38 protein-coding genes and 4 pseudogenes are annotated in these 40,904 nt (G+C 64.9%); 17 read left to right on the top strand and 25 right to left on the bottom strand.

Annotated features, from left to right (window positions below):
- Positions 1-315: 315 nt before the first annotated feature.
- Positions 316-1,524, bottom strand: a complete 1,209-nt coding sequence (gene hppD, locus AB0L58_RS41195) for a 4-hydroxyphenylpyruvate dioxygenase (protein ID WP_364396526.1) — start codon at positions 1,522-1,524, stop codon at positions 316-318.
- Positions 1,525-1,684: 160 nt separating this feature from the next.
- Between hppD and AB0L58_RS41190 the strand changes: the two genes are divergently transcribed.
- Entirely contained in the window at positions 1,685-2,209 is a 525-nt protein-coding gene (locus AB0L58_RS41190) for an Lrp/AsnC ligand binding domain-containing protein (protein ID WP_364396523.1), read from the top strand.
- Positions 2,210-2,257: 48 nt separating this feature from the next.
- The gene (locus tag AB0L58_RS41185) at positions 2,258-3,424 is read left to right on the top strand and encodes a low temperature requirement protein A (protein ID WP_364396521.1); all 1,167 of its coding nucleotides are present in this window, start codon (positions 2,258-2,260) and stop codon (positions 3,422-3,424) included.
- A gap of 31 nt (positions 3,425-3,455) precedes the next feature.
- On the opposite strand, the gene AB0L58_RS41180 is transcribed toward AB0L58_RS41185, so the two are convergent.
- On the bottom strand, positions 3,456-4,565 hold the full coding sequence (locus tag AB0L58_RS41180; RefSeq protein WP_364396519.1) for a winged helix DNA-binding domain-containing protein: 1,110 nt from the start codon (positions 4,563-4,565) through the stop codon (positions 3,456-3,458).
- 137 nt (positions 4,566-4,702) lie between these two features.
- Positions 4,703-5,677 (bottom strand): NADPH:quinone oxidoreductase family protein, encoded by a 975-nt coding sequence (locus AB0L58_RS41175; protein WP_364396516.1) that lies wholly within the window; start codon positions 5,675-5,677, stop codon positions 4,703-4,705.
- Positions 5,678-5,824: 147 nt separating this feature from the next.
- Here AB0L58_RS41175 and AB0L58_RS41170 point away from each other — a divergent pair, with 147 nt between their 5' ends.
- Together AB0L58_RS41170 and AB0L58_RS41165 are read left to right on the top strand one after the other, a co-directional pair.
- The gene (locus tag AB0L58_RS41170; RefSeq protein WP_364396513.1) at positions 5,825-6,148 is read left to right on the top strand and encodes a type VII secretion target; all 324 of its coding nucleotides are present in this window, start codon (positions 5,825-5,827) and stop codon (positions 6,146-6,148) included.
- On the top strand, positions 6,145-7,287 hold the full coding sequence (locus tag AB0L58_RS41165; protein WP_364396510.1) for a transglycosylase SLT domain-containing protein: 1,143 nt from the start codon (positions 6,145-6,147) through the stop codon (positions 7,285-7,287). Before AB0L58_RS41170 ends, AB0L58_RS41165 begins: the two co-directional genes overlap by 4 nt.
- On the opposite strand, the gene AB0L58_RS41160 is transcribed toward AB0L58_RS41165, so the two are convergent.
- On the bottom strand, positions 7,281-7,481 hold the full coding sequence (locus tag AB0L58_RS41160; protein WP_364396507.1) for a DNA-binding protein: 201 nt from the start codon (positions 7,479-7,481) through the stop codon (positions 7,281-7,283). The genes AB0L58_RS41165 and AB0L58_RS41160 overlap by 7 nt on opposite strands.
- A 137-nt stretch (positions 7,482-7,618) precedes the next feature.
- On the opposite strand from AB0L58_RS41160, the gene AB0L58_RS41155 reads away from it, so the two are divergent.
- Positions 7,619-8,386, top strand: a complete 768-nt coding sequence (locus AB0L58_RS41155; protein ID WP_364396504.1) for an acyl-ACP thioesterase domain-containing protein — start codon at positions 7,619-7,621, stop codon at positions 8,384-8,386.
- A gap of 42 nt (positions 8,387-8,428) precedes the next feature.
- Here AB0L58_RS41155 and AB0L58_RS41150 read toward each other — a convergent pair whose 3' ends face one another.
- On the bottom strand, positions 8,429-10,099 hold the full coding sequence (locus AB0L58_RS41150) for an FAD-dependent oxidoreductase (RefSeq protein ID WP_364396501.1): 1,671 nt from the start codon (positions 10,097-10,099) through the stop codon (positions 8,429-8,431).
- A gap of 183 nt (positions 10,100-10,282) precedes the next feature.
- On the opposite strand from AB0L58_RS41150, the gene AB0L58_RS41145 reads away from it, so the two are divergent.
- Positions 10,283-10,774 (top strand): histidine phosphatase family protein, encoded by a 492-nt coding sequence (locus AB0L58_RS41145; RefSeq protein WP_364396498.1) that lies wholly within the window; start codon positions 10,283-10,285, stop codon positions 10,772-10,774.
- Between the two features lie 12 nt (positions 10,775-10,786).
- Here AB0L58_RS41145 and AB0L58_RS41140 read toward each other — a convergent pair whose 3' ends face one another.
- Positions 10,787-10,990 carry a hypothetical protein gene (locus tag AB0L58_RS41140; protein ID WP_364396495.1) on the bottom strand — a complete coding sequence of 68 codons (204 nt, stop codon included), beginning with the start codon at positions 10,988-10,990 and terminating at the stop codon, positions 10,787-10,789.
- 96 nt (positions 10,991-11,086) lie between these two features.
- Here AB0L58_RS41140 and AB0L58_RS41135 point away from each other — a divergent pair, with 96 nt between their 5' ends.
- On the top strand, positions 11,087-11,455 hold the full coding sequence (locus tag AB0L58_RS41135) for a VOC family protein (protein ID WP_364396492.1): 369 nt from the start codon (positions 11,087-11,089) through the stop codon (positions 11,453-11,455).
- Positions 11,456-11,534: 79 nt separating this feature from the next.
- On the opposite strand, the gene AB0L58_RS41130 is transcribed toward AB0L58_RS41135, so the two are convergent.
- Positions 11,535-12,137, bottom strand: coding sequence for a Uma2 family endonuclease (locus tag AB0L58_RS41130; RefSeq protein WP_364396489.1), 603 nt, complete (start codon positions 12,135-12,137; stop codon positions 11,535-11,537).
- Positions 12,138-12,296: 159 nt separating this feature from the next.
- Between AB0L58_RS41130 and AB0L58_RS41125 the strand changes: the two genes are divergently transcribed.
- The 5 genes and pseudogenes from AB0L58_RS41125 (at position 12,297) to AB0L58_RS41105 (ending at position 15,397) form a co-directional block, all read left to right on the top strand.
- Entirely contained in the window at positions 12,297-12,767 is a 471-nt protein-coding gene (locus AB0L58_RS41125; protein WP_364396487.1) for a MerR family transcriptional regulator, read from the top strand.
- Positions 12,764-13,615 (top strand): aldo/keto reductase, encoded by an 852-nt coding sequence (locus AB0L58_RS41120; protein WP_364396484.1) that lies wholly within the window; start codon positions 12,764-12,766, stop codon positions 13,613-13,615. The genes AB0L58_RS41125 and AB0L58_RS41120 overlap by 4 nt, the downstream gene beginning before the upstream one ends.
- Positions 13,552-14,016, top strand: a pseudogene (locus AB0L58_RS41115) (carboxymuconolactone decarboxylase family protein); the annotation flags it as partial. The gene AB0L58_RS41120 and the pseudogene AB0L58_RS41115, both read left to right, overlap by 64 nt.
- Positions 14,017-14,028: 12 nt before the next feature.
- Positions 14,029-14,340, top strand: a complete 312-nt coding sequence (locus AB0L58_RS41110) for a GNAT family N-acetyltransferase (protein WP_364396562.1) — start codon at positions 14,029-14,031, stop codon at positions 14,338-14,340.
- A 67-nt stretch (positions 14,341-14,407) separates the two neighbouring features.
- Positions 14,408-15,397: a pirin family protein gene (locus tag AB0L58_RS41105; RefSeq protein ID WP_364396482.1), complete on the top strand. Its 990-nt coding sequence runs from the start codon at positions 14,408-14,410 to the stop codon at positions 15,395-15,397.
- A gap of 7 nt (positions 15,398-15,404) precedes the next feature.
- Here AB0L58_RS41105 and AB0L58_RS41100 read toward each other — a convergent pair.
- Positions 15,405-15,897: pseudogene (locus tag AB0L58_RS41100) on the bottom strand (helix-turn-helix domain-containing protein); the annotation flags it as partial.
- Positions 15,898-15,976: 79 nt separating this feature from the next.
- Here AB0L58_RS41100 and AB0L58_RS41095 point away from each other — a divergent pair.
- The 3 genes and pseudogenes from AB0L58_RS41095 to AB0L58_RS41085 form a co-directional block, all read left to right on the top strand.
- Positions 15,977-16,117: pseudogene (locus AB0L58_RS41095) on the top strand (NADP-dependent oxidoreductase); the annotation flags it as partial.
- Positions 16,118-16,142: 25 nt separating this feature from the next.
- Positions 16,143-16,412, top strand: a complete 270-nt coding sequence (locus tag AB0L58_RS41090; RefSeq protein ID WP_364396479.1) for a zinc-binding dehydrogenase — start codon at positions 16,143-16,145, stop codon at positions 16,410-16,412.
- 133 nt (positions 16,413-16,545) lie between these two features.
- Positions 16,546-17,190: a hypothetical protein gene (locus AB0L58_RS41085; RefSeq protein WP_364396476.1), complete on the top strand. Its 645-nt coding sequence runs from the start codon at positions 16,546-16,548 to the stop codon at positions 17,188-17,190.
- Here AB0L58_RS41085 and AB0L58_RS41080 read toward each other — a convergent pair.
- Complete coding sequence (locus AB0L58_RS41080; RefSeq protein ID WP_364396473.1) at positions 17,180-18,037, bottom strand: helix-turn-helix transcriptional regulator; 858 nt, start codon at positions 18,035-18,037, stop codon at positions 17,180-17,182. The two genes, AB0L58_RS41085 and AB0L58_RS41080, sit on opposite strands and share 11 nt — an antisense overlap.
- A gap of 100 nt (positions 18,038-18,137) precedes the next feature.
- Here AB0L58_RS41080 and AB0L58_RS41075 point away from each other — a divergent pair, with 100 nt between their 5' ends.
- On the top strand, positions 18,138-19,145 hold the full coding sequence (locus AB0L58_RS41075) for an aldo/keto reductase (RefSeq protein ID WP_364396470.1): 1,008 nt from the start codon (positions 18,138-18,140) through the stop codon (positions 19,143-19,145).
- Positions 19,146-19,185: 40 nt separating this feature from the next.
- On the opposite strand, the gene AB0L58_RS41070 is transcribed toward AB0L58_RS41075, so the two are convergent.
- Both AB0L58_RS41070 and AB0L58_RS41065 read right to left on the bottom strand, forming a co-directional pair.
- A complete protein-coding gene (locus AB0L58_RS41070; RefSeq protein WP_364396467.1) occupies positions 19,186-19,656 on the bottom strand; it encodes a DUF4442 domain-containing protein in 471 nt (156 codons plus the stop codon).
- Positions 19,657-19,728: 72 nt separating this feature from the next.
- A complete protein-coding gene (locus AB0L58_RS41065) occupies positions 19,729-20,046 on the bottom strand; it encodes a CD225/dispanin family protein (protein ID WP_364396464.1) in 318 nt (105 codons plus the stop codon).
- Positions 20,047-20,278: 232 nt separating this feature from the next.
- On the opposite strand from AB0L58_RS41065, the gene AB0L58_RS41060 reads away from it, so the two are divergent.
- A complete protein-coding gene (locus AB0L58_RS41060; protein WP_364396461.1) occupies positions 20,279-20,965 on the top strand; it encodes a hypothetical protein in 687 nt (228 codons plus the stop codon).
- On the opposite strand, the gene AB0L58_RS41055 is transcribed toward AB0L58_RS41060, so the two are convergent.
- The 14 genes and pseudogenes from AB0L58_RS41055 to AB0L58_RS40990 all read right to left on the bottom strand — a co-directional run.
- The gene (locus AB0L58_RS41055; RefSeq protein WP_364396458.1) at positions 20,956-22,005 is read right to left on the bottom strand and encodes a glycerophosphodiester phosphodiesterase family protein; all 1,050 of its coding nucleotides are present in this window, start codon (positions 22,003-22,005) and stop codon (positions 20,956-20,958) included. The genes AB0L58_RS41060 and AB0L58_RS41055 overlap by 10 nt on opposite strands.
- A 242-nt stretch (positions 22,006-22,247) precedes the next feature.
- Positions 22,248-26,201 (bottom strand): DNA-directed RNA polymerase subunit beta', encoded by a 3,954-nt coding sequence (locus tag AB0L58_RS41050; RefSeq protein WP_364396455.1) that lies wholly within the window; start codon positions 26,199-26,201, stop codon positions 22,248-22,250.
- 106 nt (positions 26,202-26,307) lie between these two features.
- Positions 26,308-29,814, bottom strand: a complete 3,507-nt coding sequence (locus tag AB0L58_RS41045) for a DNA-directed RNA polymerase subunit beta (RefSeq protein WP_364396452.1) — start codon at positions 29,812-29,814, stop codon at positions 26,308-26,310.
- A gap of 421 nt (positions 29,815-30,235) precedes the next feature.
- A complete protein-coding gene (locus AB0L58_RS41040) occupies positions 30,236-30,832 on the bottom strand; it encodes a hypothetical protein (RefSeq protein WP_364396449.1) in 597 nt (198 codons plus the stop codon).
- 134 nt (positions 30,833-30,966) lie between these two features.
- Positions 30,967-31,674 (bottom strand): hypothetical protein, encoded by a 708-nt coding sequence (locus AB0L58_RS41035; protein ID WP_364396446.1) that lies wholly within the window; start codon positions 31,672-31,674, stop codon positions 30,967-30,969.
- Between the two features lie 50 nt (positions 31,675-31,724).
- Positions 31,725-32,966, bottom strand: a complete 1,242-nt coding sequence (locus AB0L58_RS41030; protein WP_364396443.1) for an MlaD family protein — start codon at positions 32,964-32,966, stop codon at positions 31,725-31,727.
- Positions 32,963-34,207, bottom strand: coding sequence for an MCE family protein (locus AB0L58_RS41025; protein ID WP_364396440.1), 1,245 nt, complete (start codon positions 34,205-34,207; stop codon positions 32,963-32,965). The genes AB0L58_RS41030 and AB0L58_RS41025 overlap by 4 nt, the downstream gene beginning before the upstream one ends.
- Positions 34,204-35,478 (bottom strand): MCE family protein, encoded by a 1,275-nt coding sequence (locus AB0L58_RS41020; protein ID WP_364396437.1) that lies wholly within the window; start codon positions 35,476-35,478, stop codon positions 34,204-34,206. Before AB0L58_RS41020 ends, AB0L58_RS41025 begins: the two co-directional genes overlap by 4 nt.
- Position 35,479: 1 nt before the next feature.
- A complete protein-coding gene (locus tag AB0L58_RS41015) occupies positions 35,480-36,490 on the bottom strand; it encodes an MCE family protein (protein WP_364396435.1) in 1,011 nt (336 codons plus the stop codon).
- Complete coding sequence (locus tag AB0L58_RS41010; protein ID WP_364396559.1) at positions 36,490-37,557, bottom strand: MCE family protein; 1,068 nt, start codon at positions 37,555-37,557, stop codon at positions 36,490-36,492. Before AB0L58_RS41010 ends, AB0L58_RS41015 begins: the two co-directional genes overlap by 1 nt.
- 8 nt (positions 37,558-37,565) lie before the next feature.
- Positions 37,566-38,918, bottom strand: coding sequence for an MCE family protein (locus AB0L58_RS41005; RefSeq protein ID WP_364396432.1), 1,353 nt, complete (start codon positions 38,916-38,918; stop codon positions 37,566-37,568).
- A 37-nt stretch (positions 38,919-38,955) separates the two neighbouring features.
- Positions 38,956-39,720, bottom strand: a complete 765-nt coding sequence (locus tag AB0L58_RS41000; protein WP_364396556.1) for an ABC transporter permease — start codon at positions 39,718-39,720, stop codon at positions 38,956-38,958.
- Positions 39,721-39,825: 105 nt separating this feature from the next.
- A complete protein-coding gene (locus AB0L58_RS40995) occupies positions 39,826-40,533 on the bottom strand; it encodes an ABC transporter permease (RefSeq protein WP_364396553.1) in 708 nt (235 codons plus the stop codon).
- Between the two features lie 98 nt (positions 40,534-40,631).
- Positions 40,632-40,904 (bottom strand): annotated as a pseudogene (locus AB0L58_RS40990) (ABC transporter ATP-binding protein); the annotation flags it as partial.

Raw genomic sequence — 40,904 nt, 5'->3', positions numbered from 1 at the left:
AACCTCGCTCGCAAGACTCGCTCCGTGGTGGTTACTTATGGCGGGGTGTTCGGCACCTGATGTACACACGCCGGACGGGTGAGTCTCGTGCCTGCGTCGCATGCGCTTCGACGACTCGGACGCGAGACGGGCCGCGAACCTCGCTCGCAAGACTCGCTCCGTGGTGGTTACTTATGGCGGGGTGTTCGGCACCTGATGTACACACGCCGGACGGGTGAGTCTCGTGCCTGCGGCGCATGCGCTTCGACGGCTCGAACACGAGACGGGCCGCGAACCTCGCTCGTAAGACTCGCTCCGTCGTAGCTGGTAGTGCGGTCAAAGGTTTCCGCGCGCGGCTTGTTCGCGCTCGATTGCTTGGAACAGGGCCTTGAAGTTGCCCTTGCCGAAGCCGAGCGAGCCGTGGCGTTCGATGAGTTCGAAAAAGACGGTCGGGCGGTCGGTCAGCGGTTTGGTGAAGATCTGCAGCAGGTAGCCGTCTTCGTCGCGGTCCACCAGGATGCCGCGGCGCTGTAGCTCCCGCACCGGGACGCGGACGTGGCCGATGCGGGCGCGCAGTTCGGGGTCGGAGTAGTAGGTGTCCGGCGTTTCGAGGAATTCGACGCCCTCGCGGCGCAATACGTCGACGCATTCGAGGATGTCACTGGTGGCGAGCGCGATGTGCTGTACGCCAGGGCCGCGGTAGAACTCGAGGTATTCGTCGATCTGGGAGCGCTTCTTACCGACCGCGGGTTCGTTGAGCGGGAACTTCACCCGGTGATTGCCATTGGCCACCACCTTGCTCATCAGCGCCGAGTATTCGGTGGCGATATCGTCGCCGACGAATTCGGCCATATTCGTGAATCCCATGACGCGGCGGTAGAACTCGACCCACTCGTCCATCATGCCGAGTTCGACATTGCCGACGACATGGTCGATGGCCTGGAACAGCCTGGTCGGGGTGCCGACACGGGGCTGATACCCGGAACGGCGGGTGACGTAACCGGGCAGATACGGCCCGTAGTACTCGGAGCGGTCGATCAACGTATGCCTGGTCTCGCCGTAGGTGGCCAGGGCCGCCGAGCGGACCGTTCCGAATTCGTCTGTGTCGTCGTGTGGTTCGACAAGGACCGATGCGCCGTGCGTGCGCGCCCATGCGATGCAGCGGTCCACATCCGGAACTTCGAGCGCGATGTCGACAACGCCGTCGCCGTGCCGATCGTGGTGTGCGACAAGCGGGCTGTCCGGGGCGACCGCACCGGTGATGACGAATCTGGCCGCGCCGCTGCGCAACACATAGGCCTTGTGATCGCGGTTGCCGGTCTCCGGACCCGAGTAGGCCTCCAGACGCATACCGAAGGCGGATTCCAGGAAGTGCGCGGTCTGGGTCGCGTTACCGACCACCCAGACCAGTGCGTCCCAGCCGATGACCGGGAAGGGGTCGAAGCTGTCGTCATGATCGACCAGCCCGACCAGGCGGCGCAACTCACCGTCGGTGGGCAGCGGGGCGCGCTGTCGCTGGGTATTCGGCAGGTGCTCGATGGTCATGGTCCAAGGAAATCGCCGCCCTCTCGGATAGGCAACATCATCGGTTTCGGTTAGCCACTATGGCGAAATCGGCTAGCAAGTCACCCCTGATGCTGGACAATTTGAATAGCATCACAAGTGACCCGCACCACGCCGGTCGCGCCCCGAAACGGAGGCCGTCATGTCGCGCATGCCCGCGAAACTGGATGAACTCGATCTCGCCATCCTCACCGCGATGCACGAGTACCAGAAGGCGGGCATTCTCGAACTGTCCCGGCGCACCCGGGTCGCCAGGGCCACCGTCCAGTCCCGGATCGGTCGGATGGAGGAGTCCGGCGTCATCGCCTCCTATGATCCGCAGATCGATGTCACCGCGGCGGGTTTCGATGTGCAGGCCTTCGTCACCCTGGAGATCGCACAGGGTGCGCTGGATGCGGTAGCGGCCGAACTCGACGCGATTCCCGGTGTGCTGGAGGCATACGCGACCACCGGCTCCGGCGATGTGCTGTGCCGGATCGGCGCGGATTCACATGCCGGACTGCAGGCGGTGTTGCTGAGCATCGACCGGACGAGTTCGGTGGTGCGCTCACACAGCGTGATCGTGCTGTCGACGGTGGTTGCGCACCGGACGCTGCCGCTGTTGCGCACGCTGACACCGACCGGAACCACCAAAGCGCCCGCGTACCGGGATAACTCGGAGCGCTGAACCCATCTAGGCTCGGACTTCCTGCGTCACCGGGAGTACGAGATTTCGATGAGCGAGCCTGCCGAATCCAGCACCGCAACACCCCATGCCCGCGCTACCTGGGCGGAACTATTCTTCGACCTGGTCCTCGTCTTCGCGGTCACCCAGACCGCGCACGTGCTCGGCCACCACACCTCGATCGCCACGCTCGGCCATGCGCTGGTGCTGTTGGCGCCGCTGTGGTGGGGCTGGGTCGGGGTCACCATCCTGGTGAATACCATCGAGGAGACCAATGCCCAACGCCTCGTGCTGTTCTGCTGCGGGCTGTTCATCTTCTTGATGGCCGTGGCAGCGCCCGCCGCGCTGGACCAACCACGCGGGGCCGCAATGGTTTTCGCGGGTGCGCAGCTGCTGTTGCGAATCGTGCTGTTCATCGCCGTCACCCGCACCAACGGCTTCGCGACCACGATCAACCCGTTCAGCATCGGATTGATCACCGGTATAGCGATTTTCGCGAGCGCGCCGCTGCCGGAACATTCGCGCATCTGGGTCTGGACCGGGGCACTGGTCGTACAGTTGGGCGCACCGCTGCTGTACGGCAGGGCCGTGCGCAACCGGACGATCGGGGTCTCGCATCTGGTGGAGCGGTTCGGCCTGTTCATCATTATCGCGCTGGGCGAATCGGTAGTCGACGCGGGCGCGCAGGCCGCCTCGACCGACCTCGATCCGGCGGTGGTGGCCACGCTGGTGCTGGCGTTCCTGGTCGGCGCGGGGCTGTGGTGGATCTATTTCCATCGCTCGGCGCGGCTGCTCGAGCATGCGCTGACAACCATGCCCGAGCCCGGCCTCATCGTGCGAGATGTGCTGAGCTATGGGCATTTGGGGCTGGTGGCCGGGCTGGTCGCGGTGGCCGTCGGGCTGGGTCATGCGGTCGCTGATCCCGGTCACACCGCGCATGGCGTCGCCGCCGCGCTCGCGCCGGGCGGCGCGGCACTGTTCCTCGTCGCCCTAGTGGTGAATCGGTGGCGCATGCTCGGCAATGTGGCCACGACTCGCGTCGCCGCGGCATTGGGCTTGATCGCGGTCGCGGCGGTGTCATCGGCGCTGCCCGCCATGGCCGTGGTCGGGCTGACCGCGGCCGTCCTGATCGCGACCGATATCGCCGAGCAGGTGGTGGCCGGACCCGGTCAACCATTGCCCGCGGTGCGGGTCGGACGTCGATCACGCGCGAGCTAGCGTCGGTCCCGCGAACCGGCCGCTGGACGCGTTATGGCCGCAGATCGGCTCCCACGTCCAGTATTTCGACGCTCTGCTGCCTGTCCACCTCCAGGAATGCGGCGAGTCCGTTGGCTTCGGCGTCCACCGCCGCGCGCTCCGCGGACGTCCATTTCCGGGTCGGGGTGATGCGCAGGCGGGCGACACCCTTCTCCTGGAAGATCTTGTAGAAGCCCGCGAGGAAACCGTCGACCAGGACCGGTGACACCGCGGTGGCGAAGGCGCGCAGGGGTGGGGCCGTGCCATCTGGGACGATTCTGGTTCGGTCCTGGTGCGACAGGATCGCATTGTCGTACCAGCCGAGCAGGCGGACCGGGGCGGGCAGGTCGGGATCGGCGAGTTCGCCGTCGGCGATGTCGTAGAGGGTGCGGCCGCGTTCGTCGGTGTAGGTGCGCACCCGGTCGCCGAGTTGTTCGACGGCGGCCTTCATACCGGTCAGCTTCGACCAGGTCTGCATATCCATGGTGCTGGCCGGACCGAAGGCGCGCAGATAGCGAAAGACCAACTCCGCCAACGGATAGCCGGGCTCGAGCGGTGCCCCGAGCCACGGTTCGACACGGGACCAGATCGGCCTGCTGTTGTCCTTCCACTTGCCGCGCGGCGGAGTCTGCAGCACGGGCAGTTGGTACAGCCAGGTCTGCAGCACCGCACCGGCATCGCGATCCGGGTAGATCGCCGCGGCCCTGGCGCGCAGGTCCGCCGCCGACATCGGTTGGTCACCGAGCGCGGCTTCGCCGTGCGCGCGCACCTCGTCCGGATCCAATCCGACCATCGCGCCGTAGTTGAAACCCTTTCGGAAGGGCACCTTTTCGAGCTCGGGTTGGATATGCGGTGCGATACGCAACGCATCCGGCGGCGTGACCATATGAATCGTCCCGCGCATCAAGGTGATTCGAACCAGCGTGCGGTCCTCCAGCCCCGCCGAAACCGTCTCGGGATCGAAATCCGCTATGCGGCTCCACAATCCGACGAACGGCGGTGGCGAATCCTGGGCCTGCAGCCCCACCAGATGGTCGCACATCTCGAAAACGCTCGATGTCGAACGCGCCAGCAGATGCTGGCGTGCCAGCAATGTTCGATTCAGTACCCGATTAGACAGCATCTACGCAGCGATTCCATGAGGGGTGGTGGTCGGACGACGGGTGAGCCGGTTCCATGATCAGATCACGCTACCGGCGCGCCGGATTCGTCGCGCCGCGCACCGAACGGCCGCCGAAATTCGTGTGCGGCGGCTCGCGGTCAGCGCAGGGTGACGACGACCTTGCCGGTGGCGGTGCGGTTGTCCAGGGAAGCCACGGCCTCGGCCGCACGCTCCAGTGGGTAGCGCACCGGCTCGGGCGGCGCGATCTTACCGGCGGCGAGCAGGGGCTCGACCTCTTCCCACTGCTCGGTCAGGTAGCCAGGGTGAGTCATCACCCATTCGCCCCAGGCCGCACCGATCACCTCGACATTCTTGAGCAGCAGACGGTTCACCTTGACCGTGGGGATTTCACCGGCGGTGAAGCCGACCACCAGCAGGCGGCCGGCCGGGGCGAGGCTGCGGATACTGTCGGTGAACCGGTCACCGCCGACCGGATCGAGCACGATATCCACACCGCGGCCACCGGTCAGCTCCTTGACGGCCGCGAGCCAGCCGTCCGTCAGCACCACATCGGTCGCGCCGTTGGCGCGCGCGACCGCCGCTTTCGCCTCGGTGCTCACCACCGCGATCACCCGGCCCGCACCGAGCGCCGCCGCCATCCGCAGCGTCGAGGTGCCGATGCCGCCCGCGGCGCCGTGCACCAGCACGGTCTCCCCCTCGGCCAGCCTGCCGCGGTTGCGCAGGCAGAAGTGCACGGTCAGATCGTTGAACAGGATCCCGGCCCCGGCCTCCAGGGATACGTTGTCCGGCAACCGGAACACCATCTGCGTCGGGGTGACCGCCACCTCGGCGATGGCATTGCCGAGCATCGTCAGCGCGACCACCCGATCCCCCGCCGCGACGTGCGCGCCGTCGGGCGCCTCCCGCACGATCCCGGCCACCTCACCGCCGACGACGAACGGCAGCTCCGGCTTCATCTGGTACAGACCACGCGTCATCAGCACATCTGGAAACGCCACCCCGGCCGCGTGCACGTCGATGACCACACCCCCGGGATATGCCGCGGGCTCCGGAATCTCGACGACCTCGATCGCTTCCGGCCCCTCCAGCTTGCTGACCTGGGCTGCACGCATATGCCGACCTCTCTGTCCACTCGGCGACACCCACAACATCACCGATGTCCTGACCAACCTAACCACCCTCACTCGGCCCCCTGTCCACACCACCCGTTTTTGCTATGCTGACCGCGACCTGAGGTGGGGACGAAGGGGGAGTCTTTCGTGGTAGACCAGATGGACCAGGGCATGTTGCGGGTCGACGCGGGCGCACTGCAGACCTTCGCCAAGAATCTCGGCGACGAGGCGGGCGGCATCAAGAAGCTCAATGCGGGCGACGGTTTCAACGTCGCGGCAAACGCACTGCCCGGCACCCCATTCGGAACCGCGGTGCAGCCGGCCACCGATGCCGTCAACCGCAGCCTGACCCGAATCGGCGAGCGCCTCGAGAAGATCGCCTCGATCACCCATAACGCCGCGGGTGCCTTCGAAGTCGCCGAGACCGACTTCACGAACAACCTGAAGACGATCGGCCTGCAACTGCCATGACCCTCAGTCTCGACGATGTCGCGAAGTGGGAGCCGGAGCATCTCACCACCGCCGGAAACAACGCGCTCGGGATCTCGACAGATCTGGATACCGCAATCCGCAAAGGAACAGCGGACACCGCGAAGCTCGGAACCGACAAGGTCTGGTCGGGTGCCGCGGCCGCTGCGGCCGACACGCGGATGGGAACCGAGCAGACCCGTGCCTCCGAAGTCAGTACCCGGTTGCACGAACTCCAGACTGCGTTCCAGGCCGAGGTGGGTCGGCTGCAGTACCTCAAGGACGAGATCGTCAAGCTGCGCAATACGATCCAGACCGCCGCGCCGATTCCGGCGGACGGCCAGGGTCTCATCACCGGCTTCCCGGTGAACCCCGACGGAACCATCGACCCGACCGCCCGGATCACCGAGCTGCTCGGCCCGTTGTCCGGCCAGGACAACCAGAACGCCGACACCCAGAACCTCACGGTACGTGCCCAGGCCGACGCCGCGAACTGGTCGAACCAGATCACGCTCAAATTGCAGGAAGCGGAGCAGGCCGCCAACGACGCAAAAGTCAAGGTGGACACCGCCGTGCAGAACCTGGAGAAGGCCTTCGCCGGCCTCGGCGACCCGAATCTCACTGCGTCACAGACGCAGAACACCGGCACGACACCGGCTACCACCAACTCGAGCAAGCCCAGCTATGTGTCGAGCAATCACAACGGTAGCGGCTCCGGAACCTCCACCGGCAGCTCGCATTCGGGCAGCACGACGTCGTACCACGTCCCCACCACCATGCCCACCGGCGACCAGAAGAAATGGATCGAGGAAGCCATCAGGGCCCTACGCGAAAAGGGCTACAACATCAGCGACAGCGACGCCGCGATCATCGCCACCATCATCGAGAAGGAATCCGGCGGCAACCCCAACGCCATCAACCTCTGGGACAGCAATGCCGCGGCGGGCATTCCATCGAAGGGCCTGATGCAAACCATCGACCCGACCTTCAATGCCTACAAGCTGGCCGGCCACGACGATATCTGGAATCCGGTGGACAACATCATCGCCGGAACCCGATATGCGATCGAGCGCTACGGCTCGCTCTCGAATGTCCCGGGTATCGCTGCGATGAGCCAGGGCAACGGTTACGTCGGCTACTGACGGGATGCGAAGCTCTGGCCGTGTTCGGCGAGGGCGGTGCGGAGTTTGGCGACGGCGGTGGGACCGACGCCGTGCAGTGCGGCAAGATCACGTTCGGTCCATGCGGTCAGGTCGGCCAAGCGGTGGATTCCGGCGGCGGCCAGGGCGCGTTCGGCCGGTTTGCCGAGTTTGGCGGGTAGGTCCGTGTCGGTCATGGCCCCATACTGCCCCGTAGGTCCGACATCTGTGGGTAGAGGCGGCTCGACGCGAGTGTGTGACGTACGCCCCGTAAAGTCGTCTCAGAACAGCAGCGTAAAAGAACGCGGCACACCGTGCAGCGCGAGGAGCACCAGTGTCACTCGATCAGCCACTCGCCCCGCTTCCCCAGGAGGGCATGGGGTTTGCGTCGGCGTGGCCCATCCGGGCTGGCGATGTCGATCCGTACAACCGCTTGCGGTTCGACGCCGCCGCACGTTATCTGCAGGACATTGCCTGGGAACAACTGCAACAGACGAATCTGCATACGACCGATCCGAGCTGGATCGTGCGTCGTACGGTCATCGACGTCATCCGGCCGATCCTGTGGCCTGACGAGGTGCGGCTGCTGCGGTGGTGTTCGAGCATGTCCACCCGGTGGACGAATATGCGGGTGCGCATTACCAGCGCGAACGGCGGATTGATCGAGACCGAGGGCTTCTGGATCAATATCAGCGAGTCCAACAATATGCCCGCCAGGATCAGCGACGAAGGCCTCGCCTACCTGGCACAGACCACCAATGAGCACCGCCTGCGCTGGCGGCCGTATCTCACCGACGCCACCCCACCGGAATCGGATACCGATATGCCGTTCCCGGTACGAGCCACCGATATCGACCAGTACAACCATGTCAACAATGCCTGTTACTGGCAGGCGGTGGAACAGTTCCTGGTCGAGTACCCCAAGCTGGTCGCGGGGCCGCATCGCGCGGTGATCGAGTACGTCGCGCCGGTGCTCGCACGTCAACACGTCACCGTGCGCAGCCGCTACGAACCGGGTGACCGCTCCGGGCGGCCGGTGCTGCGGCTGTGGTTCGTGGTCGGCGGTACCACCACGACCGTCGTGCGCATCATGCCGCTGTAAAAAAACCGGCTCCGTTCACCGAGAACGGAGCCGGTCACCCGCTCAGCCGCGCGCGGCCTTGAGCAGATCCTCACGGGTGGTGAACTTGACCCGCGGACGCCCCGACGATTTACCCGCGGACTTCTCCGCCGTATCGATCGCCTTCCAGCCCTCACGGTCGACCAGATCGGCCTGCCGCTGTGCGAGCAGCGCCTTCAGCGCGGCCCGATCCGCCTGCGGCACACCGAGTTTGCCCGTGGTGAAGTCGGCGATGAGCTGCTCGACGGTCTCCTCGGAGTCGATGCGATTGGAGCCGATGACACCGCGCGGACCGCGCTTGATCCAGCCGCTCACATACACACCGGGCAGTGGAATACCGTCCTCGCCGATTACCCGGCCGTGCTCATTGGGCACGACAGCGCGGCGCTCGTCGAAGGGTAGATCCTTGATCGGTTCGCCCTTGTAGCCGATGGAACGCAAAACCAGTCCGGCGTCCAGGGTTTCGCTGCGATCGGTCGTGCGCGCCACCAATTGGCCGTTCTCGCTGACCAATTCGTTGTGTGCGAACTCCACCGATTCGATGTGATCGGCACCGTGCAGAGCCGTCGGCGAGACCAGATAGCGGAAGACGATCCGCTTATTGGCCGGATCGCGACGCCCCACCGCGTATTCCTTGGCGAGGGTGTACTTCAGCTCCAGCGACGGCTCGACCTCGGGATCGTCCAGCAGCGCCTGGCTGCCCGGGTCGAGTGCCAGGTCGGCCTCCTCGACGATGACATCGACGCCCTTCAGATGCGTCAGTGCCAGGAACTCCGGCGAGGTGTAGGCCGCCTGCAGCGGACCGCGCCGACCGAGCACGACGACCTCGCGGATATTGCTGCCGCGCAGCGCATCCAGGGCGTGGTCGGCGATATCGGTCTTGGCGAGTTCGTCCGGGTCCACCGTCAGCACGCGGGCGACATCGAGCGCGACATTGCCATTGCCGACAATCACCGCGCGCTCGCCGGACAGGTCGAATGTGCGATCCGCGTAGTCCGGATGGCCGTTGTACCAGGCGACGAATTCGGTCGCGGAATGACTGCCCGGCAGATCCTCGCCCGGCACACCCAGCCGCCGGTCGGAGGACGCGCCCACGGCGTAGATGACCGCGTGGTGATGGGCGAGCAGTTCCTCGTGGGTGATGTGCGAGCCGACTTCCACATTGAGGTAGTACTGCAGCGTCTCGCGCCGGAAGGCCGACTCGAACAGTCCGGAGACCGTCTTCGTTCCCGGGTGGTCGGGGGCGACGCCCGCACGCACCAGACCCCACGGCGTCGGCAGCCGATCGAACATCTCGACCTCGACATCGCAGCGGCGCAGCAGCTCGTCGGCCGCGTAACAGGCCGCCGGCCCGGCGCCGACGATCGCGACCCGCAGCGTGCCGAGTTCCTTGGGCGGACGCGCGGGCGTGACGATCGGATCGAAGTTCGATTCGAGTGGATGCCGTTGGAAGTAGGCGGCGTTGATGTCACGGAACCTGGCCAGCGACGCGGTCAGATCATCCTCGGAGAAGATGGCCTCCACCGGGCACGCGTCGACGCAGGCACCGCAGTCGATACAGGTGTCAGGGTCGATGTAGAGCATCTCGGTCGTCGCGAATTCCGGCTGGTCCGGGGTGGGACGAATGCAATCGACCGGGCACTCGGTGACGCAGCTGGCGTCGTTGCAACAACGCTGCGTGATTACGTAGGCCATATTGTGCAGATCCTCGAAAATGTACCTGGGCTGTAGAGCCACCCAAGGGGTCGGGAGTGGTCGGGAGCGTCATCGTCGCGGTGCCGGCGGAGGGTCCCCCCGGCGGCGCCGTGATGTGATGCCGCTTTCAGTTTGCCTCGAGTGTGTTAGAGGCCTCTCCTCCGGAGGGCTTACGGTATCTCCATGGTGCGGACTCTGATCCTCATGCGGCACGGTAAGTCGGCATATCCCGACGGTATCTCCGATCACGAGCGCCCGCTGGCTCCGCGTGGTCAGCGCGAGGCCGGACTTGCCGGCCAGTGGATACGCGAGACCCAGCCGCCGATCGATGCGGTACGGTGCTCGACCGCCACCCGCACCCGGGAAACACTTGCCGCCACCGGAGTCACTGCCCCGGTGGTCTATGAGGCGGGCATATACGAGGCCTCGCCGCGCACGCTCATCGAATTGGTTCAGCTCAGCGATGACGATGTCGCGACTCTGCTGGTCATCGGGCATGCGCCCGGAATGCCGTGGACGGCATGGGAGTTGGCGAGCAATCGCGATTCCGAACCGGCGATCGAGCTCAGCCGGAAGTTCCCCACATCGGCGCTCGCGGTACTCGAATTCGACCGGCCGTGGGCGCAGGTGGACGAGGGCACCGGTGCTCTGATGCGCTTCCACATTCCGCGCTGATCGCGGCTGCGATCAGCGCAGTAGTTTACCGCCCACTACCACCACGACGCCGAGGACGACGAGCAGCACGAACGCGGCGAATCCGCCGAGCAGCCACCACACGACGCCGAGCGCCAACACGAACGGCGCCACCGCGATGGCGGTGATCACCGGGCTTTCCTTGACCGTGGCCCAGGCCGAGCGGGCCCTGATCCGGTCGATGTCCTTACCTGGCATGTCACCAGGGTAGGTGCGAAAACCAGTTCTCGCCGTCGAGCCGGTGAGATGCCTTCCGCTGGTGACTGCTTGCGGGTGAGTCGAAATAATCAGCAGATGGATTGGAAAATCGAACTGGTCGCCATTCCGGTGACCGATGTGGACCGCGCCAAGGACTTCTACACCAAGATCGGCTTCAATGCCGACCACGACCATCGGGTCAGCGACAGCCTGCGCTTCGTCCAGCTGACCCCGCCCGGCTCCGGCTGCTCCATCTGCATCGGCGAAGGCATCACCGAAGCGGCACCGGGCAGTGTCGAGGGCATGCAGATGGTCGTCGCCAGCGCCGAGGACGCCTACCAGCAGTTGGTCGCGGCGGGTGTGGAGGCCACGCCGGTCAAGGATATGGGCTGGGGACTGTTCACCTTCTTTGCCGATCCGGACAGCAACAAGTGGGCCGTACAGGAGCTGCCCAAGCGCGACTGAGCTCGCAGTGCAGCCGCCCGATCGATGATTCGGCCCCGCACCGCGACGCCGCGTGCGGGGATGGCTACAGCTTGCTCGGTCAACCCAACTTGTCGAGCTCGATCGTGAGCGGGCAGGGCGACGTAGTCGTGAAGGTTCCCGTAACCTCGCCATTGTCGACATAGCCGAGTTCCTCGGTGAGCGACAAAGCCAGCAGACTCATAGGTGCCGTCGAATCGATGATCCAGTAGTGCGGGATTCCCGCATCGGCATACTCGTCGCGCTTAGTGTGATAGTCCATCCGTCGTGAACCCGGCGAGACGATTTCGACGACCACGACGACATTTGACGCACGTAGCACTCCGCCTTCGGACTTTCGGCGGTCGAGCTCGATTTGCCGCACTACCACGAGATCCGGTCGACGCACAGTGGCAGGACCATCCGCTGGCTCCAACTGCAGGTCGATGTCCACATCAGGGACAGCAATCAACTCCGGAGGGAGCTGTGCTCGTACCTGGACAGCAAGCTCGAGGCCGATCAGGTTGTGCTCCGGCTCCGGCGACGGAGTCATGACGAGCGCCCCCTCCTGCAGTTCCGCGTGGAACTGATCATCTTCGTCGAGCGCCACGTAGTCGGCGATAGTCAGCGGCCGCCGTGGTGCGGCAATTGCCAGTCGCCGCACCGGTTCAGGAAGTGCCGTCACCCTCGCTCCTCAGCTCGCCCCACCCTGGTCGGCTCCAGTCTCCCACGCAAGGTATCCAAGCGGCTGCAGCCGATTCCGTGATTCGGCAGAATTGGAGCTTGCTTGGAGTGCGCTCCAAGTGGCTAACGTCGTTCGTATTCATCGAGGAGGGCGAGTGCAATGGGTGGAGCCGTAGATCAGGTTGTCGGTGATCAGCAAATCGTCGATGCGGATCGGGAGAAGCCGCAGTATTCGATCGGTGAGGCGGCCGATCGGTCGGGACTGAGTCGCGACACGCTGCGCTGGTACGAGCGGATCGGGCTGATGAACTACATCGGGCGCGATCACGCCGGGAAGCGGCGGTTCAGCAATCGCGATCTGGAATGGTTGGCGTTGATCGGCCGGTTGCGCACCACCGGGATGTCGGTCGCGGACATGGTCCGCTATGCCGAACTGGTGCGGGAGGGGGAATCCACCGTGCCCGAACGGCTGCAGATGTTCCGCAATACCCGCGCGGAGGTGCTCGCCAAGATGGACGAACTTCGTCAGACCCTCGCCGTACTCGATTACAAGATCGATCTGTACGAGGGCAAGACCGCCGCCGTCAAACCGGCCGCACTCACGCAACCATGCGAAAGGATCAAAATATGACCGCACTTGCGACCACGGCATTGGGCGCCACCGGCATCCAGGTGGGCACACAGGGCCTGGGCTGCATGGGGATGAGCGATGCATACGGCCCCGCGGATCTCACCGAATCGCGGGCCACCCTCGATCGCGCACTGGAACTCGGCGTCACCCTGTTCGATACGGCCGATATGTACGGCTCGGGTCACAACGAGGAATTCCTGAGCGATTTCGTGCGCGCCAACCGCGACCGGGTGGTCCTCGCAACCAAGTTCGGCATCGTCCGCAAGGCCGATGACGCCACCTTCCGCGGTATCGATAACTCACCCGAATACATCCGCGGCGCGGTCGATGCCAGTCTGCGCCGCCTCGGCATCGACACCATCGACCTGTACTACATGCACCGCCGCGATCCCTCCGTCCCGATCACGGAATCGGTCGGCGCGATGGCGGAACTCGTGGCGCAGGGCAAGGTTCGGGCGCTCGGTCTGTCGGAGGTGACCGGCAAGGAACTGCGCGCGGCCCATGCGGTCCATCCGATCGCAGCCGTGCAGTCCGAATGGTCGCTGTTCTCCCGCGATGTCGAGCGCAGCGCGGTACCCACCGCCGCCGAACTGGGCGTGACCTTCGTGCCGTACTCGCCGCTCGGTCGCGGATTCCTCACCGGATCCTTCACCACGGCACGCGAATTGGCGGACGGTCGGGACTTCCGGCACCTGCAGCCGCGCTTCTCCGGCGATAACGCCGCACACAACGTCGAACGGATCCGGACCACAGTCCGGATCCGTGCTGCTCTACTATCCGGATCATGGAGTTCTCCGGCGGACGTGTGTTCCTCGATAAGCAGACCCCCGAAGCGTTTCGAGCGCTGAACACCGTGGCCAGCGTGGTCCGCGCGGCCGGCGCCGAGGCCGGACTCGACCGCAGGCTCATCGAACTCATCAACGTGCGCGTCTCACAGCTCAACGGCTGCGCCTACTGCCTGGACGTGCATCATCGCGCGGCCGTCGCGGCCGGTGCCGGCGAACGCGAAATCGCCGTGCTGTCCGCGTGGCGGCGCACCGAGCTGTTCACCCCGCGGGAACGGGCGGCGCTGGCACTGGCCGAACTCGCCACCACGCTGCCGGACGAGGACGCGATGGACCGTGAGTACGCTCTGGCACGGGAGCATCTATCGGATGAGCAGATTTCGGCGATCCTCTGGGTCGCGACGACGATCGGCGCGTTCAACCGCGTGTCGATCCTGAGCAAACACCCGGTACGCCCGACGAAGGAGAAGTCGACCATGACCGAATCGACGCCAGCGAGCAAGGTCGTTCGCAACGACGAGAAGAAGCGCTACGAGGTGTTCTACGACGGCGAACTGGCCGGGTTCAGCGAGTACGAGGAGCGCGGCGACGAGACGGTGTTCATCCACACCGAGATCGATGGCGCGTTCTCCGGTAAGGGCCTCGGCACCATCCTGGCCGCGAACGCGGTCGAGGATGTGATCGCCCGTGACCGGGTGATCCGGCCGCTGTGCCCGTTCATCAAGGCCTACCTGGAAAAGCACCCGCAGTACGACCCGCATGTGGTCGGCAAGGGTGTCACCCGATGAGCGAGCGAACAATCAGCACAGCGACAAGGTCGGTCATGCCGGAGCCGAGCGTCAGCGAGGCGCAGGCATGAGTGACCTCGATGTGCATCCGGAGGAAGCGCTCTGCGAGGCCACTCCGGGCCCCGGTCCGGTCGCGGAGCTCTATCCGGCGCGCGAGGTCCCGCTCGGCGGAGTGCGCGGCGTCTACGTGGAACGCGTACTGCCGCAACGTGATCTGCCGACCGTCGGCGCCTGGTGCTTCCTCGATCACTTCGGCTCGCCCACGGTCACCAAGACGGGTGCGTCACCGGATATCGATCCGCATCCGCATATCGGATTGCAGACGGTGACCTGGCCGTTCGACGGACGCATCCGGCACCGCGATTCGATCGGCTCCGATGTGGAGATCGAACCGGGACAGCTCAATTTGATGACCTCCGGCCGCGGCATCGCACATTCCGAATACGGCGTCGCGCAGGCGCACGCCGGGCACGGCCTGCAGCTGTGGATCGCCTTGCCCGGCAACAGCCTCGGCATCGATCCGCATTTCGAACAGCATCGTGAGCTGCCGGTCCACCAGACATCCGGTTTGCGAGCCATCGTGCTGATCGGCACGTTCGCCGGGCTCACCTCGCCCGCCGAGGCGTACACACCAATTGTCGGCGCGGATGTGCGGATCGAACCGGGCACCGACACCACCATCGCCCTGGATCCCGATTTCGAGCACGCGCTCATGGTGATCGAGGGCAATGTCACCGCGGATGGCACCGACCTCGCCGCGGGCCCACTGCTGTACCTGGGCACCGGACGCGACGAACTGCGGCTCAGCAGCGGCGAGGGCGCGCATTTCGCACTCATCGGCGGCGAGCCGTTCGGCGAAGAGCTGGTGATGTGGTGGAACTTCGTCGGCCGCAGCCACGAGGACATCGTCGCGGCCCGAAACGATTGGGAGTCCCACGATGTCGAGCGTTTCGCCGATATCGCCGGCCATACCCCGGAACAGCGCATTCCGGCCCCGCCGCTGCCCGGCTTGCACCTGAAACCCCGCAAGCGCCGCATCGGTCCGGCCAGGACCTGAAATGCACTCAGACCGCGGTGCCGCGAAATGTCCTGCGGTAGCAGTTGGGTGAGGTGCCGAGTACCGAACGCATGTGCTGGCGTAGGGAATTGGCGGTGCCGAAGCCCGCACGGTGGGCGACCAGGTCGATACCGAGATCGCTGTTCTCCAGTAGGTCACGGGCCCGTTCGAGGCGCTGAGCGGTGAGCCAGCGGCCCGGGGTCTCGCCGACTTCGTCGCGGAACTTGCGGGTAAAGGTGCGCACACTCATGCGGGCGTGCGTCGCCATCGCCTCCAGCGAGATCTGGTCCGCGAGGCGATCCAACAGCCAGGCGCGAGTCGCGGCCGTCGAGGCGACCGTCGGTTCGGGCACCGGGCGTTCGATGAACTGCGCCTGGCCACCGTCACGCCAGGGCGGAACCACACAACGGCGCGCCACCCGATTGGCGACAGCGACGCCGTGGTCGCGGCGGACCAGGTGCAGGCACCGATCGATGCCCGCGGGCGATGCCGGCCGAGGTCTGATCGACACCGCGAACCTCCGTGCCGGACAACGAGTTCTGATCCACCCGGCGGGGGTGGCGTTAGGCATCTGGCCGGATAGCCAAGGCCAAGGGCGCGTATGTCATCGAAACAGCGAGGGCGGACAAGCACGAAATCGTCCGCCACCTCGGCGCTGACGAGGTAATCGACTACACCACAATCGATTTCGTCGAAGCGGTCCGGGATATGGATGTCGTCCTCGACACCATCGGCGGCGACTACGGTGCCCGTTCACTGCGCGTACTGCGTCCCGGCCGGCCATCTGGTGACCCTCCCCGGCCCCGACGACGTGCCGGCCACCGCGGACGTACACACCGGATGGACTGTGGTGGAACCGGATTCGGGCGGCCTGCGTGCGATCGCCGAATTGGTCGCAGCGGGCAAGCTCCGGCCCGAGATCGATACCGTGTTCTCGCTGGCCGATGCCGCCAAGGCGCATGCGTACGGCGAAACAGGCCGCACCCGCGGCAAGATCGTGCTGCAGGTCGTCTGACGCATGGCCCGGGGTGGCTTCGCCAGGCTGCTCCGGGTATTCGCCGGTTGCCCGGCCATGCCCGATCGCTTATCTTCGTCGCACACTGAATCGGACATTCCACACGGGGTGCCGCGACGAGAAGAGCAGGATGATGAGGATCTCCAGAATCACCGCGACGGCACTGCTTGCGCTCGCGGCCACCACGATCGGCACCAGCGTCGTACACGCCGAACCCGCTCCGCCCGTACCGAATTCGACCGCCGACGTACCGCTCGATCTGCAAGGTTTCTTCCAGAACATCGGCTATCACGTCGCGGCGACGGAGAACCGCCACGCCGTGGTGACGACCATTTCGGAAGGTCGCTGGAATCTGATCCGCGAGAATAAGGTCATCGCACTGACCGACCACAACGGGCAGGTGGTTGCCGCGCTGCCGACCGCGCTGAAGATCGGCGGACATCGGATCGATCTGGTGCCAGCCATCGATGACGCGGGCACGCGCCTGTCGCTCACCCCGATCAGCACGACCGACGAGCCGGTGCGGGAGGTGAGTACCGAGGAGCGCTTCTTCGATCAGGTCGAGAAGTCCATGCCGCAGGTGCTGACCGGTGCCGCCATCGGTGCCGCCATCGGATTCGTCCTCGGTTTCCCGCTCGGTCTTTTCGTCTTCGACTTCGTCACCGTCCCGGTCATGACCGTGGTCGGCGGGGCTATCGGTGCGTTCGCAGGCCTGTCTGCGGGTGGTGGTGAACCCGCCGTACAGGCGGCGGTGGATTACTTCAATCTCAATCCCTGAGCGAGCCGTGTGGTAGCAGGCGCTGTGTTCCGATGACGCGCAATAGATCCAGTTTCTCCGCGGCATCGGTGCCCGGACGCGGCATATAGACGAGTAGACGCTGTGCCGCGTTCGGGGTCAGCAGGGTTTCGCAGACCACATCGATCGCACCGACTTCGGGGTGCAGGATCCGCTTGATATCCGAAGTCCGCACCGCCACCGCGTGTTCGTGCCACAACTGCTCGAATTCCGTACTCGCGGTACGCAATCGGCTCACGTATTCGGTGACGTCGGCATCGCCGGATCGGCGCGCCGCAGTGGCGCGCAGATCCGCGACGTGGTTGCGGCCCAATCGATCCCAATCCTCCTTCGGGAAGATCGAGCGCCCCTGCGGATCGGTAAACCAGCGCCAGGCATAGAACCGATCCCAACCGCGCCGATTCGCGTGATCACCGACGAGCAGGGTGTGCATTCGGTTCTGCACCAGCACCTCGCCGAGGTCGGTGATGATCGTGGCGGCGGTGTCGTCCAGTTTCGCGAGCACATGCATGATCCCGGGCCCGACATGCTTATCGGCGAACTCGCGTCCGGGCGGGGCGTGGTCGCACAGGTGATACAGGTGGTCACGCTCGTCATTGTCGAAGCGCAGTGCCCGCGCCAGCGACGCCAGCACCTGGGTGGAGGGCCGCGGGCCGCGAGACTGCTCGAGGCGGGTGTAGTAGTCGGTGGACATGCCCGCCAGCATCGCCACCTCGTCCCGGCGCAGACCAGGCGTGCGGCGGCGCACCCCCGGTGGCAGCCCGACATCCGCCGGTGTCAGCTGTTCGCGACGCCTGCGCAGGAAATCGGCCAGTTCGGATCGGTCCATGACACCACTGTCCCGCAATACGCGCGGGCCAGCCAGGGATCGCCGATCCCCCGATAAGCGATCTCTGCCGCCGCCCGTGCCCAGGGGCCAAGCTGGTCCCATGACGACATCGAAGCTCACCAACAAGCTCGGCACTACCGGCCCGGCGGTCAGTCGCATCGGACTCGGCGCCATGGGCATGTCCGGCATGTACGGCGCCACCGACGACGCCGAATCGATTGCCACCATCCACGCCGCGCTGGACTCCGGCACCAACCTCATCGATACCGGCGATTTCTACGGCGCGGGGCATAACGAGATGCTGATCGGCAAGGCCATTGCCGAACGTCCCCGCGAGGATATGGTGCTCAGCGTCAAGTTCGGCGCACTGCGCGGACCGGGTGGCACCTGGGGCGGTACCGACAATCGACCCGTCGCGCTACGCAACTTCCTGATCTACAGCCTGCAGCGGCTCGGCGTGGATTACATCGACATCTACCGGCCCGCCCGCTTGGACCCGAATGTCCCGATCGAGGAGACGATCGGTGCCATGGCCGAACTCGTCGAAGCGGGCTATATCCGACACATAGGCCTGTCCGAGGTCGGCGTCGAAACCATTCGCCGGGCCGCGGCCGTACACCCGATCGCCGATTTGCAGATCGAATATTCGCTGATCTCCCGGGGTATCGAGGCCGAAATCCTGCCCGAGGTACGCAAACTCGGCATCGGCATCACGGCCTACGGTGTGCTGTCGCGTGGCCTGCTGAGCGATTCGGTTCGTCCGGGGGCGACGTTCGCACCGACCGACTTCCGCGCCCACAGCCCGCGCTTCCAGGGTGCGAATCTGGACCAGAATCTGAAGTTGGTCGACGCCCTCGCGAAGATCGCGACGGAGAAGGACGTTACGGTCGCCCAGCTGGCCATTGCCTGGGTGCTGACCCGGGGCGCGGATATCGTGCCGATCCTCGGCGCGCGCACGCGCCAGCGCTGGTCGGAATCCTTTGGAGCCGTGGATATCCAGCTCAGCTCGGACGAACTGGCGACCATCGAGGCCGCCGTGCCGGCGGATCAGATCGCGGGCGCGCGCTATGCCGAGGCGCAGATGGCGCTGCTCGACAGCGAGCGCTGAAATCCGGTGTGGGAGGGCGGGTGCGGACCGCCCTCCCGGCTCACTTCCGACGCGGCCGAATGACCGCTGTGAAGGCCGACGCGGCAACGGATTTTCCGGTGCTATCGGTGATATCTACCGGCACCTCCAGCTCGACATCGACCCGCGCCGCGATATCGGCGCGCACCTGTGCCAGGGTTTCGGCGGTCAGCTCGGAGGTCGCGAGGAACGGACCCGCCTCCCCTTTGGCGCGCGCGAGATATTCGATCCTGCCGTCACGGGCCACGATGAATGTCTCACCCATCAGATCGACAATGCCCGAGATCGACGCGCCCATGGCCGCGGTCTCGGCCAGGCCGAAAAGCACCGCGGCATGCAGATCGCCGTTGTGGTTGAGATGTTGCGGCTGCGGCGCGATCGTCACGATATTGCGGCCCGCGCTGAACTCCACGCCTTCGATACCGGCGAACTGGATGAACCCCAGCTTCTGAAATCCGGCCATCACCAGATCACCCATGGCCGCGTCGTCCATCGCATCTCCCACCGACTGAAACGTGTTCTAATTTCATACCCGGCCGAATACCGCTTGTCCACCGCGGACCGGTCAGGAAGACGATTGGGTGAGCGTAACGACCAGGTAGCCGAGCCCGAGTACCACGCACAGCACATTTGCCACCATGGCGCCGATCGCCCAGCCCCTCGCCTTCTTCGACGCATCCATCGCACCGGCGATATCACCCGCGATCCACTTCGAATGCACCTGGGTACCGAAGACGATCGCGACCAGCCCGAGCACCGTACCCACCAGACAGGTCAGCGTCCCGATGATCGTGGCGACGACCGCGAAGCCCAGATGTGCCGGTGGCTCGAACTGCGGCTGGGTCGGCGGGTATCCGTAGCCGGGTTGTTGTCCATACGTCATGGGTGTGATCCCGTCTCGAAGTCGGCGGCCGGGCCCGGCATTTCGGGCCGTACCAGCCTACGAACCCAACCGCACGGGTGCACGCCCACGACGGATGATCGCGCGATCGGCTCGGCTTGGGCACAATTGACAACGGTGGCGCATCTATCGCGATTGGATATTGCATGACGGCGTTGGCGCGGAGAGCCAGGGAAATGCCGATGTATCCGGGGCCGACCGGGCGGTAGGGCCGATGTACGACCCGACCTCCGATATCGATCGGATCATCGCACAGCAGGTGGGTTGGTCCACGGTCGACGACCATCTGCTGTACACCTGCGGTGTCGTCGACTTCCTGCTGCACGCCCGGCTCGCCGAACTGCCGACCCGGGCGACCATGGTCCGAACCGAATCCGACGAAATATGCCTGGCCGAGGGGCCCGCCGTCTGGTTCCAGTGGCGCGCGGTCGGAGACGGAACCTGGAATCGCAATAGCGTGACCGCGGTCGGCTCGTTGTCCTTTGTGGCGGCCGCCCATCTCGGCAATGCCATGGCGAACCGCTCGCGCCGCCGCCAGGCCGAGGCCGGACTGCACCCGCGCTGGGTGGCCGAACGCCCGGGCTCGGTGATGGTTTCGGACCGACGGATGTACTGCTACAACGCCGATCATTCGTTCTCGGTGCATTGGGCGGGTCTGGAAATGGTGGATATGCCCGGTCCCGACCGGCTGGTCTGCCGCTATCCGGACCGAAACGGCAATCCGCATCTCCTCCAGGTCCAAAGCCCATGGGCCGTATTGATTTTCGCACTCGCGGCACACACTCAGTTCCCGAGCCATCCCCTCCTACAGTCGGGCAACTGGCTACCGGCGGGATTCGAGGAGAAATGCCATATCGCAGGCAAAATCTGTCCCCGAGTGCGTCATCGGAATCAGCGGTGATAGGCCCTGGGCAACCGGCAGCCGCGTTCGGCGAGAATGGCGCGCAGTAGGTCCGGGCGGTTGGTGATCAGGCCGTCCACACCGAGATCGATCAGCGCGGTCATCGTGGCGCGATCGTCCACCGTCCACGGCACCACCGCCATACCGCGCTCGTGCGCGACGCGGACCAGTTCGGCGGTCGTGAATGCCACGTAGCCCGAATCCTCGACTGTGCCGTCCTGCGGACTGCCGTGCACCGGTGACAGCACATTCGCGCCGAAAGATGCTGCGGCCGCGACATATTTCTCCTGCAGTGTGCCGGGGAAGTCATCGATGTCGATCCCGCCCAACCACGGCGACGCACCCGGCTGGCCCGCCTGCAGAAATTGCTGCCCATTGGTCAGCGCGACGATCGGCAACTCAGGCGCGACCTGTCGCATCCGCATCAGCGCGCCCCAATCGAAACTCTGTATGGTCACCCGGTTTTCGATATGCGCCCGCCGCACTTCCGTCGCGACCACCTGCACGAATTGTTCCCGCGGCGCGGTCTGCTCCGGTGCCCCGGCCTCCACCTTCGTCTCGACATTCAGCATCACCTGATCGGCTCGATAGGCCCGCACCAGATCGAATATCTCCGCTAGCTTCGGCATTCGCTCCCCCGGCACGGTGCGCTGATTCGGAAATGCGGCCAATTGCTTCGATCCGCAATCGATCGTCCGCACCTGAGCCAATGTCAGATCCCGAATGAACTGGACACCGGGCACATACGGGAATTTCGGATCGCCCGGAAATGCGGGTGCGGTATCCACACACTTCTCCGGACTGGGATCCCGATCATGCGTGACCACCGCAAATCCATCCGCGGTAATCTGCACATCCAATTCCAATGTGCTGACCCCCAACTCCAGCGCATTCGCGAACGCGGCCAACGTATTCTCCACCACCAGCCCCGCCCCACCCCGATGCGCCTGCACATCGAACCCGCGTCCCGGCCCGTCCGCCGATGCCACACCGGCGGCGGCAACCAACACCCCGACCAGACCCGCCACACACCACCGCATACCCCTCATCGTGACAAACCCACCCCACCACCCCGCAACCGTCGGATGAAGACCTCCTGCGGGATTCATCGGAAAGTTCGCAAATCTACTGCTCGGCACGTGAGCCGAAGGTGAAATCCAGTCCGGCCGTCTTCACAGCACGAAAGTGGTCGTCCGCAGTTGCGATATCTCGACAATATGTGAAAAAGCGATCGCCCCGCTCCTATCGGAGCGGGGCGATCGCCTGACCAAGAGCTACCGGATTACCGGTAGTCGCTGAAACCGTAATCGTCGAGCGGGACCGCGGCACCGGTGGTGGCGCCGAAGCTGTCCGGGCTGTAGTAGGTGTCGTCATAGGACGGCACCGCGTACGCCGCGGCACGAGCCTCTTCGGTCGGCTGGACCTGGATGTTGCGGTAACGGTTGATGCCGGTACCGGCCGGGATCAGCTTGCCGATGATCACGTTTTCCTTCAGACCGATGAGCTTGTCCGAGCGGCAGTTGATGGCCGCGTCGGTCAGGACTCGGGTGGTCTCCTGGAACGATGCCGCAGACAGCCACGAATCGGTCGCGAGCGACGCCTTCGTGATACCCATCAGCACCGGGCGACCCGCCGCGGGCTCATTGCCCTCGGCGACGACGCGACGGTTGGAGGCCTCGAACTCGGACCGCTCGGTGAGCGAGCCGGGCAGGAACTCCGTGGCACCCGAATCGATGATCGTCACGCGACGCAGCATCTGGCGCACGATGACCTCGATGTGCTTGTCGTGGATCGACACACCCTGCGAGCGGTAGACCTCCTGGACCTCGTGGACCAGGTGGATCTGCACCTGACGGGGACCCATCACGCGCAGCACCTCGTGCGGATCCGCCGCGCCTTCCAGCAGCTGCTGGCCGACCTCGACGTGGTCACCGTCGGAGAGCAGACGCTCGGTACCGTCGTCGTGCTTGAACACACGCAGGCGCTGACGCTTCGAGAGCTTGTCGTAGACAACCTCTTCACCACCGTCATCCGGGATGATGGTGATCTTGTAGAAGCGATCGTCGTCCTCGAGCCGCACCCGACCCGAGACCTCCGCGATCGGCGCCTTGCCCTTGGGCACACGAGCCTCGAAGAGCTCCTGCACACGGGGCAGACCGCCGGTGATGTCGTCACCCGCGACACCACCCTGGTGGAAGGTACGCATGGTCAGCTGGGTACCGGGCTCACCGATGGACTGTGCGGCGACGATACCGACGGCCTCACCGATATCGACCAGCTTGCCGGTCGCCATGGAGCGGCCGTAGCAGGTCGCGCACACGCCGGTGCCGGTGGTGCAGGTCAGCACGGAGCGGACCTTCACATCGGTGATGCCGGCGTCGAGCAGCGCCTCGATGGCCGGGTCGCCGAGGTCGGCGCCCTTCTCCACGATGACATTGCCCTTCGCGTCGATCGCATCGGCCGCGAGCGTCCGCGCGTAGGCGGAGGTCTCCACATGCGCGTCCCGGATCAGCGAGCCATCGAACTGCTTCTCCGCGATCGGCACGGTGATGCCACGCTCGGTGCCACAGTCGTGCTCGCGCACGATGACGTCCTGCGAGACGTCCACCAGACGACGGGTCAGGTAACCCGAGTCGGCGGTGCGAAGCGCGGTGTCGGCCAGACCCTTACGGGCACCGTGGGTGTTGATGAAGTACTCCAGCACCGTCAGGCCCTCACGGAAGGAGGACTTGATCGGCCGCGGGATGAACTCACCCTTCGGGTTGGTAACCAGGCCCTTCATACCGGCGAGGGTACGAGTCTGGGTGAAGTTACCGGTCGCGCCCGAGTCGACGATCGTGATGATCGGGTTGTCGGCCGGGTAGTGCGAACGCAGCGCCTTACCGACCTCTTCGGTCGCTTCCTGCCAGATCTTGACCAGGGCGTTGTTGCGTTCCTGGTGGTCGAGAGCACCACGCTGGTACTTCTTCTCGATCTGATCGGACTGCGCCTCGTAGCGCTCCATGATCTCGGTCTTCTCCGGCGGAACGAGCACGTCCGACATCGAGACCGTCACGCCGGAACGGGTGGCCCAGTAGAAGCCCGCGTCCTTCAGCTTGTCGACGGTCTGCGCGACCACGATCATCGGGTAGCGCTCGGCCAGATCGTTGATGATCGTGGCTTGACGCTTCTTCGGCATCTGCTCGTTGATGAACGCGTAGTCCGCCGGGAGCAGCTCGTTGAACAGCACGCGACCGAGGGTGGTCTCGGCGATCCACGCGTCGCCGCGGTTCCAGCCATCCGGGAACAGCTCGGCCTCGACGGCCTTCGGCGGGCGCTGGTCGGTGAGCCGCACCTTGATCAACGAACGCACGGTGAGCTCACCGCGGTCCACCGCCATCTGCGCCTCGGCGGGCGAGGAGTACACGCCCTGTTCCGGTGCGTCCTTGGTGGCCGCCTGGTACTCGCCCCGCGCGCCGTCTTCCAGGCGGGTCAGGTAGTACAGACCGGTCACCATGTCCAGACGCGGCATGGCCAGCGGACGACCCGAGGCGGGCGACAGGATGTTGTTCGAGGACAACATCAGGATGCGGGCCTCGGCCTGCGCCTCCGCGGACAGCGGCAGGTGCACGGCCATCTGGTCACCGTCGAAGTCGGCGTTGAACGCCTCACAGACCAGCGGGTGCAGCTGGATGGCCTTACCCTCCACCAGCTGCGGCTCGAAGGCCTGGATGCCGAGGCGGTGCAGGGTGGGCGCACGGTTCAGCAGCACCGGGTGCTCGGCGATGACCTCTTCGAGGACATCCCACACCTGCGGCCGCTGCCGCTCCACCATCCGCTTGGCGGACTTGATGTTCTGCGCGTGGTTCAGGTCGACCAGACGCTTCATCACGAACGGCTTGAACAGCTCCAGCGCCATCAGCTTGGGCAGACCGCACTGGTGCAGCTTCAACTGCGGACCGACGACGATGACCGAACGACCGGAGTAGTCGACGCGCTTACCGAGCAGGTTCTGCCGGAAACGACCCTGCTTACCCTTGAGCAGATCGCTCAGCGACTTCAGCGGGCGGTTACCCGGTCCGGTGACCGGGCGGCCACGGCGGCCGTTGTCGAACAGCGCGTCCACGGACTCCTGCAGCATCCGCTTCTCGTTGTTGACGATGATCTCGGGCGCACCCAGATCGATCAGTCGCTTGAGGCGGTTGTTGCGGTTGATCACGCGGCGGTACAGGTCGTTCAGGTCGGAGGTGGCGAAGCGGCCACCGTCGAGCTGAACCATCGGGCGCAGCTCCGGCGGGATCACCGGAACGGCGTCGAGCACCATGCCCATGGGCGAGTTGCCGTTGGCCTGGAAGGCCGCGACAACCTTGAGCCGCTTGAGCGCGCGCAGCTTCTTCTGGCCCTTACCGCTGCGGATGGTCTCGCGCAGCAACTCGGCCTCGGCGTCGATGTCGAAGTTCTCCATCAGCTTCTGGATGGACTCCGCACCCATGGCGCCGGTGAAGTACTCGCCGTAGCGGTCGATCAGCTCGCGGTAGAGCACCTCATCGACGATGAGCTGCTTGACCGACAGCTTGGTGAAGGTGTTCCAGATCTCGTCGAGCCGGTCCAGCTCGCGCTGGGCACGGTCGCGCAGCTGACGCATTTCGCGCTCGCCGCCGTCCTTGACCTTGCGGCGAACGTCGGACTTGGCACCCTCGGCCTCGAGCTCGGCCAGATCGGCCTCGAGCTTCTGGGCGCGGGCCTCGAGATCGGCGTCGCGCTGATCGGCGACCGCCTTCTTCTCGACCTCCATCTCGGCCTCGAGCGTGGAGAGCTCGTTGTGGCGCAGCTCCTCGTCGACACCGACGATGACGTAGGCGGCGAAGTAGATGATCTTTTCCAGATCCTTCGGCGCCAGGTCGAGCAGATACCCGAGGCGCGAAGGCACGCCCTTGAAGTACCAGATGTGGGTAACCGGAGCGGCCAGCTCGATGTGGCCCATCCGCTCACGGCGCACCTTGGCACGAGTCACCTCGACGCCACAGCGCTCACAGATGATGCCCTTGAAGCGGACACGCTTGTACTTACCGCAGTAGCACTCCCAGTCCCGGGTGGGACCGAAGATCTTCTCGCAGAACAGGCCGTCCTTCTCCGGCTTGAGCGTGCGGTAGTTGATGGTCTCCGGCTTCTTCACCTCGCCGTAGGACCACTGGCGGATGTCTTCGGCGGTGGCCAGACCGATCCGGAGTTCATCGAAGAAGTTGACGTCTAGCACGTAACTTCCTTTCCCCTATTCGGGTCGAATTCGAGCAAAAAGTTCACTAGTTGGTCGAGCGCGGAGGCCGGGTGTCGTCGGCGTGCACGACATCCGGCCCTACCGCCTAGTTCGCCAGATCGTCGACGGTCGCGGCTTCGTTCCTGGACAGGTTGATGCCCAGGTTCGCGGCCGCGCGCTCCAGATCCTCATCATCGCCGTCGCGCATCTCGATCGCCGCACCGTCCGAAGACAGCACCTCGACATTGAGGCACAGCGACTGGAGCTCCTTCAGGAGCACCTTGAACGACTCCGGAATGCCCGGCTCCGGAATGTTCTCGCCCTTGACGATCGCCTCGTACACCTTCACGCGACCGACCACGTCGTCGGACTTGATGGTGAGCAGTTCCTGCAGGGTGTAGGCGGCGCCGTAGGCCTGCATGGCCCAGCACTCCATCTCACCGAAGCGCTGACCACCGAACTGCGCCTTACCACCGAGCGGCTGCTGGGTGATCATCGAGTACGGGCCGGTCGAACGGGCGTGGATCTTGTCGTCGACCAGGTGATGCAGCTTCAGGATGTACATGTAGCCGACCGCGACCGGGTACGGGAAGGGCTCACCGGAACGTCCGTCGAACAACGTCGCCTTGCCGTTGTCGTCGACCATGCGCTCACCGTCGCGGTTCGGCAGGGTCGAGGCGAGCAGACCGGTCAGCTCCTCTTCACGAGCACCGTCGAACACCGGGGTGGCGATGTTGGAATCGGCCGGAGCCGCCAGCATCTCCTCCGGCAGTGCCTTGGCCCAGTCCGGACGGGAACCGTCCCCATCGGCGCCGACATCCCAGCCCGCCTTGCCGATCCACCCGAGGTGGGTCTCCAAGATCTGGCCGATGTTCATACGACGCGGCACACCGTGGGTGTTCAGGATGATGTCCACCGGCGTGCCATCGGGCAGGAACGGCATGTCCTCGGTCGGGAGGATCTTGCCGATAACACCCTTGTTGCCGTGCCGACCGGCCAGCTTGTCGCCGTCCTGGATCTTGCGCTTCTGCGCCACGTACACCCGGACCAGCTCGTTGACACCGGGAGGCAGATCGTCGTCGTCCTCGCGCGAGAACACGCGGATGCCGATGACCTTGCCGGACTCACCGTGCGGCACCTTCAGCGAGGTGTCACGCACCTCGCGCGCTTTCTCACCGAAGATCGCGCGCAGCAGCCGCTCCTCCGGGGTCAGCTCGGTCTCACCCTTCGGGGTGACCTTGCCGACCAGGATGTCGCCGTCGCGCACCTCGGCGCCGATACGCACGATGCCGCGCTCGTCCAGGTCCGCGAGGACCTCGTCGGAGACGTTCGGGATATCCCGGGTGATCTCCTCGGCACCGAGCTTGGTGTCGCGGGCATCGATTTCGTGCTCCTCGATGTGGATCGAGGTGAGCACGTCCTCCTCCACGAGGCGCTGCGACAGGATGATCGCGTCCTCGTAGTTGTGGCCTTCCCACGGCATGATCGCCACGAGCAGGTTCTTACCGAGCGCCATCTCACCGTTCTCGGTGCACGGACCATCGGCGAGCACCTGACCGGACTCGACCCGCTGCCCCTCGTCCACGATCGGACGCTGGTTGGCGCAGGTGCCCTGGTTCGAGCGCGCGAACTTGCGCATCCGGTAGCTCTTGCGGGTGCCGTCGTCGGCCATCACGGTGACGTAATCGGCCGAAACCTCTTCCACCACACCGGACTTCTCGTTCACCACGACATCACCGGCGTCGACCGCGGCGCGCAGCTCCATACCGGTACCCACGATCGGGGATTCGGAACGGATCAGCGGTACGGCCTGGCGCTGCATGTTCGCACCCATGAGGGCACGGTTGGCGTCGTCGTGCTCGAGGAACGGAATCATCGCGGTCGCGACCGAAACCATCTGGCGCGGCGAGACGTCCATGTAGTCGACCTCGGAGGCGGGGACGAGCTCGTTCTCGTCGTTGCCCCGGCGGCAGAGCACGCGCTCCTCGATGAAGCGGCCGTCGGCGTCGACCGGCGAGTTGGCCTGCGCACGGACGTGGCGGTCCTCTTCGTCGGCGGTCAGGTACTTGACCTCGTCGGTGACCACGCCGTCGACCACCTTGCGGTACGGCGTCTCGATGAAGCCGAACGGGTTGACCCGCGCGTACACCGACAGCGAACCGATCAGGCCGATGTTCGGGCCTTCCGGGGTCTCGATCGGGCACATGCGGCCGTAGTGCGAGGTGTGCACGTCACGGACTTCCAGGCCGGCGCGCTCACGCGACAGACCACCCGGGCCGAGCGCCGAGAGGCGGCGCTTGTGGGTCAGACCCGACAGCGGGTTGTTCTGGTCCATGAACTGCGACAGCTGCGAGGTTCCGAAGAACTCCTTGATCGCGGCCACGACGGGACGGATGTTGATCAGGGTCTGCGGCGTGATGGCCTCGACGTCCTGGGTGGTCATCCGCTCGCGGACCACACGCTCCATACGCGAGAGGCCGACCCGGATCTGGTTCTGGATCAGTTCGCCGACGGTGCGCAGGCGACGGTTGCCGAAGTGGTCGATGTCGTCGACCTCGACCGGCACCTCTTCGCCGCCCGGCGCGGTCATCGCCCGATCACCGGCGTGCAGACGCACCAGGTACTCGATCGTGGTGACGATGTCTTCCTTGGTGAGCACCGATGCGGTGATCGGCTCGCCGAGGTGGATGCCGAGCTTCTTGTTGATCTTGTAGCGACCGACGCGCGCCAGGTCGTAGCGCTTCTCCTTGAAGAACAGGTTCTCCAACAGGGTCTGCGCGGACTCCTTGGTCGGCGGCTCACCCGGACGCAGCTTGCGGTAGATGTCCAACAGCGCCTCGTCCTGACCGGCGGTGTTGTCCTTCTCCAGGGTCGACATCATGATCTCGGAGAAGCCGAAGCGCTCGACGATCTCCTCGGTGGTCCACCCCAGCGCCTTCAGCAGCACGGTGACCGGCTGACGGCGCTTGCGGTCGATGCGCACACCGACGGTGTCGCGCTTGTCGACATCGAACTCCAGCCACGCACCGCGCGACGGAATGACGCGCACGCTGTGCAGGTCCTTCTCGGTGCCCTTGTCGACGGAGTGATCGAAGTACACACCCGGCGAACGCACCAGCTGCGATACGACGACGCGCTCGGTGCCGTTGATGATGAACGTGCCCTTATCGGTCATCATCGGGAAATCACCCATGAAGACCGTCTGGCTCTTGATCTCACCGGTGTTGTTGTTGATGAACTCGGCGGTCACGAACAACGGCGCCGCGTAGGTCATGTCCTTGTCTTTGCACTCGTCGATGGAGGCCTTGACCTCCTCGAAACGAGGATCCGAGAAAGACAACGACATCGACCCGGAGAAGTCCTCGATCGGCGAGAGCTCCTCGAGTACCTCCTCCAGACCGCCCGTTAGTCCGCCGTCGCCGCGAGCCGCGGCTTTCTCACGCCACGAAGGCGAGCCGATCAACCATGCAAATGAGTCGGTCTGTAGATCGAGAAGTCCGGGCACCTCCAAGGGTTCACGGATCTTCGCGAAAGACACCCGCAACGGGGCTCCGGGGATTCCGGCAACTGCCTTGGTCTGGGTGGAGACTGCCAAGATGCGTCCTTCCAGCACCTCACGCGCGTCGCGTGGTGGTCCGCGACCGTCGCTTGTCTGCTACGAATTCCGCTGGATACAACCCGAACGAAACCCGAACAGGCAACAACGGAAGTAACACCGGAAGGTGGAACTTACGTGTGCAAATCGAGGTATGGACAGGAGGCAGCCAGCGCAACGTCCAACCGTACACCCATACGCAAGGTGGTGTCAAAGTACCACCCGAAACAGCCGCCGCGTGGCGGCGCGCCGTGACCGTTATGTCCGCGTGCCATGCCCGAATCGCTGGCTGCGTCGGGTAGTCACGGGGCTTGTGAAGCCACTGTGACAGCTGCCGCTGTTGTGAATAGCGTGACGTGTCCGGCGAAACTCGTCAAGTGGCGGGCTCGAGCCGATGATCGGCCAGATCCCCTGGCCCGCTGGGCTTATGCCGCCGAAATCACTGATCGACGATGGCCGCGGCCAGCCACTTGCCGTCCACCTTCTGCATTTTCAGCACGATCGGGCCGGACGCGCTCTGTTGGGCGACCCCGTTCTTGTTCGCGCTGACCACGAAGTTCACCAGCAGTTCGGCGCGATCCTCGGTGAGCAAGGTCACCCCGATCGGGTCGGCGAGGGCATCGGCGCTGGTCTGCGCCTGTTTCAGGGCGGCGAGATTGGTATCGGCGTACTTGTCGAAATCGGCAAGCATCTGCCCGGTGACGACCCCGTGTACCGCATCCTTGTAGCCGTCGAGTTTGTTCACGTCGTAGGCGTAGATGGTCTTCAACGCGTGCGAGGCGGCCGCGGTCACCTCTTCGGTGGCCTTGCTGTCCACATAGGCCGCATTCGAGTCGTCGATGCCCGGACGGAAGGCCGCGACCGTGGCGAATGCGCCGAGCAGCACGGCGACGACGAGGATGGCCGCGACCACGCCCCAACCCGCATTCGGACGCAACCGCTGCGACCACGGCCGCGACGGCACGGCGGACGGTGGAGCCGAGCCGGCCGATTCCACGGTGCCGGCGACCCCGGCGACCTTCGCCCGGCGCTTCACGGTCGTTTCCTCGGCCGCACGGCTGCTGCGGCGGGTGGTAACGGACCCGGTGTTCGCCGCCGTACGGCCGACGGTGGGACGGTTGCGGGGAGTGACCCGATTGACTGGTCGACGAGATGCCATGACGGGTTCTCCTACGATCCGGGCTTGGGCGCCGCGCCCTCGGACGGTGTCGCACCGGGCTGTCCGGCAGTCGGTTGATTCAGGGGGATGGGCTGACTCAGTGGACTCGCCTTCTCGGCCTTCCAGATGTCACCCTGCTTGACCAGATCGAGGGCCCAGGTCTGCCGATAGGGATACGGCGCGACGTCCGGGGCCGTCCTGGTGGTCTGCAGCACGATGAGCGCAGAGGCGTGGTCGCGCTCGGAGTTCAGCGCGGTCAGCGAGGAGCCGATGACCTTGGACTCCAGTCTGGTCTTCGCCTGCTTGGCCTGCTCGCGGAACTGATCCTGGGTCTTGGTGGCATCGTCGAGCAGCGATCCGGTCATCGACGACTGGATCAGCTTGATCGAACCGTCCACATCATTGGGATCCAACGACATCAGGTTGATCGCGGCCTGCCTGGCATCGGCGAGGGCGGTATCGCGCGCCTCGGCACGCGGACCGTCGGTGAAGAACGCCGCGCGCACCCAGCCGGTGCCGAACCAGACCGCGGCGATCAGCGCCACGACCAGCGCGGCGGCCGCGGCCATGGTGGCCGCGCGTCGTCCGGTGGCAGCGTCCGAGGACGCCACCGTCGGGGGCACGGGATCCGATGCCGTCGCGTCATGCGCTGCGGCATCAGTTTCCGTGGAATCGGAGCCGGTCACCGCCGGCGTTTCCTTGGACATGTCGATGCTCACAGCGTGACACCCTAACTTCTATTACTGCGGGGTAACCGCGTAGGTCCTGCTCACCGCTTGGGCGTGACCCCCAGCAGGGTGGCCATCTGCACGGCGATCGGGTTCAGATTCAGCTTCTCGGGATCGGTCTTCGGGTTGGCATCCCAGGGCTGCACAATGCTCGGATCGGCCAGGTCGGCGCGCAGACCGCCGCGCACCGCGGTCGGATTGCCAAACGGCACAGTGCATTTCGCGTCCTTGTTGAACGGGAAGTCGTCGCGGGTGTCGTCGAAGTCCGGATTCTCCCGCTTCATCTGATCCAGGATCGCCTTGGTGCCCTCGTAGCCCTGGGTGCAGGCGGGTGGATTGTTCACCTCGAGCACCAGGCCGAAGTGGCTGGTGCCGTCGCCGGGCGCGGTGGCCGACGCGCCGATCGACAGCCCCGGCAGCATCTGCAGCAGCGGGCGCAGCGCGTAGAACTTCGGCGAGATGGACAGCAACAGCTGACGCAGGTTGGTCAGGTCCTCGGTGAGGGCGCCGCCGCTCTCGTGCAGCAGCGCGGTGATCTGCTGACCGGCATCGGTGCCGGTGCCGATGAGACGCCGGATATCCGGATCGCTGGAGCGCAGCTGGGCGGTGAGTTCGTCGAGGCCCTGGCTGAACTGCCGGATGTAGCCCGACTGCTCGGCCTGGGTGCCCAGTGCGACCCGGCCGTCGCGGATCAGCTGGATCGTCTGCGGCAGTGTGTCGTTGAACGTCGCGGTGAACTTGTTCAGCGAATCGATGAAGACCTTGAGGTCGTCGCCCTTGCCGTCGAAGGCCTTGCCGAGTTCGGTGACGGTGGTGTTGAGCGCGGTGAGATCGACCGAGCGGGTGAAGGTATCCACACTCTGGACCAGCTGTTCGACCGAAATCGGCGTCGTCGCCGAGGCGATGACCGAACCGTCGCGCAAATACGGGCCCTTGTCGGAATCGGGCTGCAGATCCACGTACTGCTCACCGATGGCCGAACGGTTGGCGATCACCGCACGAGCCGACTCCGGAATCTTCGGCGCACCCGAATCGAGCACCAGACTGATGGCCACACCCGTGTCGGTGAGTTCGAGATTGCCGACCCGCCCGACCGGGACGCCGCGGTAGGTCACCTCGGCGCCCTTGTAGATGCCGCCGGTCTGCTTGGCTTCCACCTTCACCTTGTACTCGCCGATACCGAGCATGTGATCGAGCCGAACGTATTTGGCGCCGACGAAAACCACGCCGAGCACCGCGATCAAGGCGAACGCGACCAGCTGATAGCGCACCAGACGGGTCATCGCTGACCACCTCCGATCTGGTCGAGAATCGCCCCGAGCGGATCGGTCGGCAGCTGCGGCAGACCGGCCGGGTAACGAGGAATATTGGGCGGCAGCGGCAGCAGCGATACCGTCGGCCAACCCGAACGCGGACCATTGCCGCCGTAGTACGGGTTGGTCGGATTCACCGGCACCTCGGGGCCGTAGGGCGGCGGAATGTATACCGGATCACCCTTGCCGACGCCGAGATTACCGAGTGTGACACCGATCTGCTGATCCACCGAGAGCCAGGTGTTCACCTGGCCGCCGAAGGTGCCCTCCAGTGTCGAGTCCGGGAACGGATAGGTCGGCACCAGCGGCAGCGCGGTGACCAGATCCGGTGCGGCCTTGCCGAGTTCCTGCAGCGTCGGACGCAGCGAGGTCAGATCCTTGATCAGGTCGTCCTTCGAGTGGTTCAACACATCGAACCCGGCCTGGCCCACCCGATCCAGCTGCTGCAGCAGCGCGATCAGTTGTGGCCGCTGCTCGTCCAGGATCTTGATGCCCCGCGGCAGCTCATCGATGATCTTGCTGATCTGGTCGGTCTGGGTGCTGACCCGGTTGCTCAGTGTGGCGAGTCCGTCGATGGCTCTGGTGATGTCGTCGACCTGCTCGTTCAGCCCACCGATCAGGGTATTGGCCTGATCGAGCAATGAACGCACCCGCTCCTCGCGGCCACCGAGTGTCTTGTTCAGCTCCGTGACAATGGGCTGCAGCTGCGCGACGCCACCACCGTTGAGCAGCAAGGACAGCGCTCCGAGCACCTGCTCGATCTCCGTCGCGTGCCGGGTGTGGTCGGCCGGGATGACCGAACCGTTGCCGAGTTTCTTGCTGTCGGGTTCCTCGGCCGGCTTGGACAGCTCGATGAATTTCTCGCCGAGCAGATTCGACTGCCGCACCTCGGCCCGCACATTGGCGGGCAGATCGACCGAGGAGTTCACCAGCGCGCGCACGCTGGCGGTCCAGCCGTCCGGGGCCAGTGCGATTTTCTCGACGCGGCCGACCGCCACGCCCTCGACCTTGACCGCGGACTGCGGCACCAGATCGAGCACATCGTCGAAGCGGATATCGATGGTCATCGGATGGTCACCGACATCGGCGCCGCCGGGCAGCGGCACCGCGTAGATGCCCTCGGACGAGCACGAGGTCACCAGGACCGCGCTCATGCCGACCACCAGCACGGCGCCGAAAGTGCGTGCCGCGGAACGAATTCGGATGTTCATCGCTGGCCGCCTCCCTGCGAGGGCGGAAGTTGATCGGACGGGGTGCCGGGGACCGTGCCGGGCACCGGAGCGCGCTGCTCGTTGTCATTGCTGAGGATGCCGAACGGCAGGATCAACGTCGGCGTCTTGACACCGGCGGTGATCTGATCGGTGATCTCCTTGCAGTGGTCCAGAATCGGGCGCATCTGTTTGCCGAGCGCCTCGAACTTCGGATCGCCGGGCATCAACTTGCTCAGATCCAGCATCTTGCACACCGCGCCGAACGGATCCTGCAGATCGGTGAGGTTGGCGCGCATGTCGAGGGTGCCGGATTCGGCATTGTGAATATTGATCAGGTTGCTCAGCGCAAGCGGCAGCACCGGCAGTGCCGCGGCCAGATCGTCGCGCTGCTTGGCCAGTGTCGCGGTGAGCGTGGTCAGGCCCTGGGCATTCTGCTGGACCAGATCGCGGTTCTCGTCGATGAACCGGGCGACATCGCCCAGCGCGACCGACAGCAGGTTCAGTGCCGCACCCAGATCCTGGCGTTCCCCCGCGAGGAAGGTCGACAGATCCGCGAGCTGGGCATTGAATTGCCGCACCTGCTGGTCGTTCTGGGCCAGCATGGTGACGAAGGTCTGCAGATTCTTGACGGTGTCGAAGATATCGCCGCGGGCATCACCCAGGTACCGCGCCGCGCGCGAGAGCTGAGTGATGCTGTTGGCCAAGGCTTCTCCGTTGCCCGCCAGATTCGCCGCCGAGGTGCGCACCAATTCGTTCACCGCGCCCTTGGCGTTGGCGCCGTTGGGGCCCAACGCATCCGAGAGTTCGGTGATGCTCTTGTACAGCTGGTCGACCTCGACCGGGGTGACCGTGCGATCACGCGGAATGGTCGCATTGCGTGGCATCTTCGGCCCATCGGTGTAGGCCGGGGTCAGCTGGATGTAGCGGTCGGAGACGATCGACGGCGTGATCTGCGCGGCCTTGGCCTCGGCGGGCACGTCGTAGCTGCGGTCGACGCTCATCACCACCTTGACCTGCTCGCCTTGCGGCTCGACGGAATCCACCTTGCCCACCGGCACACCGAGAATGCGCACATCCGAACCCTCGTAGATGCCGACCGAGCGGTCGAAGTACGCGGTGATCTTGGTCGTGGTCATCCGGTCGAATAGCCACCAGAGTGCACCGGCCAAGACCAGCGCCGCGATCACGCCGATCGCGATGCCCACCTTGGTGCCGCGACGCGAGGTCCGTATCGCGGTGAGCGGTTCCTTACGAGGCCAGTTCACCGCCATGTCAGTTACCTCCCATGGTGCGCACCGGCGGCCGGTCGCCCGGAATTTCCGGCAGACCGGGCGGGAGCAGGTTCACGATCACCGCGTCGAACCAGCGACCGGTGCCGAGCACATTGGCGTAGAGGCCGTAGAACGGCGCCGCGAGCTCCAGCGTCTTGGAAATGTTCTGTTGGTTTTTGTTCAACAGGTCGATGGAGGCGTCGAGGTTGGTCAATGCCGTACCCATCTGCTTCTCGTTATCGGCGACCAGCGCGCTCAGTTCGGCCGACACCGTCTTGGCGCCGGTCAGCAGCTGTGCGATGGATTGCTGACGAATGTTCAACTCGGCCAACAACTGCCCACCATTGGCGAGCAAACGCTCGAACTGCTGATTGCGGTCCGCGAGCACACCCGTGGTCTGTCTGGTCGCCGCGAACAGCTTCTTCAGCTCCTCATCGCGCTTGCCGAGAGTCTCCGAGAGCCGGGCGACACCGTCGATGGAGTTGCGGATCTCCGGCGGTGTGGTCTCGAACGCCTCCGCGAGCACCCGCATGCTGGTGGCCAGCTGCGCGGTGTCGATCTGATCGATGTTCTTGGCCGCATCGCTGAACGCGTCCACCACGTCGTACGGAGAGACCGTGCGCGACAACGGAATCACCTTGCTCGGATCGGCGGGCTCGGAACCCTTCGGGTCCAGTGCCAGGTACTTCTGTCCGAGCACGGTCTTGATCTGGATGGAGGCGGTGGTCTCGTTGCCGATCCACGCGTCCTGGGTGCGGAAATCGACGAGCACCTTATTGCCGTCGAGCCGAACATCCGATACCGCACCGACCTTCACACCCGCGATACGAACCTCATTGCCCTTCTTGAGGCCGGCCGCTTCGGAGAACTGCGCGGTGTACTTGGTGCCCGCGCCGATGATCGGCAACTTGTCCAGGAAGAATGCGGAAATCGTCACGAGCAGCACCATTGCGACGCCGAGCAGACCCATAAACGCGGGACTGCGCTTGCCGAGCAGGATCCGGTCGTCCATCAGTGACCACCCTTCCCCTGGCAGCGCGGCGCGGCATTGGTGTAGAGCGGCTGGTTGACCGTCGGCAACCCGGCCGGAAGGTTGAGCTGCGGCGCGTCCACCGCGCCCGGCCCGACCACGATGTCGATACCGCACAGGTAGAACTGGAACCACGAGCCGTAACTGCCGGCGCGGCCGAGCTTTTCCATCTTGATCGGCAGATTCGTCAGCGCCGTATTCACTTCGTCCTTGCGCTCGTCGATGGTGCCGGTCAGCTGGCTGAGCCCGGCGATCGAGCCCTGCAGCGTCGGGCGGGTCGGCACGAGCAGATCCGCGGTGGCCGAGGCCAGATTGCCGAGTGAGGTGACCGAGCTGCCGATGGTGTCGCGTTCGGCGGCCAATCCGCTGACCAATGCCTCGGTATTCACGATCAGCTGATCGAACTGACCCTCGCGCTCATTGACCGCATTGAGTACGGCCGTCAGGTTCTTCACCAGATCACCGATGACGGCGTCCTTGTCGGCGATCTTGTTGGTCAGGTTCGCGGTGGTCGCCACCAGATCGTGGATGGTGCCCTGCTCGCCCTGGAAGACCTGGATGATCTCGTAGGACAGCTTGTTCACATCATCGGCGGTCAGTGTCTGGAACAGCGGACGGAAGCCGTTGAACAGTGTGGTCAGATTCAGTGCGGGCCTGGTGTGCTCGAGCCCGATGGTCGCGCCCTTGTTGAGCTTGCGGCCCTGCTCCCCCGTGCCCTGTTCGAGCGCGATATAGCGCTGGCCGACCAGGTTGCGGTACTTGATGGTCGCCGTCGTGGAGGCGGGCAGCCAATTGCGGTCGGTCAGTTCGAATCCGACCTCGGCCTGGCGCTTGTCCACGATCTTGACACTGGTCACCTTGCCGACCCGGACACCGGCGATGCGCACCTCGTCGCCGGGATTGAGCGAGGTGACATCGGTGAAGCGCGCCTTGAACGCGGTGCCGCCGCCGGTGTAGTTGGCGATCGAGAGCCCGAGGATCGTCGTCGCCAACAGCGTGATGGCGATGAAGATGATGAGCTTGGTCAGCGGCCCGCCGAGGCCGCGCATCTGTTGCTTCATCGCACGCTCACCTCGCTGCCGCGGAATGCGGGCGCACCGATTCGGGTGACCCAACTGGGCACTTGGTCGGGCGAAACACCGTTCGCCGCACCGTAGATCGTGCCGAGGGTCTGCTGTTCGGCCGCCGAACCGGCCGTGGTCGGCACATTCGCGGCCGGGTACATGCCGAACTGTGGCACCGGCAGCTTGCCGCTGTCCTGGTCACCCGGGTTGCGGCTCGGTACCGCGTAGGAACCGTCGTTATTCGGTCCGCCGGTGTACTGGCCGGGATCGGTGAAGACCGGGTACTCCGGCACGCACCAGGGTCCGCGGGTGTCCAGCCAGCGCGGCTCGTCCTGGTTGGGCAGGTACTTGCCGCGAGTGTTGGTCAGCTCGATGGTTACTCGGGAACCGGGACGCTTGGTGCCCATGCCCATGATCTGGTCGATGCGCGGCTTCATCTTGGCGAAGTTGGCCAGTGCGCAGGCGTAGTTCGGCGAGTAGGTCGCCAACTGTTCCAGCGCGGGCCGCGAATCGGCGGCCACGTCGATGATGTTGTCGCGGTTGGCGATCAGGAAGTCCGCGGTGGTGGCCGCGGTCGGATTCAGCGTGGCCAGCAGGGTGTCGATCTGCGGGCGGCGCTGGACGATGGTCGCGTTGGTCGTGCGCAGATTGTCGAATGCGTCGATCAGCTGTGGCAGCGCGTCGGAGTAGGTGGCGGCCACGTCGGCGAAGCTCACCAGATCCTGCTTGAGATCCGGCATGACCCCGTTCACCTCCCGGAAGATGTGATCCAACTTCTCCACCGACTCACCGAGCGCCACACCCTGCCCCGAAAGCGCCTGGGACAGTGCGCCGAGCGTCGAGGCGAGATCCTGCGGCGGAATCGCCTGCAGCAGCGGCAGCACATCGTCGAGCAGCTTGCTGATCTCGATGGCATTGCCGCTGATGTCCTGATGCAGGGTCACCCCCTCGGTCAGGTGCTGCTTACTCGGCTCGTCCGGGATGACCAGATCCACATACCGCTCGCCGAAGAGCGTCTTCGGCAGCAGCCGAGCGGTCGCATTGACCGGAATCTGCTGCGCTTTACCGGGATCGATCGCGAGGTCGAGGGTCACTTTGCCGCCCTCGGACCGGCTGGATCTGACCTCGCCGACATTGACGCCGCGCACCTTCACATCGGCATTGCGGGTCAACGCATTTCCCACGCTGTCGGTGATCAGCTCGACCTTGACCGTCTCGACGAACACCTTGTTGTAGGCGGCGACCGTCGTGGCCAGGAATAGTGCGCAAATCACGAAGAATGCGATACCGAGCAGCCGGACGCGCAATTTCTCCGTCGCGCGCCACATCTGCACGCTATTACTCATGACGGCACCTCACTGCCGCTTTCCATTTCGATCACGCTCACCCTGCAACCCGCACTGTCGTTGTCGTGCCCCAGATGGCGAGGCTCAGGAAGAAGTCGAGCACATTCACGAGCACGATCGCCGCGCGTACCGCACGACCCACCGCGACGCCGACACCGGCCGGTCCGCCGGTGGCATTGAAGCCGTAATAGCAATGCACCATGATGATTACGAATGCGAAGACCAATACTTTGACGAATGAATATAAGACGTCTTCTGGTGGCAGGAACAGACTGAAATAGTGGTCATAGGAACCACTGGATTGTCCGTTGAACCAGATACTGATCATTCGCGACGCCAGGAAGGTACCGAGCAGGCCGACGATATAGAGCGGGATGACCGCGAGGAAGCCCGCGATCACCCGGGTGGTGACCAGGAACGGTACACCCGGGACCGCCATCACCTCGAGAGCGTCGATCTCCTCGGAGATCCGCATCGCGCCGAGCTGGGCGGTGAAGCCACAACCGACCGTTGCCGACAGTGCGAGCGCGGCGACCAGCGGCGCGATCTCGCGAGTATTGATGTAGGCGGTGAGGAAGCCGGTAAGCACCGAGCTGCCGAGCGAATCCAAGGCCTTGAAGCCCTGCAGGCCGACGACGACGCCGACCGAGCCGGACATGAACACGATGACGCCGATGGTGCCGCCGATGACGGCCAGCGCACCACTGCCGAAGGTCACTTCGGCGAGCAACCGCATGACCTCCTTGCGGTAGTGCACAACGGTGCGCGGAATCCAGGCGATTGCCTTGGAATAGAACGACATCTGATCGCCGGCGCGATCGATCACATTCACCGGCACGCGCACGATCTCACGGGCCCGGCGGGCGGATTTCGCCAGAACCGGGGGACGGTACGAGGTGGCCACGGGTCAGGCGCCCTTGGCGGGGACGACCTGCAAATACACCAGGGTCAGGATCAAGTTCACGAAGAACAGAACCATGAAGGTGATAACCACGGATTGGTTCACCGCGTCTCCGACTCCTTTCGGGCCCCCTTTGGGGTGCAAGCCCTTGTATGCCGCGATCACGCCTGCGAGCAGACCGAATATCAGGGCCTTGATTTCGCCGATCCACAGGTCCGGCAGCTGGGCCAATGCGGAGAACGAAGCGAGGTAAGCGCCGGGCGTACCGCCCTGCAGCGCAACATTGAAGAAATAGCCGCCTGCGATGCCGACGACCGAGACCAGACCGTTGAGCAGCAGCGCGACCAGCATCATGCCGAGCACGCGCGGTACCACGAGCTTCTGCACCGGATCGACGCCCAGCACTTCGAGCGCGTCGATCTCCTCACGGATGGTGCGCGAGCCGAGGTCGGCGGCGACCGCCGAGCCGGCCGCGCCCGCGATGATCAACGCGGTGACAACGGGGGCGGCCTGCTGGACGGTAGCCAGCACGCTGGTTGCGCCGGTAAAGGATTCGGCACCTAGTTGTTTGATCAAGGAGCCGGTCTGCAGCGCGACAACCGCACCGAACGGGATGGCAACCAGTGCGCTGGGCAAGATCGAGACACTCGCGATGAACCACGACTGCTCGATGAATTCGCGCAACTGGAAAGGCCGCTTGAACGTCTTGCGCATAACGTCGATGAGCAGCGCAAAGATGTTGCCGGCCTGGCCAAACCCCGACTCCACTGGAGTCCGCAATCGCGCCAGGGTGGAATTCACGATCGCAGATGTTACCCGTTAGTTGTGTTGTGGCGCACGGTGGTGTCGAACGACCCGCCCTGGTATCCGCCCAGGTCCCCGTTCTGGTACGCCATCACCTGCGTATCGTCGCTCTCCGCAAGTGACTCACGAATAGCAACCTGGGCCGCATGTGGCAGGGTGTGCATGATTTCGCGGACGCGTTCCTTGCGGCGCAGCACGGCCTGACGCACCGGCATACCCGGAGTGGCCCGCATCTGCGGGATGATGCCCTCGACCTCCTCGGCGCCACCATGATGGTGCCC

Source organism: Nocardia sp. NPDC052112, from assembly GCF_040680135.1.
Classification (GTDB): Bacteria; Actinomycetota; Actinomycetes; order Mycobacteriales; family Mycobacteriaceae; genus Nocardia.
This window is presented reverse-complemented; position numbering and strand designations above follow the sequence as displayed.

Excerpts from the sequence above, each read along its gene's own strand:
- hppD (WP_364396526.1), bottom strand. The coding sequence starts at position 1,524 with ATGACCATCGAGCACCTGCCGAATACCCAGCGACAGCGCGCCCCGCTG.
- AB0L58_RS41190 (WP_364396523.1), top strand. The coding sequence starts at position 1,685 with ATGTCGCGCATGCCCGCGAAACTGGATGAACTCGATCTCGCCATCCTC.
- AB0L58_RS41185 (WP_364396521.1), top strand. The coding sequence starts at position 2,258 with ATGAGCGAGCCTGCCGAATCCAGCACCGCAACACCCCATGCCCGCGCT.
- AB0L58_RS41180 (WP_364396519.1), bottom strand. The coding sequence starts at position 4,565 with ATGCTGTCTAATCGGGTACTGAATCGAACATTGCTGGCACGCCAGCAT.
- AB0L58_RS41175 (WP_364396516.1), bottom strand. The coding sequence starts at position 5,677 with ATGCGTGCAGCCCAGGTCAGCAAGCTGGAGGGGCCGGAAGCGATCGAG.
- AB0L58_RS41165 (WP_364396510.1), top strand. The coding sequence starts at position 6,145 with ATGACCCTCAGTCTCGACGATGTCGCGAAGTGGGAGCCGGAGCATCTC.
- AB0L58_RS41160 (WP_364396507.1), bottom strand. The coding sequence starts at position 7,481 with ATGACCGACACGGACCTACCCGCCAAACTCGGCAAACCGGCCGAACGC.
- AB0L58_RS41150 (WP_364396501.1), bottom strand. The coding sequence starts at position 10,099 with ATGGCCTACGTAATCACGCAGCGTTGTTGCAACGACGCCAGCTGCGTC.
- AB0L58_RS41145 (WP_364396498.1), top strand. The coding sequence starts at position 10,283 with ATGGTGCGGACTCTGATCCTCATGCGGCACGGTAAGTCGGCATATCCC.
- AB0L58_RS41140 (WP_364396495.1), bottom strand. The coding sequence starts at position 10,990 with ATGCCAGGTAAGGACATCGACCGGATCAGGGCCCGCTCGGCCTGGGCC.
- AB0L58_RS41135 (WP_364396492.1), top strand. The coding sequence starts at position 11,087 with ATGGATTGGAAAATCGAACTGGTCGCCATTCCGGTGACCGATGTGGAC.
- AB0L58_RS41125 (WP_364396487.1), top strand. The coding sequence starts at position 12,297 with ATGGGTGGAGCCGTAGATCAGGTTGTCGGTGATCAGCAAATCGTCGAT.
- AB0L58_RS41120 (WP_364396484.1), top strand. The coding sequence starts at position 12,764 with ATGACCGCACTTGCGACCACGGCATTGGGCGCCACCGGCATCCAGGTG.
- AB0L58_RS41110 (WP_364396562.1), top strand. The coding sequence starts at position 14,029 with ATGACCGAATCGACGCCAGCGAGCAAGGTCGTTCGCAACGACGAGAAG.
- AB0L58_RS41105 (WP_364396482.1), top strand. The coding sequence starts at position 14,408 with ATGAGTGACCTCGATGTGCATCCGGAGGAAGCGCTCTGCGAGGCCACT.
- AB0L58_RS41085 (WP_364396476.1), top strand. The coding sequence starts at position 16,546 with ATGAGGATCTCCAGAATCACCGCGACGGCACTGCTTGCGCTCGCGGCC.
- AB0L58_RS41080 (WP_364396473.1), bottom strand. The coding sequence starts at position 18,037 with ATGGACCGATCCGAACTGGCCGATTTCCTGCGCAGGCGTCGCGAACAG.
- AB0L58_RS41075 (WP_364396470.1), top strand. The coding sequence starts at position 18,138 with ATGACGACATCGAAGCTCACCAACAAGCTCGGCACTACCGGCCCGGCG.
- AB0L58_RS41070 (WP_364396467.1), bottom strand. The coding sequence starts at position 19,656 with ATGGACGACGCGGCCATGGGTGATCTGGTGATGGCCGGATTTCAGAAG.
- AB0L58_RS41065 (WP_364396464.1), bottom strand. The coding sequence starts at position 20,046 with ATGACGTATGGACAACAACCCGGCTACGGATACCCGCCGACCCAGCCG.
- AB0L58_RS41060 (WP_364396461.1), top strand. The coding sequence starts at position 20,279 with ATGTACGACCCGACCTCCGATATCGATCGGATCATCGCACAGCAGGTG.
- AB0L58_RS41055 (WP_364396458.1), bottom strand. The coding sequence starts at position 22,005 with ATGCGGTGGTGTGTGGCGGGTCTGGTCGGGGTGTTGGTTGCCGCCGCC.
- AB0L58_RS41030 (WP_364396443.1), bottom strand. The coding sequence starts at position 32,966 with ATGACCCGTCTGGTGCGCTATCAGCTGGTCGCGTTCGCCTTGATCGCG.
- AB0L58_RS41025 (WP_364396440.1), bottom strand. The coding sequence starts at position 34,207 with ATGAACATCCGAATTCGTTCCGCGGCACGCACTTTCGGCGCCGTGCTG.
- AB0L58_RS41020 (WP_364396437.1), bottom strand. The coding sequence starts at position 35,478 with ATGGCGGTGAACTGGCCTCGTAAGGAACCGCTCACCGCGATACGGACC.
- AB0L58_RS41015 (WP_364396435.1), bottom strand. The coding sequence starts at position 36,490 with ATGGACGACCGGATCCTGCTCGGCAAGCGCAGTCCCGCGTTTATGGGT.
- AB0L58_RS41010 (WP_364396559.1), bottom strand. The coding sequence starts at position 37,557 with ATGCGCGGCCTCGGCGGGCCGCTGACCAAGCTCATCATCTTCATCGCC.
- AB0L58_RS41005 (WP_364396432.1), bottom strand. The coding sequence starts at position 38,918 with ATGAGTAATAGCGTGCAGATGTGGCGCGCGACGGAGAAATTGCGCGTC.
- AB0L58_RS41000 (WP_364396556.1), bottom strand. The coding sequence starts at position 39,720 with ATGTCGTTCTATTCCAAGGCAATCGCCTGGATTCCGCGCACCGTTGTG.
- AB0L58_RS40995 (WP_364396553.1), bottom strand. The coding sequence starts at position 40,533 with ATGCGCAAGACGTTCAAGCGGCCTTTCCAGTTGCGCGAATTCATCGAG.